The following is a 57,671-nucleotide window of genomic DNA, read 5'->3' as shown; positions in this document are numbered from 1 at the left end:
GAAGCGGTGCTGTTCGTCGATGATGGCAAGCCCAAGCCTCATGAAATCGGCATTCTCCTGAATCACCGCATGAGTGCCCACCACAAAATCCATGTGCCCTGCGGCTATCATCTCTTTTGTCCGTTTTTTCTCAGCGTTGGTCATAGAACCTGTCAGAAGCGCAGCAGTGACATCAGTGCCCTGAATCAGCTTAACAAGGTTAGCCATATGCTGGCGCGCCAGAACCTCCGTAGGGGCGATTACGGCCACCTGCCAGCCGTTTTTGACGGCAACAAGCCCCGCCGTGAAAGCAACGATGGTCTTTCCGCTTCCCACATCCCCCTGAACCAGCCTGTTCATCTGTCCGGTGGCGGACATATCGTTAAATATTTCGGCCATTACCTTCTTCTGTGCATGGGTGAACTTGAACGGCAGCAGTTTTTTTATCCATTCAAGATATTCCATTTTGATATCGAAACGGATGCCCTCCTGACGGGTGTAAGCCTTCTTTTTGTATAGAAGCCCCATCTGGAGATAGAAAAGTTCTTCGTAGATGAATCTCTGATATGCCGGATGGCTTCTGTCTGACAGTGCCGAAAGCTCATAGGGTGTGTCCGGGTTATGTATCAGCTTCAGCGATTCCTTCGCCGAAGGATATTTGTATCTGGTTTCGTATCTGGCGGGCAGATAATCCGGCACAAGCCCCAGATATCTCTCCAGAGCCGCCTTCACAGCCGCATGATAGACCTTCTGCGCAACGGTTTTGGGCAGAGTGTAGACAGGCATTATCTCGCCCATCTCGCTCTCTTTGATGAACTGCGGATGGACAATGGAATCCAGTCCGCCGAAAGTGCCCGACTGACCGTAAAGAGTGTATTTTTCGCCCTCTTTCAGCACTCCGGCGGGAAATTTTGCCGAAAAATGAAACCATACCGCCGCAAACTGACCGAAATCAGCCTGAAACACGGCCTTATAAAGCCTTTTGCGGTTCTTTGTCAGCATGATGCCGCCGGTTTTGAAAACTCCTGTCAGAGCCTTCTTGCCGCTGAGTGTTTCGCCAATGTATTCGTATCTGTAGGGAAAATGATAGAACATATCCTCGACGGTGCGGATGCCCTGTTTATCCAGAGATTCCGCCATCTTCTTGCCGATGCGGGGCAGACTGCGGATGTCCACCGTTTTGAACTCTTCGGTGGTGGTGGCAGCCTGAGTAAGCAGTGTGAGCTCAGCCAGAATAGCCTCAAGCTCTTTTCGCTCGTAGCTGTCCTTAAAAACAAAACCCGCAGAGTCAAAACCGCTGCGGGTGGTGATATCTTTCAATGCATCCAGATATTTACGGGGATTTTTGAAATAGTCCGCCGTATTGTCTTTAATATCTGCAAGCAGTCTTAAAAGTCGTCCTCTGTCGTTTGCCATTTAGAACATATTCAGAGCTGATGATTCATTACCGGTGAATATCTTATGCACGTCAAGAATAATGACCATTCCCTGCTCGGTTTTGGCAACGCCCTGTACATATTTTGTATCCGCACCTGTTGATGCGCTGGGAGCCTTGTCGACGACATCACTGCTGACACGCAGAACATCCTCAACATTATCAACCACAAAGCCTATCTTTCGGCCGCTTAGGTTAACAACGATTATACGGGTAGCGCCCGTAAACTCGCCTGCAAACAGCCCAAGTTTCTTTCTGAGGTCAACAATAGGGATTACCCTCCCTCTCAGGTTTATGATCCCCTCAACAAACGAAGGAGCCTTGGGAACGGTGGTTATGTCGACCATTCTCAAAATCTCTTCTATATCCATGATATCTATGCCGTATTTGTCTTCAGCAAGCAATAAACGGACATACTGTTTATACTCAGACATAGAAAACCTCTTTGTGTTTTTCAGCAATCATATCAGTTTCATCGGGAGATTGCAAATATTATACTAAAGCGTCGGTTTTCTGGATAATCCTGTTGTTTGCGTCAACCTGAACCACAGTGGGTTTGAAGTTTTCAAGCTCTTTTTCGTCGAACATGGCAAATGTGGCTATAATGACCATATCGCCTACGTGCACTTTTCGTGCCGCTGCGCCGTTAAGGCATATTTCGCCGCTTCCCCTTCTGCCTTCGATGGCATAGGTCTGAAAACGCTCGCCGTTGGTTATGTTCCAGATGTCGACCTTTTCATATTCTCTGATGCCTGCGGCCTCCATAAGGTCGAGGTCGATGCCTATACTGCCTTCATAGTGAAGGTCTGCATCTGTGACGGTGGCTCTGTGAATCTTTGATTTGAACATCTCTCTAAGCATGGTTCACCTCAAAATATCTGTTATCTATCAATCTTGCTTTACCAACATATACAGCCAGCGCAACAACGAAATCCGCCTCTGCGCTGTCCACCGAAACAAGTGACTCGGGGTGCACTGTTTCGATGTAATCTATTCTTGTATGCGGATGGCTCAGGATGAACTCCGCAATTTTTTCCTTAATTGTTTTCGAGTCGGTGACGCCCTGCTTAAGCAGGTCTTCAACAACCTTGAAACTGCCGCTGAGAGCCAGAGCAGACCTGCGTTCCGGTGCACCCAGATAAACGTTTCTGGAGCTCATGGCCAGCCCGTCCGCCTCACGGATGATAGGCATTCCAACGACCTCAACATCCATGTTCAGATCTTTCACCATGCGTCTGATAACCTGAAGCTGCTGATAATCCTTTGAGCCGAAATAGGCTCTGTCGGGGTTCACTATGTTGAACAGCTTTGTGACGACTGTTGCAACACCTGCAAAATGCACAGGACGGGAGATTCCGCAAAGCACCTCGGTTATTCCTGAAAGCTCAACCTTTGTGCAGAAGCCCTCTCCGTAAATCTCTGAGGGTTCGGGATGGAAAATAATGTCCGCACCATTCTTGTCGAGCATGGCACAGTCACGCTCAAAATCTCTCGGATAAGCCGCGAGGTCTTCCGTTGGACCGAACTGAGTAGGGTTAACAAATATACTGGTGACCGTCACGTCGTTATTGCTCACAGACTCACGCACCAGACTCATGTGGCCTTCGTGAAGAAACCCCATGGTGGGAACAAAGCCCACAGACTTGCCTTCGGATTTTAATTTCTTTATTTCAGCTTTCATATCAGTTATTTTATTAAATATTTTCATGCGTTACCTCAGAAAGAATGCTTATCTTCCGGAAATTGAGCTGTTTTTACTTCTTTTATATACGATTTTGCTGCTTTAGAGATTATTTTGCTGACGTTAGCGTACTGCTTTACGAACTTAGGAGTGAAACCGTCGAATATGCCGAACACATCATGAAACACCAGAACCTGACCATCGCAGTGGACACCTGCTCCGATGCCTATTGTGGGAATTTTCAGATTTTCGGTTATGGTCTTTGCAACAGACGTTACAGTGCCTTCCAGAACAATCGAAAAAGCTCCGGCCTCTTCCAGCGCTTTCGCATCCGCAAGAAGCTTTTCGTGCCCTTCTCTGCCCTGAATCCTGTAGCCGCCCATAGTGCTCACCATCTGCGGCATCAGGCCGATATGCCCCATGACATTTATCCCGCATGCGGTCAGTTTTTTAACCAGCGCCGCCCTCTCTGCACCGCCCTCAAGCTTTACAGCGTCGAATCCGGTCTCTTTTATGACCTTTATGCAGTTTTCAACCGCCTGCTCATCTGAAACGTGATACGTTCCGAAAGGCATGTCGGCTATCAGAAATGCGTTCTGAGCACCACGCTTCACCGACCTGCAATGATAGATTATTTCATCAAGGGTGACAGGAAGTGTGTTTTCATAGCCGTTTACGACCATACCGAGGGAATCCCCAACAAGGATCATATCTATACCGGCTTTATCAAGTATTGATGCTGATGTGAAATCGTACGCAGTGAGACATGAAATCCTTTCGCCTGCGGATTTCATTTTTCTGATGCTGTTGACTGTAATCTTTTTGATTTCAATATGCTTGCTCATATCAACCTCTGTAGGGATTACAGACGCAAGACATGGCAAAATGGAAAAGGAAGATTTGTCAGTGTCTCGGTCCGAAGATCCAAGCAATTGAAATATAGTGATTTGAAGAACTTACGTCAAGAAAAAAAGAAAAGCCTCCCGAATTTCTCCGGGAGGCTCTGGTGTAAATTAGAAGCTGGGAGGTGTATCCACCCAGAGAGCAACTGCGGGCTTATCCGTTCTGTTGCGTATTTTGTGGGGCATGTTCGAGCTGAAATAGATGCTGTGTCCTGCGGGAAGATGGTACTCATCTGAACCGATGACAACGCAGATCTCGCCTTCGATAACATAGCCGAATTCCTCGCCGACGTGCTGATAATACTCGGAGCCTGTTTCGCCGTAGGGGTCAAGCTCTATAAGCATAGGCTCAAGCTTTCTGTTAACAAGCTTGGAGGCAATGAACGACATTGAAATGCTCTTATTCTTAAAAACCTTATATTCGGCAGGGCTGAACACGTTAACAATGTTGCGCTCGTCCTCGAAAAGCTCACTGATGGTTGTTCCCAGAGCCATGCAGATTTTTTTAAGAGAAGCTATTGAGGGTGAGTTTTTTCCGTTCTCTATCTGGCTGATGAAACTTTTGGTAAATCCCGTTTTCTGAGAAATATCCTCCAGAGTCATACCAAGTTTTTTTCTGATTTCCCTTAATTTAATACCATAAGGCATATTACACCCCTCAAGTTAATAATGGGGATTATATATTAAAAAAATATGACCTGTCAACATCTTTCGTTAATAACTAATCCTAAATTTTCTCTATTTTATTAGTATATTAAACAGGCGTCTCCATATTTTATTAATATCTCGTCAAATATCTCTTTAACAGTTGACTGAATTTGTTTTAACACATATCCTGTTTCAGAATTTAAATGAGCAGGTGATGATATGGAATCGGTATTGCGCAGGTTAAACACCTCTCCCGTAAAGGGTCAGGGAATTTTTGTTGCTGATAGTGCAGATGTTATCGGCGAGGTTATTCTCGAAGATGACTCAAGCGTCTGGTTTAATGTCGTATTAAGAGGCGATGTTGAAAGGATAGTTATAGGCAAGGGGTCAAACGTTCAGGACGGAACGGTAATACATACCACACTTGATAAATATCCTACAATAATAGGAGATTACGTCACCATCGGACACAATGCCATGCTCCACGGATGCAAAATTAACGATAATGTGCTGGTGGGTATAGGTGCTATTATCCTTGATAACTCCGAGATAGGAGAAAACTCGATAGTTGCCGCCGGATCACTGGTTCCCCCAGGCAAGAAGTTCCCCCCCTGCTCCCTTATCATGGGAAGCCCCGCAAAAGTGGTTAAAACTCTTGAACAGAGCGACATTGACGGTATCAGAAACTATGCCGACAGATACATAAAATACAAACAGATGTATCTCGAAAACGGATATAAAAGCATTTAACGAGAAGTTACAAGATTTTTAAACCGGACATAAAAAAAGCGGAGGCAAAAACCTCCGCTTTTGTGTTTTATAAGATCGATCTCTTATTTGCCGTCAAACAGCGACCAGGGGCCTCTGCGTTTTGAGTAGTCCACAGCCTTATCTTTGTCAGCATCAACATCCTTGCGGATCTTGAAAACCTGACCGGGGAAGATAAGGTCGGGGTCTTTTATCTGCTCTTTGTTGGCCCAGTAAATGAGCGGCCACATAAAGGGGTTCAGATATTTTGCTTTTGAGATGTTCCAAAGGTTGTCGCCTCTGACAACTTTGTACTTATCAAACTCGGGCATTGCAACCGCAGCGGCGGGAGCAGCAACAACAGTTCCTTTGGAAGCTGCCGATCTTGCCTGTGCATCAGCTTTCATAGCGGCGGCCTTGCCTTCCACTATCTCTTTCTGAATAACATCAGCGGAAACTGCGGCTTCTTTCAGGACAGCAAGGGCTTTTTCGCCTTCGCATTTGTCTATCAGAGCCTGAGCCTCGTCAGCCTTGGCTTTTGCTGTTTTGTAAGTTGCGGAGTATTTAGCGCCGTCTTCAGCATTTGCTGCCAGATTCTTTTTATAAGATTCCAGCTCGGCTTTGGCCTGCTCGTTAACCTTTGCCCTGTCTGCCGCAACCTGTTTTGCTTTTTCAAAATCAGCAACAGCGGCAATCAGTTCCAGCTTAGCTTCTTTGTAAAGTGCGGATTTATTTCCACCCTTCTCAGCCTCAGCCATCTTTGCTTCAGCCTTATCGAGCTTTTCTTTTGCCAGAATATACTCCGTTCCGGCGCAAACTTCTGCGCCGCCCTCCTGAGCAGCCTTCATAGCCGCCCTGGCGTTGTCCAACTCCTGTACGGGAGGTTTTGTGCAGCCTGAGACTAACACAGCAGCTGATATAACAGCTGTAAACAGTAATTTAGTTGTTCTGCTCATTACATCCTCCGGACTTTATTTACTCTTAATAATATCATACATGAAACATATTGTAAAATGATAAAACCCTTAATTAATCAGGTTTCAGTCATTTTCAGGGACGTCAAACTTCATGAAAAGCTCTTTGAGCTGTCTTTCGTCCACTTTGCTGGGAGCCTCGCTCATCATATCGGTGGCTCTCTGTGTTTTGGGGAACGCAATAACGTCCCTGATGGAATCGGAGCCTGTCAGAATGGACGAAAGTCTGTCCACACCGAAGGCGATACCGCCATGGGGAGGTGTTCCGTAACGCAGAGCCTCGATGAAGAAGCCGAATTTATACTCACGCTCCTCTTCGGTGAAACCAAGAGCGTCGAACATTTTTTCCTGAATGTCGCTTCTGTGGATCCTGATGGAACCGCCGCCTATCTCTGAACCGTTCAGAACGAGGTCATAGGCTTTTGCTCTCATCTTGCCGGGGTCTGTGTCGAAGTATGCCACGTCTTCGTCCAGCGGAGCTGTGAAGGGATGGTGGACAGCGACGTATCTTTTCTCTTCCGCATCATACTCGAGCAGGGGGAAGTCCAGAACCCATGTGAAAGAGTACTGCCCCTCTTTGATATGACCGAGGAGATGACCGAGTTTTATACGCAGTTTTGACATATAAAGGTTTACGGTCTCTTTTTTTCCTGCGCCGAAGAAAATGATATCGCCCGGTTTTGCGCCCAGTTCCTTAACGATAGTATCGGCTGAATCGCCCAGAAACTTTACGATCGGCGACTGGAGGCCGTCTTCGTTAACTTTGATGTATGCCAGACCGCCTGCGCCGAGGGCAACAACCATGTCTGTGAGATCGTCGATATCTTTTCTGGTGAATTTCTCGCCTGCACCTTCTGCAACAACAGCTTTAACCACGCCGCCGTTTTTAACAGCATCAACAAACACTTTGAATCCGCTGTCCTTAACGAGTTCGTTAACGGTTTTAAGATACATTGCGAAACGGGTGTCGGGTGCATCGTGGCCGAATTTCTCCATAGCGTCGTCATAGGACATTCTGGGGAAACCTTTTTCAAGTTTGATGCCTTTTATTCTGTCGAAGATAAGGATGTACATATCCTCGATGAGATCCATAAGGTCTTCCCTGTCGATGAAGGACATCTCCATATCCAGCTGAGTGAACTCAGGCTGACGGTCGGCACGGAGGTCTTCGTCACGGAAGCATTTCACTATCTGGAAGTATCTTTCATAGCCGGCCACCATCAGAAGCTGCTTGAACATCTGGGGCGACTGGGGCAGCGCATAGCACTTGCCGGGGTTAACACGGCTGGGTACAAGGTAGTCCCTTGCGCCTTCGGGCGTGCTTTTTGTCAGGAAGGGAGTCTCGATATCCATGAAGTTTCTGCTGTAGAGGAACTCACGCACTGTGCGTGTGAGGTCATGACGAAGTCTCAGGTTGTTCTGAAGCTTCTGTCTGCGCAGGTCAAGATATCTGTATTTAAGCCTAACGTCTTCGTTGGCGTTGTTATAGTCGTCTATAAGGAAAGGAGGAGTGTTGGCGTTGTTCAGGATTTTAAGCTCGTCCACAACGATTTCAACTTCGCCTGTGGGGAGTTTGGTGTTCACTGTTCCGTCGGGTCTTCCGCCGACAGTACCTTTAACAGCGATAACAAATTCGTTTCTGATGCTTTCCGCAAGTTCATGAACTGCTTTGTTATATTCGGGGCTCATCACAACCTGAGTGATGCCCTCTCTGTCTCTGAGGTCAACGAAAATAACGCCGCCGTGGTCTCTGCGTCTTTGAACCCAGCCCATAAGGCAGACTTTTTCGCCGATATTTTTTCCGGTAAGCTGTGCACAGTGGTGGCTTCTACGCCATTCGCCCATGTTAGAAAGCACGTTAGTTCCTCCTGAGTTTATCTGTAATATATTCCGTAACCTTGGCAATCTCAATCTCTTCCTGCGTTCCCGCCTGCATATCTTTCACTGCGGCGGTTCCTTTCGCTGTTTCATCCTCGCCAAGCACCACTGTAAACAGTGAACCATATCTGTCCGCAAGGCTGAATTGCTTCTTCATCTTACGGAAATCATAGTCCATATCTACACTGACACCCTGAGAGCGCATTTCGTTCGCTAATTTTAACGCAATTTTATCGGAAATGTCCCTGAAACTGATTATGAATACGTCAAGGTCGTTCTCTTTCTCCGTTTCGTTCAGCATGCAGAGGCTGACCAGCCTGTCTATTCCCACCGCAAAGCCTATGCCCGCAGTGTCGGGTCCGCCCAGAAGCTGAATGAGTCCGTCGTACCTGCCGCCCGCCCCTACTGCGCTTTGTGAGCCGAGTCTGTCGGTTATCATCTCAAAAGCCGTGCGGACGTAATAGTCAAGCCCTCTGACCATCATAGGGTTTACCTTATAGGGCACCTGAAGGGCATCCAGATAGGATTTTACGCCGTCGAAGTGGTCTCTGCATTCGCCGCAGAGATAGTCCACCGCTTTAGGCGCATCAGCGGTTATCTTTTTGCAGGACTCGTTCTTGCAGTCCATAATCCTCATTGGGTTCTTGTCCAGCCTGCGCAGGCAGTCGCCGCAGAGGTGTTCTATGTTTGATTTGAAATATTCTATGAGTTTTTCGTTGTATGCGGGACGGCATGCGGGACAGCCTATTGAGTTTATCTCCATGCTGACGAAATTCTGAATACCGAGGTTCTCCGCAAGTTTATACAGCAGATAGATAACGTCTGCATCTATCGAGGGGCCGCCTGAACCGAAAACCTCGATCCCCGCCTGAGTGAACTGGCGGAATCTGCCCTTCTGGGGGCGTTCCCTGCGGAACATAGGACCGACATAGTAATATTTTGATATGCCGGGAGTCGAGAACAGCTTGTTTTCAACGTAGGCACGAACGAGGGACGCTGTTCCCTCCGGACGGAGTGCAACCTGAGTTCCGTCTCTGTCCTCAAAAGCGAACATCTCTTTCTCAACGATATCGGTCGTTGAGCCTATTCCTCTGTTAAATACTTCTGATTTCTCAAGAATAGGAAGATAGAACTCTTCGAAATTGAACGTGCGGAAAGTTTGTCTGAATACTTTTTCGACCTTGTTCCAGTATCTGGCTTCCAGTCCGTATATATCTCTGAAACCTTTGACTTTTTGATACACGGGATATAATCCTCCAAAACTGTTATTTTACGCACAAAACCCTTTGCAGTCAATAATAAGGTTTCAGAGCTTGAATTTTATCCTTGCTGTGGCGGCGATCGCCAGCGAGGCTTCTTCTATGTCCAGTTTGGAGAGATTCAGTACTCCGTGGTAGATCATGGGGTCGTCTATCTGTCTGGAAAAATGATGTTTAAAATACTTTTCCTTTCTCTTATCAACTTCCTTAATGCGTTCCCCCGCTTCTTTTTTGGAGATGTTCTCACGGGCGCTGAGCCAGCGCACCCTGTCTTCAAAATCCGCAACCAGTCTGAAATGAAGCGTGTCGGGCACGCCCGCCAGAATACTGACACCGCCCCGCCCCATTATCACCGCATTTGTGGTGTCCGATGCCTTGATGATTATCTTTTTGATCATCTCCTGAAAGGTCTCGCTATCAAAAGCTGTGGTGTCGGGGTTATATTTGCTGAAAAAGGTCTCCGCTTCCTGCATTGCAACCTCTTTCGCTGTCTTTTCGGAATAGTCTGTGGTGTTCAGCATGTCGTGAAACATGCCGAAGTCGAAATATTTGGAAAGGAAGGCTCTTGTGGTGGAAAATTCCTCCTCGTCGAACTGCTTCAGCTTGTCCTCGTTTGTGCTCATAAGGATAGAAGCTATGCGTATCAGCTCTTTATGAAGAAACTTGAATCCAAGTTTTTCCGCCACACGCTCCGCAACATACTCTCCGCCGCTTCCGTATTGTCTTGAAACTGTTATAATCGCCATACGCACACCCCCAGTCTGGTTATGCCAAGATCGTCTTTAATATTTTTTATCATATCATGAATGTTTTGGCAACTTACAGGGTGAACGTAGTCCGGATAAATTTCCGCCATGGGATACAGAACGAAACTGCGGTTCTGCATCTCTATGTGTGGCAGATTAAGCTGAGGAAGGGTCAGAACTGTTCTGTCAAAATCGATTATATCTATATCTATAAGGCGGGTATACCATCGTCCGGTATTCTCCCTGCCCATGACCTTTTCAAGGTTTTTAACTGCCGTGAGAAGATTTTCAGGAGAAAAATCAGTCCGTACAAGCATACATAGGTTGAAATATCCGTCCTGAGAATCACGCAGAAGCGAAGCGGTCTTATAGACCGATGAAACCCTCACAACCTCGCAGAAACGGGATATCTCCCTGACAGCATCGGCAAGATTTCCGGACTTGCGCCCGAGGTTACTTCCCAGCCCCAGAACCGCCAAGCTCTTTTTGTGCATCTTCCATCCTCGCCCTGATAAGATCCAGCATCTCCCTGTCCTTGATTCCGTCGGGGCTTACAGGGTCAAGAAAGCGTATTCTGACCTTTTTGAAAGGGTTTATGTAAAACGCACCCTTCTTCATGACTTTGCCCGAACCGTCTATCACAAAAGGAATAATGGGCTGTCCGGTTCTGACCGCCAGAGTGAACGCACCACGCTTAAAGGGCAGCATAACGCCGTCCTCAGATCTTGTGCCTTCGGGGAACAGCAGGACAGAGTAGCCCTCCTGAATCTTTTTTGCCGCCTCAAAAAGGCTTTTCAGCGACTCACGGCTCTCGCCCCTGTCGATGGGAATAAGACCCATGTGCTTGATGGCATAGCCGAAAAAGGGAATTGAAAAAAGCTCCCTCTTGGCCATGAACAGAAACTGTTTATCGATTATGGATATCATGGAAAAGATATCGACGTAGCTCTGGTGGTTGCCCATGAAAACGTAGTTTTTGTCCTTCTCGATCTTTTCAATGCCTTCAACTTCATAATTAACAAGAAAAAGTTTCGAGCTTATCCTTGCCCAGAGTTTTGCCAGAAAAAAGAAAGGATTTTTACCCATAAGAACGAACGGAACACCGCACACAACAAGAAAAGCGGTCATGAGACCGAATATTATCCAGACACAGAGACTGTAGATTGTTTTCATTTAACCTTACCTGCGATGTCGGCCAGAACCCCCGAAAAGGTCGGGTGGTTAAAGACGAAATCCTCCAGTTTGTTGAGAGATATTTTTGACTGGATCATCATTGAAAATGTAGTGACAAGGTCAGCCGCACCGCTTCCGATGGCATGGCATCCCAGAATTTTTTTTGTGGAATCATCGTAAATTATCTTTATGAAACCTTTCAAAGTGCCCGACATTATGGCCTTTTCAAAGTTCTTGAAAGTATGCCTTATCACCTTGCACTCTATGCCCTGCTCCTTCGCCTTGTCCTCGCTGAGGCCTACGGCTGCTATCTCAGGATCGAGATGCAGGATTCTGGGGCAGTAATCCGCTGAAATAATCTTGCTGCGCTCCAGAATGTCGTTGGCAACCATATCCGCAGACATGTACGCCCAGTTCACGAACATATTTATTCCTGTGCAGTCGCCCACAACATAAACGTTCCTGTTGGTGGTTCTCAGGTTTTTAGTCAGCTTGGGAAATCCCTTTTCGCAGAGCTTTATTCCTGCGGCATCAACACTCAGCCTGCCCATGTTCGGTTTCCTGCCGATGGACAGAAACACCTCTTCGGACTCAAGTTTCGTGTCGTTGCTCAGGAAAACGATGGTCTTGTTGCCCACTTTTTCGATGCGCTCCACCGATACGCCCTTAACTATCTCCACGCCGTTCTTCTTCATCTGGTCTTCATAGTCTTTGACAACCTGCCTGTCGATGGTGGCAAGAACTTTTTCAGTTTTTTCTATAATGGTCACCGTTGACCCGATTCTTCTGAAAAATGTCGCAAACTCGGTTCCTATGAAACCGCCGCCAACGACAATCACGCTCTTGGGCGCTGCCGTAAGCTCGAAAATATTTGTGGAATCAAGGAGTTTCTTTGTTGAAGGGACATTTGCCCCCATGTTGTTGGAGCCTGTGGCTATGACAGCCTTTGAAAAACCGATGAGAAACGATTGTTTGTCATCGGTGACACGGAAGGTGTTCGCATCTTCAAAAACAGCTGTTCCACGAATTATCTGGACGCCAGATTCCTCAAGATCATCCTGAAAGTCTTTGACCAGCTTTGAGGTCACCCCGTCTATGTACTTTTTGGCCTTTTTAAAGTCAAATGACGGAGATTTATCGTATTCGACATTAATGAAGTTGGAGGCCTTGTTGACGCTCCTTTCATACAGATAGCTGATGTGCAGAAGCAGATTGGAAACAACGCTTCCGGCGAAGCAGTAGCTCCCTCCGATGTTCTTATCTATCAGCAGAACCTGTTTTCCATTGTCAGCCAGCATTTTGGCACATTCGATGCCGGCAGGGCCGGCACCGATGACAACAATGTCGAAATGTTGTTTAACCATAGAGGATTAATACCTGTAGTGCTCAGGCTTGTAAGGGCCTTCCACAGGTACGCCGATGTAATCGGCCTGCTCTTTTGTAAGCACAGTGAGCTTGGCACCGATCTTTGCGAGGTGCAGTCTTGCAACCTCCTCGTCAAGTTTCTTGCTGAGCCTGTAAACCTTGGGCTCGTATTTCTCTTTATTCACCCAGAGGTCTATCTGTGCAAGGGTCTGGTTTGTGAACGAGTTGCTCATAACGAACGACGGGTGGCCGGTGGCGCATCCGAGGTTGACCAGTCTGCCTTCGGCAAGCAGATATATTGAGTTGCCCGCAGGGAAAGTGTATTTATCAACCTGAGGCTTGATGTTCAGTTTTTTGATTCCCTTGAACTCTTCGAGTTTGGAAACCTGTATCTCATTGTCAAAGTGTCCGATATTGCACACGATGGCCTGATCTTTCATCTTTTCCATGTGCTCAATGCGGATGATGTCGAGGTTTCCTGTGGTGGTGACATATATGTCGCCTGTTCCCAGAGTGTCCTCAACGGTTTTAACTGCGTATCCAGCCATAGAGGCCTGAAGTGCGCAGATCGGGTCAACTTCTGTGACCATTACGATTGCGCCCATTGCTTTAAGAGCTTCGGCGCATCCTTTGCCCACGTCTCCGTAGCCGCAGACAACCGCAACCTTACCTGCGATCATAACGTCGGTGGCTCTTTTTATGCCATCCACGAGAGACTCACGGCAGCCATAAAGGTTATCAAATTTTGATTTTGTAACAGAGTCGTTTACATTGATTGCCGGAACCAGCAGTTCACCTTTTTCCATCATCTGATAGAGCCTGTGGACACCTGTTGTGGTCTCCTCTGACACCCCTTTCCACTCCTTCACAGTGTCGTGCCATCTGGTGGGGTTCTCTTTCAGGATTATCTTAAGGCGTTTGTAAAGTTCGGCCTCATCTTCGCCATGGGGCGTTCTGTCGAGGATTGAAGGATCTTTCTCTGCGAGGTAGCCGATGTGTATCATCATCGTGGCATCGCCGCCGTCGTCAACTATAAGCTGAGGACCTTTGCCACCATCGAAGCGGAGTGCCATATCGGTGCACCACCAGTATTCCTCAAGGTTTTCACCCTTCCATGCGTAAACAGGGGTTCCTGCGGCCGCAATTGCAGCGGCGGCATGATCCTGAGTGGAGAAAATGTTGCAGCTCGCCCATTTGACCTCAGCACCGAGGGCTGTAAGGGTTTCTATAAGCACGGCAGTCTGGATGGTCATATGCAGAGAACCGGATATGCGCACGCCGGCCAGAGGCTTAAGCGGTGCATATTTCTCTCTGGTGGCCATGAGACCGGGCATTTCGTGTTCTGCGATATCGATTTCCTTACGGCCGAAATCAGCAAGGGAGATATCAGCAACTTTATATTTGAGCGAGTTATCCATTTATATTCTCCTGAATATAGAACACCCGCAGGGTTTTATGCCTCTGCGGGTGTGAAAATTTAGTTTATCAGCGTATTGCTGCAAGAAGTGCGTCAACTTTGTCGGTCTGTTCCCATGAAAACTCGTTGCGGCCGAAGTGACCGTAAGCGGCTGTTTTTCTGTATATGGGTTTGCGGAGATCAAGGGCGGACATGATACCTTTGGGAGTGAGGTCGAACACCTCTTTAACCGCTTTTTCGATAAGTTTCTCATCAACTTCGGAGGTTCCGAAAGTGTTGACCATAACGCTGACGGGTTCTGCAACACCTATTGCATAGGCAACCTGAATCTCGCATCTTTTCGCAAGTCCTGCGGCAACTATGTTTTTGGCAACCCATCTGGCCGCATAAGCTGCCGAACGGTCAACCTTTGACGGGTCTTTTCCGCTGAAAGCGCCGCCGCCGTGACGTCCCATGCCGCCGTATGTGTCAACGATAATCTTACGGCCGGTGAGACCGCAGTCTCCCATGGGTCCGCCTATTACGAAACGGCCTGTGGGGTTGATGTGATATTTGCAATTGTCATCGAGCATATCGCTGGGGATGACAGGTTTGATTACTTTTTCAATGATGTCACGCTTCAGAGTGTCCATTTTAATGTCTTCGGAGTGTTGAGAGCTGACAACGACAGTGTCCACACGCAGAGGAGTGAAGCCGTCGTATTCTATAGTAACCTGAGATTTGCTGTCGGGGCGCAGATAGCTGAGTTCCCCGCTTTTGCGAACTTCGGAGAGTTTCTTAGTGATTTTGTGAGCCAGCATGATAGGCATGGGCATAAGCTCGGGAGTTTCGTCACATGCATAACCGAACATAAGACCCTGGTCGCCTGCGCCGCCTGTGTCAACGCCCATTGCGATGTCTGGGGACTGTTTGTTCAGTGTTATGATGATGCCACAAGTATCGGCATCGAAACCGAATTTCGCTCTGGTGTAGCCTATCTGGCGGATCGTTTCTCTGACTGTTGACTGAATATCCACATAGGTGTTTGTGGTGACCTCACCGGAAATGACAGCGAGGCCTGTTGTTACAAGCGTTTCACATGCCACACGGCTGTTGGGATCATCGGCAAGCATTGCATCAAGAATTGCGTCTGAAATCTGGTCTGCAATCTTGTCGGGGTGTCCCTCGCTCACAGACTCCGATGTGAATAAATACTTCTTATTATTCATCAACTATCTCCTATAAACCATTATCGGACTTGTATTTAACCATGAGCTGCTCCATTTTGTCCTTTCCTCTGAGTTTAAGAACCTTCAGCTCCTTCATTTTCGCCTCAACCTCCGGCGGAAAATACTTAAGACTGTAAAGAGCCTCAAGGTCCTGTTCAAAACGGATGTGGTTTTCAAAAAGAGCCTTGAATTCCTCGTCCACCTGAATCATCTTTTCCACCAGTGCGCTGTCTTTAAGCATACTCGTCACCCCTGTAATCTTTACGGAGGCAGGACATTCTGAGGGCGTGTCTGCCTTCACCGTAATAATCTTTAATCTCGCCGTTAGTGCGAAAGCCTTTTTTTTCATATAGCTTTACGGCGGAAGAGTTTGTCTTTTCCACCTCAAGGTATATGACGTTTATATTTTTGTTCTTCTCAACGCAATACGTCAGCAGACGCCCTGCTATCCCCTGCCTGCGGAAACCGTCCGCAACAGCAACAACCGCAAGCTCTGCCTCATCAAGAATATACCAGAAAACAATGTATCCTGCTATACTCCCATCTATATCGTATACTAAAAAATCGCAGTTATCCTTAAAAAGTTCAGTTTCGAAGGACTTTCTGCTCCATGGGCGGGGAAACGAGGTATTTTCTATGACCAGAATCCGGTCAATATCCTCATGCTCCGCATTTCTTATCAAAATTTATCTCCGCTTCGCTGGGTCTCATATACATGGGAGCGTAGTCGCCCAGAAAGCTCTCGAATCTGTCGGAGAGAATGGCCTCCGAAAGGTTTAGCTGCTGCCCGCCAACGCTGTTCACCAGCAGAAAGTCGTCAATATTGTCAAATTTATCCGTAAGATATCCGGAAAAATCGTTATTTCCGAAATCATAGTGTCTGTATCCGTAGAGTCTGCCGCGGAGCCTTACAGCCGTAGTGACCTTCTCTCTGCCGCTGACTATTGCCGCCGCATCAAGAGAGCTGATGCCCTGCAAAACTTTTCCATGCGCCATGCAGAACCCCAGAAGAGTTGCAACACCCACCCTGATCCCTGTGAAAGAACCGGGTCCCTTGACGATGAAAAACCTGTCAATGTCCGAAGGACAAAGACCCGAGCCGGACAGAAGACCGTCCAGCGCCCAGAGCATTTTTTCACTTAAGGAGTTTTCAAGCGTCAGAAAGATAGACGAGAAGGGCTTTCTGTGCTCATCGCAAATGGTGACAGCCAGTCCTTTTCCCGATGTATCCGCAAGCATATACTTCATTTCAGCTATCTTATCAGATATGCGTTATAAGTCAATTCCCGAATCACATAAAGGGATTCAGGTTTTTCTCGTGGCCGATGGTGCTTTCTTCCCCGTGTCCGGGATAAACCACTGTTGCATCATCCAGAGTGAAAAGCCTGTTGTTTATGCTGTCGACAAGGCTCTGGGTACTACTGTAGGGGAAATCAGTGCGGCCCACCGATTCCAGAAACAGAGTGTCGCCGGTTATCACGCATCCAAGCTCTTTTATATAAAAACAGCATCCGCCGGGGGTATGTCCCGGAGTATGGATGACCTCTATCTCGATGCCGCCCAGATCAAGTTTCTGGCCGTGCTCTATGCCGTGGGTGACGGCAGGTGTCTCCATATCGCCGAAACCGTACATCTGCATGACCTTCTGCCCCTGAGGGAGCAGGAACGAATCGTCCTGATGCATATAAAAAGGAACAGAGAATTTTTTCATCAGGGGAGCGATTGCGCCTATGTGGTCGAAGTGACCGTGGGTGTTGAGAAGTGCTGCCAGAGAAAGGTTTTTGGAGCGAAGATACTCTTCGATCTCCTCCTCGTTGCCTCCGGCATCCACCACAACAGCCTTGCCGTTCTTCTCCAATATATATGTGTTTACGCCCAAAGGGCCAGTTACTACTATTTCAAGATGCATATTAACCTCTCATCACTGTTTCGGAGCCAGTTCTAATATTATTGTAACCGGACCGTCATTTTCAAGCCCTACTTTCATATCGGCCGCAAAAACTCCGGTTCCTATCTTCGATGGATCGTAAAGCCCTTTGCAGAGCGAGATAAATTTTTCATAATAGGCGTTTGCCGTGTCGGGATTCATTGCGTTCATAAAATCCGGACGAAGGCCTTTTTTACAGTTTCCGGCTATGGTGAACTGGCTGACAATTATTATCCCGCCGCCTATATCCTTAACAGATCTGCCCATTTTGCCGTGTTCATCTTCGAATATGCGCAGATTGACCGTTTTGTGCGCCATCTCGGCACACATATCCTCAGTATCTCCCCGCTCAACACCCAAAAGCACAACCAGTCCCTTCCCTATCTCCGAATGCACACGCCCGTCGATACGCACGCTGGCGCTGCTAACCCTCTGCACAACAGCTTTCATCTGATAACCCTCAATAAATTCACTCTGAACATATACATGATACCAAAATACACAAAACAGCCCAGAACAATGTTGGCAATAACGTTAAGACCGTATGTACCGGCATAATAAACAACAATAGTCATGGCGGCGGACGAAGCCGCAACCTTTAAGATAAAATTTATGTCCCTGCGGATGGGATAGCTGTATTTTTTAATATTGGCATAAAGATAAACGCCGTTAAACAGTGCCGATACCGATGATGCAAGAGCTATTCCGGCATGCCCCAGAGGCTTCATAAATGCAAAGCAGAGTGCAACATTCAATATAAAGCTTATAAAAGCACCCCTGAGAGGGGTTTTAACGTCACTGTCGGAATAATATATCCTGCTGAAAACACTTATGAGCGAATAAAACAGCAGGCCGACTGAATACATCTGCAAAGCGAAAGCAGTGGCCTCCACATCTGAACGCCCGAAAGACATTCTGCCGTATATCATATCTATTATAGGGTAGGCAAGAATGATAAGCCCTGCGCTGGCGGGTATCATTATGGCAAAAATGGAGTTCACCGCCTTATTTATCAGCATATCCCTCTGCTCGTATTCGCCTTTTGAGTTTGAAACGCTGATTTCGGTGAGCGTGACCGTTCCCACCGCCACGGCAAACATTCCAAGAGGGAACTGAAACAGCCTGTTTGCATAATACAGATAGGTTATGCTCCCCACCGCAAGGTAGGAGGCGATTATACGTCCCATCATGAAGTTGAGCTGATTTATGCCCACGCTGGCAAGGGATGGAAGCACCAGATGGAAAGTTTTTTTAGCTTCCGGATCCAGTCCGCCTGAAAAAACAGGCCTGTACCCCTTTATGACAGCAAATATAAGCACTCCCGCAAGCTGAAGCAGACCGCCGAAAAGAACGCCGTAGCACAGAAAATATATATCTCCGGATTCTTTATAGCCCACCCATGCTCCGATTATCATTGCAATATTCAGAAGCGCAGTGGATGAAGCCGGGATGTAATAACTGTTTTTGATATTAAGATATCCGCTGAGAAGCGCACAGATTGAAATAAAAAAAAGATAAGGCATCAGAACCTTGAGCATATTGGCCGCCGGAATGAGAATTGCGGGGTCGTTTCTGTAGCCGGGCATAAAAACGGAAACTACAGACTCAGGAAAAATAAAAACAAAAACGAGGATCAAAAAGATTATTAACGAAACACCCAGAATCAGACTGGTCAGATATCTTGATGCCTCCCTCTCCCCCTGTCTGGTTATCTTATCGCTCATGACGGGAACAAACACAGAAGACAAAGCACCTTCGGCAAAAAAAGCCCTGAAAAGATTGGGGATTGCAAATGCGACAAAAAATGCATCAGTTACGGCATTTACGCCGTAAAATCCCGCCACAAGCACATCCCGAACCATTCCGAGAACCCTGCTTGTGAATATTCCAAGCCCGGATTTCAGAACTTTCCTAACAAATCCTGCCATGACAATTATTTCCTTAAAAAAAAATGTAAATTCACTTTACACGCAAAAACACATCGGATATAATGAGACATTGAAAAATATCATAAATAAACGATATTTGCACGGAGATTATGGTTATGACTAAATCAGAACTGATCGAAGTAATTGCTACACTGAACCCCGAACTGACAAAAAAGCAGATCGAATTCATCGTTAACGGTGTTTTTCAGAACATCAAAGACGCTCTGAAAGCAGGCGACAAAGTTGAAATCCGTGGTTTCGGCAGTTTCAAAATCAGAGAGAAAAACTCTAAGCTCGGCCGCAACCCCAAAACCGGAGACAAAGTGGAAGTACCTTCCAAGAACGTACCCTACTTCAAGCCCGGAAAAGAGATTAAAGAACTTCTGATCGACGCCGAATAATAATCAGCGTTTTTTAGATCTTCTTATTCAGAAGAGCGGACTGAATACTTTTTGCAGTATATTTTTGCCTGATATGCTCATTGCATATCTTATCGCTTATCTTTTTCCCAATCTCCGTTTTTTCGTTTTCAAGACGATTTAAGACCTTCTTGTGTTCAGCAAGAAGGTTTTTTGTTTGTGAGATAATGTGTTCAGATTTTTCAGGAACACTGTCCAGAAATTCAACAAGCTGATCAATATAAAAACTGTAATTTTGATATTTTTCCAAGAATGAATCATCAAACTCTCTGGTTATCAGATCCTTAGCGGCTTCATACGATTGTTTAAAAAGAACGTCAAAGTCAGACTGGCTCATACAGGATTGTTTCCTTATCAGAATGTTCGAAACGGTGATCATTCAAAGGGATAGAACTTCATCACCGTGTTCGGATCAGCCTTTTTGTGTGCATTCAGAGCATTCTGCGAATCGTCCTCAAACCTGCGCTTCAGCTCTTCCAGCATATCATAGGCCTGATCTCTGGACGTTATGGAGTTTGAGCTTTGAACCGCAAGCCTGTTCTCGTTCCGGATTCCGATTATGTCGGATATCTGCTGCTTTTCAGCCGAAACGGAACTGTCGGCAGATTTAGAACCCTGCACACCTTCAGCTTCAGATTGTGTTTTCTTCTTATCCATCTGCAGGAGTTTTTCCCGCAGATTGATAATTGAACCGTTTGAGTTGATGGTCATAAGTTTATCCGGCAAAATTTACCGATCTTACCTCTGTGGTGTTCTGTTCGGGTTTGGCGGCGGCACCCTCTTCTTTCTGGATAACCTCGCGCCATGCCTCTCTTAGATTAGACATCAGTTTTATCACACTTTCAACCTTTTCTTTGTTTTTGTCTTTATTTGCTTCGATAAGCTGCCACACCATGAAGTCGTAAAGACGAAGAAGGTTCTGTGAAATATCGCCTGCATCCATGTTCAGAGTAGACATCAGCTCATAAATTATGTTCTGAGCTTTCATTATATTATTGTGCGCTTCCTGCACATTTTTTTCATCGATAGCCTTAACAGCAACACGCATAAACTTGATTGCGCCGTCATAGAGCAGAAGAACCAGTTTTCCTTTGGTAGCGCCTTCAACTTCCTGCTTGATGTAGTTTTTGTAAGGGCTTTGCATATCTTAAAACTCCTTTATCAGAATTTATCCTATTTTGATGATGTGACGCTGCCCAGAGCCGAAGACTGGGACTGTGCATTCGCTATTGCCTTTTCCATAGCGGTGAACTGAGCCCAATATCTTTCGAGCTGCTGCTGAACCCTGTCTTCCTGATTACTGATCTTGGTATCCAGGTTGTTCATGAAAGACATAAGCGTTCCGTTTGTGCCCAGTTTGTTTCCGATGATACCGCTGATACTGTCAGTATAGGTCTTTAAGACGTAGGTATCGAAGTATCTGGCCCAGCCGGTTTCGTTCTTTATGGTCTTTTGCATGGCAGCCGCTTCTTTCGCACTCGTAGCGTCATCTACATCTAAATCGGATGAATTCGAAAAAAATGTATAAACATCTTTAGGATTATTTTGCAGTGCATTCATAAAAGTTGAGTTTTCTTCAAGTGCGGCAACAATTTCGTCATAATCAGTAGAAATTGTCACCATGTATCCGTACACCTCTTTTGTGAGGTCTCCGGCACCCGCAACCTTTATTCCAAGATCAGACATATCGTTTATTTTGGAGTTTATGCCTGAACGCTCCTCAAAAAATGAGGTTCGGATATTGGTTTTAAGATATCTGAGTTCCGAGCTTCGTCTGACCACGTCATAGCCGTTATAAAGCTCATACTTCTCCTGATAGTCGGCTACGTCGCTTTCGCTCATGCTCTCCTTGTCAGAATCCGCAAGATACGTGGTGTAGTCATCCTCATTATCGTCCTTTTCCGGAACGTTCAGCTTATCCATAAGTTTGTTGTAGTTCTGGATAAAACTTGCAAACGCCTTTACGCCTTTCGAAGGGTCGACCGAGATATCTATTGTTGTGGTCTCGTTGCTCTCGGAGTTGAGGGTGAAGGTCACGCCGCTGATAACATCGCTTATCACGTTGGTATCACGCACATATGTTGTGCCGTTGACAACAAATGCGGCTCTTGTGCCCTCCTGCCCTATTGTTTTTGTAGTTGTGGCATTGTTCGTCAGGTTAAAGGCCGCAAGTATGTTGCTGGTGTCAGTTGCAGCACCGACGGTTATGGGATTCACAGAGTTTGATTTCAGCAGAACCTTATCCGAAGAGGTGTCATAGGTCATTGTTACACCAGCACCGGATTTATTCACCTTATCCAGCACTGTCTGAATGGTATCCTTTGTGGCATCAACATATATAGACACCCCGTTTATGGTGAACGTGCCCGAATATGGATAGGTCGTAAGCCCTGCTCCTGTGAGGGGCGAAGTAGTACTTATGTTCCCCGCCGTGGAGCCTTTCGTATATGTAGTGTTGCTGGTGGTATCCAGTTTCAGCAGTTTAAATATACTGCTGGTGTCGGTGTAGTCGCCGAATGTTATTGACTGTGCACCGCTTGTGTTGGACTGAAGAGTGATTTTCTTGGATGTGGAGTCGTATGATGCTGTGACTCCGGCTCCGGATGAGTTTATCATACCCAGAAGGTCGTTAACGCTTAATTTTGTGTAGTCGCTGATGGTTATGGATACACCGTTGATTGTGAATGATCCGTTGAGAGTTGAGTTGGCCGCAACTGAAAATCCGGCATTGTTAAGACCGACAGCCGTCAGGTTCAGTGTTCCCGCAGTAACGGTGTCAGAAACGTAGGTCGAATAGGTTGCAGCAGAAACTTTCAGCGAGGCATCCTGTGCGAAAACAAAGGTTCCGGTGGTAATGGTTGCCGACTGGGTTATGGTCGCCCCCGGAATAAGCCCCGCTGTGGAGCTTGCCAGCTTGTTCTGAAGATCAGAGGCGGTGTTTGCCAGATGATATTTGTTTATCTTTGTGGATGTGGACACTGACGGGCTGGTGCTCTCGGAGAAGCCTATCTCGTTGCGAAGTGTACCTGCGTCAGTTCCGCTGAACGTTATGTTGTGGTTTGCGATGGTAGTTTCGTACATGGAGAAGTTCCATGTGCTTCCTGTACTGTTAAAATCCGCCCTGAAAGCCGCATACTGAACGTTGTTTGTTCCCATGGCAGAATTCAGCGCTGTGTTCAGGGTATCCTGAATATTGGTGGAAACAGTATTTATATCCTGCCCTGTGGTGCCGAAAGTTCCGTTGATGGTCACCGACTGGGCGTTGCCGTCGGAATCAGTATATGCAAAAGTAAGCTGTCCCGAAACATCAGCAGTGAGATTTCCGTTGGCATCAACGTTTGAAAAGGTGGAACCTGCCTGTTTTTTCACAGAACCGACGTTCTGAACCTCGAAAACATCTGTGGAAAGATATTTACTGGCTCCTGTAACTGAAACGGTCACCGTGTGCTTGCCTTCAAGGGATTCAGTGGCGTTTCCGGTTATCTTGGTGACGTTAGCTCCCGCTGTAACTATGCCCACTTTGGTATATGAGCTTACAGCTTCCGAGTTTTTGGCCAGCTTGTTCACTTTTATGGAGTGGGAACCGATGCTCGCATCCGTTGTCGCTGTTGCCGTCGCTACGGCACTGTTGGTGGAGTTAACTTTTTTGGTGAGATACGTTGATTCCAGTTTCAGCGAAAGCAGACTGCCGGACATATCCGTCATCATGTCATTGACCGACGAATAAACCCCAAACTCAACCTCTTTATATGATAACTGTCCTTTCAGCCTGTCCACAGATACGTTTGCCTGTTTTGTCATCTGTTCAACGAGCGCATTGGTGTCCAGACCGGACATAATACCGCCTATCTGAATTCCAGCCATGAGTCAACCTCCGATGGATACCAGCCTAATCGGCCTGCAAAATTTTAGCTTTAGAAACAAATTGCCCAAACCTGAAAAATGTATTAAAGCAGTAGGTATGAAAAATATTATTGTTTACGACTGCGACGGGGTACTCTTCGACAGCACAGCCGCCGTCAAAGGCTATTATGATTTCCTTTTCGGAAAATACGGAATACCGAAGATAGACTGGGAAAACCCTTCCCTTGTCAGTCTTGCCATGATGGGCACAAACGAAGGCATCATCAGAAACTTCGTCACAGACGAAAAGCTGATAGGCGAGATGCTGGAGTTTGCCACGAACATGAACTTCAAACTGTTCATAGATCTTATGAAACCAAACCCTAACATTCATGATACCCTCGAAAAGCTTCAGTCTTCCGGCCGCAGCCTCGCTGTTTTCACAAACAGAGGCATATCGCTTTCATACCTTTTAACACATTTCGGCATGGGAAATTTTTTCTCCTATACCGTCACATGCATGGATGTAGCAAAACCGAAGCCAAACCCCGAAGGGCTTTACAAGATTATGGATTATTTCGGAACGGAAAAAGATGCTCTGCTGTTCATTGGCGACTCAATGACAGACTATCTGGCAGCAAAAGCAGCGGATGTCCATTTTCTGGCATATGAGAACAGGCTTGAAGACAGTATACTCATAAAGGATCATACAGAGGTTTTCGACTATCTCTGCGTAAGCTCTTTCAGCGCCTGATATACGGAATATGGGGTATTAAGCGTGTCAGGCCCTGTGCCCAGAGCTATTTTCAGCTTATTGTCACCATGAAAATCACTGCCGCCTGAAACACCCAGCCCCAGCTTTTCAGCAATTCCATGATAGAATGGCCATCTGTCGGGTTTTATCTCCGAACAGAAAACCTCTATGGCGTCAAGCCCTCTCTCTTTAAGATCCCCAAGGAAAGGAACAAGCTCCTCATCGCTGAGGCGCAGACTTGCCGGATGTGCCAGAACAGCTATTCCACCTGCTCCGTGGATGATCTCTGCCGCCTCATCAAAACCCAGTCTGGCCTTATCAACATACAGCGGCTGGCCCTTCGCCAGATATTTATCGAACGCCTCCTGCATCGTTGAGACAACCTTACACTTTATCAGATACTTTGCAATGTGCGGCCTGCCCAGTTCCCCTTCGTTTCCGTCGGAAACGTCCTCAAGGGTCACTTTGCGTCCCAAAAGTCCGCTTACAGCGGCAACTATCTTCTCATTGCGGGTTCTGCGGGCATTTTTCAGAAAATCCAGCGTTTCGTTCAGCCTTTTCTCCTTATAATCCAGAAACAGACCCACAACATGAAAGGTTCCGCTGTCGTAATCTATACTCAGCTCCGTTCCCGCCACTCTCTCCACAGACGTTACATGGGAGAAAAAATCGTGAAGCCCGTCAACAGTGTCGTGGTCGGTCAGCGCAAGCACCTCAACCCCTCTTTTTTCAGCGTATTCAAGCAGTTTCGAAGGAGAAAACGTACCGTCCGAATAGGTTGAGTGGCAATGCAGATCTATCATGAAAAACCCCTTGTTATTATCATTTTAACAATATATTATGTCCACTATGCATAAGCTACAGTATATCCTTTACAGAATATGTGTCAACGTTATTGGAATCGGGTTCACCTCGCTCATAATGGAGAAGGTGAACGTCCAGTCTTACACTGCTCTGATATCGGCGGCGCTCATTCTGACGTTCTTTCAGGCGTTTCTGCGCCCTCTGCTGTTTTTTCTGACCCTGCCCTTCCAGATTCTCAGCCTCGGCATAGGCTACATGGTCATAAACTCCCTGCTCCTTCTGCTCACTGCAAATTTCATTGACGGACTTCAGGTGGGCGGCTTCTGGACAGCTTTTCTGGGGGCGATAGTCATCAGTCTGGTGAACCTGATCTTCGACGGGTTCTCCTCCCGTTCGTCCGTAAAAGTTTTTTACCACAAAGGCAATTGATCCATGAACAAAAAACTCTATAAGATCGTCTTTATTGATGAAGATAAAAAAGTGCAGACAATTCACGCAAGCTATCTGAACCCGTCATCTTTTCTGGGGCTGATAGAGATTTCAGACATTGTTTTCATCGGCCAGTCTGATATAATCATATCACCGGACGACGGCAAGCTGAAAGAAACCTTCAAAAACGTTGAGCGATCATACATTCCGCTGAACTATATTGTCCGCATCGACGAAGTGACCATGAAAAAAGAAACACCCGTTATAAGGCTGTACAGTGAAACTCAAGCTGATTCATAAATACATTCTGAAAGAACTGCTCCCCGTTTTCTTTCTGGGCAACATATTTTTCGTTCTCCTGCTCCTTCTGGACAAACTTGTTGATCTTTCAGACCTTTTTTTCACAAAAAGCGTCCCCGGATGGCTCATAATCCAGACGGTGATATACTATCTCCCTTCGTTTTTCGTAATAACCATACCCACTTCGGCTCTGCTGGCCGTTATGTTCGTTTTCGGCAGAATGTCGTCTGAAAGCGAGATCGTAGCCATGCGCTCCTTTGGTGCGGGCAGACGTTTTTTCCTTCTTCCTGCAATGATATTCGCCATCGGAGTGTTCATCATCGGCGTTCTGATGAGTTCATATTTCATGCCTAAGGGGAGTTTTCTGGCGGCAGAGAACGTGCTTAAAATGGCTAAGCTCGTGTCCATTAAAGACATAAAAGAAAAAGAGCTTTATGAAGAACTTAAAGGCTATGTATTCTATGCCGAGAAGAAGATAAGCACCACTGAGTACGAAAGGCTCATGATAATCGATAAGGAAAAGAACTCTGTCATAACGGCTGAATCCGCAAAAATAATCCCCACAGGGTCCGCAGGTCTTCTGCTGGAGCTTACAGACGGCAGAATAGCCACCATCCGTGAGGACAACCTGCACTCAACAATAAATTTTAAAACTTTCAGCATAAACGCTCCTCTGGCGGACGCTTCCAGAGTAACCATCAAAACAGAAAGGCTGATGCCGCTCAATGAGCTGATAGCCAACTTCGGCGAAGACCCCATATTCAAATTCGAGTTTTCAAAAAGGTTTTCAATGCCCTTTGCGGCAATCATAATGTGCATATTCGGAATGAGCATCGGAATGTTCTTCCACAGAAGCGGAAAGGCCATGGCCATCCCATCCACAGTGCTGATAGTGGTTCTTTACAACACAATGTTCCTCGTCGCACAGAACATTGCACTCAGCGGACAGATCGATCCTTTCTTCGCCGCATGGGTTCCCAACGTTGTTTTCGGGGTTATCAGCATCTACGCCTATGAGAGAGTGCTTTAATGGGAAAATTTGACAGATACATCATGGCTTTATTCCTGAAATATACAGTTGTGGTTCAGATTGTTGTTGCGGTTATTTCTCTGCTGGCCAATGCCGCAATGCACACCGACCTCGTGGATAAATATCAGGTAACTCTCTGGCAGGTAATAGTTTATGACTTTATGAAAGTCCCATACCTGCTCTACACCACAATGCCAATGTCCATAGTCATCTCCACCATGCTGGTGATGCTGACCCTCATAAAAAACAATGAACTGGTGGCATTCGTATCGCTGGGCGGCAAGATAAGAGACCTTATAATGCCCTTCTTCTATTCCGGCATAGTCGTCTCCCTTCTGCTTATCCTCATGGCTAACACCATAAACCCCAAAGTCATGTATATGCGTGAGAAATACGCCGCAGAAATAATTTACAAGAAAGAGATAGACGTGCGCCCCTCGCTCACCAACATCTGGATGAAGCTGAAAGGCAACCGTTTCATACACATAACCGCCCTCGACCCTGAAAAAATGGAATTTCACTACGTCACCGAATATACCCTGAACGATAAACTTCAGGTTGAATCCATAGAAACCTACAACTCCGCAAAGCGTGCCGGAGACAAATGGAAGCTATTTAACCAGAAGAAGTACGACATGATGGAAGTTCCCAAAAAAACCTATGACGTCAGAAACATAACCACCACTAAAGAGATTTTTGACGAACTCTCGACAATGCCCTTCCTGAAACCTCAGTACGTCTCCATAGGCGATATCTACAAAGTGGCAGAGGTAATGAAAAATCAGAAGGTCAACACATCCAAATATATGATGCAGATATATAAAATTTTCGCACATGCCATCAGTGTTCTCGTTATCATCCTCGTAATATTCCCGCTGTGCGTCGACTTCAACCGTAACCACTCTTACATAAAAGTTGCGGCAAAATCCCTTCTGGTGGGCTTTGCATTCTGGATGACCGTTGCGTCCTGTGCTTCGCTGGGTAAAAACGGCGTACTCAGCCCCTTTATGTCCAGCTTCGTTCCCATCATCCTGTTCTCGGCAGTGGCGGTTTATATCGTTTACCGTCGTGAGCATGCAATGTAGTTTTATTGAACATATTAAAGTTTGACTTTACCCAAAGAATAGAATAAAATTCATTGGTTAATAATTTATGAGATTCTTCTCTGCGTTCAGAATGACATGAAGGCAATGCATTCCGTCATCCTGAGTGAAACGAAGGATCTCTATCACAATACAAGGAGTGTTTTTTATGGCGAAAATAGCAGTTTTGCCGGGCGACGGCATAGGCCCCGAGGTTATGCAGCAGGCCATTAAAGTCCTGAACAAAGTATCTGAGAAATATAACAAAACTTTCGAATTCACCTTTGCCGATATCGGCGGCATTGCAATAGATAACCACGGAACACCCCTGCCCGAGTCCACCCTGAGACTCTGCGAGCAGTCCGAAGCCATTCTCTTCGGTTCTGTGGGCGGTCCCAAATGGGAAAACCTCCCCCCCGCTCAGCAGCCCGAAAGAGGAGCACTGCTCCCTCTGCGCAAGCATTTCGGTCTGTTCTGCAACATCAGACCCGTAAAAATATTCCCCTCACTCATAGATGCAAGCTCACTTAAGAACGAGCTTATCCCCGAGGGACTCGACATAGCTTTCTTCCGTGAGCTCACAGGCGGGATCTACTTCGGTCAGCCCAAAGAAATAAACGCTGAGCGCACTATGGCTCTGGACACCATGCTTTATACAAAGCCTGAGGTCGAGCGCATTGCAAAGCTCGCTTTTGAAGCCGCCAGACTGCGCAACAAGAAAGTTACCAGCGTTGACAAGGCGAACGTACTTATGTCTTCCATCCTTTGGAGAGAGACCGTTACAGAGGTTCACAAGAACTATCCCGACGTAGAGCTGAACCACATGTACGTTGACAACGCCGCAATGCAGCTTGTTCGCTGGCCTTCACAGTTCGATGTCGTTGTGACAGAGAACATGTTCGGCGACATCCTCTCCGATGAGGCCGCAATGCTGACAGGCTCACTGGGCATGCTCCCCTCCGCCTCCATAAACGAGTCGAACTTCGGACTCTACGAACCCATCGGCGGAACAGCTCCCGACATCGCAGGTCAGAACATAGCAAACCCCATAGCGCAGATTATGTCTGCGGCTCTTATGCTCCGCTATTCTCTTGCCATGGATGCTGCGGCAACCGACATTGAGAACGCCATTCAGAAAGTTCTGGACGAAGGTTTCAGAACCGGCGACATCTTCAACAAAAATCAGACTGGTCAGACACTGGTTAAAACAGACCAGATGGGCGACCTGATAGCTGAAAGGATATAAAACAAAAAAGGGCGGTCGATTGACCGCCCTTTCTTATTTCTTTGCACTGAAAATATAACTCTTCAGAGAATTCCAGTTAAGATAAATATGAAAAAGAGCCGCACCCGCCATCACCATTGATACGTACTCGTGGGTCTTTTTCATAACAAGCCCGAAGCTGACAGTCCTGACAGCATCAACAACCTCCGGTCTGGGACCTTTCGGATGGGGCATAAAGTAGATCACAAAACCTGTGACCGCAGAAACAGCAAACAGTGCAAACACAATAATTGAAACAGAAGATCTATATTTTTTCATCGTTTCCTCCGAAAAAATATAGAGCAATTAATTTGCCCGCACACAATATCCACATATTTGTTATTTATAAATCAGTTACAAACATTACCCCTGACAGCATTTTCACACCTGCGGGAAAATAATGCACACTTATTTTTTTCTGCCCAGTTCCTTTGATTTTTCAGTGGCCGCCTCAACAGCGTTTATCACCGCCGCACGCATTCCGCCCTTCTCAAGCTCATGGAGACCGCAGATGGCCGTTCCGCCGGGAGATGTCACGTTGTCTTTAAGCTGTGCGGGGTGGATTCCGGTATCGATAACCATTCTGGCCGCACCAAGAACTGTCTGAGCCGCAAGGAGAGTTGCATCCGCCCTTGTAAGCCCCATTTTAACCCCTGCATCGCTGAGAGCCTCTATGAACTGATAAACGTATGCGGGTCCGCTGCCGGAAAGACCTGTAACCACATCCATCTTCTCTTCTTCAACAATGACACAGCTTCCCACCGAGCTGAAAAGTGATCTGACCGTCTCAAGATCTTCGTCCAGAGCCGATTTCCCGCCGCATACAGCCGTAGCACCGCTCAAAACCAGCGCAGGTGTGTTCGGCATAACACGGACAATACGGATTTCGTCGCCGAGAATGCTCTCGATGTATTCAATGGTTTTTCCCGCAGCGATGGACACGATGAGCTTGTCACGCACCCTGCCCTTGAGCTGGCGCAGAACTACCGAAAGTATCTGGGGTTTTACAGCCAGAAAAATTATATCCGCAAAATCGGACACTCTTTTGTTGTCCTTGCTGACCGCTTCAACACCGTAAACCGTGCGGATGACCTCCAGCCTCTCCACGCTGGAGTCGCTGACGGCAAGCTCGGCCTTTATTCCGGATGCGAGTATTCCTTTTATCATCGCCTCGGCCATGTTGCCCGCTCCGATGAATCCAATCTTAAGTCCCGTCATTTATCACCTCTGTGGTTCAGCCATACGGCAATATTCGTAAACATCTCGTCCCTATGCTGGTTCAGATGAGACGTCAATATATGAGTTTGCCCGTCTTTTGGCGGAAATTCAACGTATAATTTATCTTTTGAGCCGACACGCCCGAAAAAATCTTTCGTAGCCTGAGCACTGACAACCTTATCGCCGGGAAACTGGAATCCCATCAGCGGCATTCTGAACTCAGAACTCACCGATTCGACGTACTTTGTGAACTTATAAAGACTTGCAACGCCCTTCATGGGCCAGTAGGGATAGAAAATATCCGCATACTGCATGTCGAATCCCATCTTAGGCATTGCAGGAACAAACCTGCCCACCAGAGGTGTCAGGGATGCCAGAGGAGCTTTTATCCGGATGCACGGTGCCAGAAGAACCGCACCGTCAAGCCCGTTCAGATGCGCTGTCATGAGCGACACAAGCCCGCCCATGGAACAGCCTATAACAAAAACGTTTTTGCAGTTCCGTTTCAGAAGATGAAGCCCGTATTTTACCGAATCGTACCAGTCGGCAAAGGTCGTCACGTTGAGATATCTGTAGTCGGAGCCGTGTCCGGCCAGCCTTGCGTTATACACGCTGAAACCCTGCCCTGCCAGATAGTCCGCCAGAGGCTGCATTTCAAGGGGGCTGGATGTGAACCCGTGCACCAGCAGAACGCCGATTCCGCCGTTATTGACAAAAGACGGATAGTTGGCCTGAAGCGCAACGTTCTCCGATTCGGCACGTTTGAAATCCAGATCAAGAAGTTCTATGTCCTCAACTTCCGTGAGGTCTACAAATGGTTTAAGCATCAGAGAATAAACCCTTCCATATCGCTGTAGAGCCTGTCATAAAACTCTCTGCGGAACTGGTCATATCGGGGCGCAAAGTGGAAAAACCGCACTTTGTCCGCACCGCTCTTTCTGAAGATCTCTTTGGAGAGGGTCATTGTGAGGTGTTTTTTGAAATCGGCATGTTCTTTGTCCTCTTCAAGGAAGACGCACTCGATTAGCAGAACGCTGGTATCCTTCGCCAGAGCGACAGCCTTCTCAAAATTTTCATCGCTGGGGGCGATATCGGTTATGAAGGTCACCGACTGTGGCTTAACATCCTCCAGAAACCTTGCCTGCGCCTCACGGACGCTCATTGTTACAACGCCGCCTCTGCTTTCAGCATCGACAGTGCCGTCCAGTTCGCCCGCCAGAACGCATTTTTTCAGCTGACCTATCCACTTGCCCGATATAAAGCCTTCGGTCTCAAGTACATCCTTTTTAAAGGCGACCATCTCCTTTTCGGATATCCTGTAGCCGACAGAGGGTACACGGTGATCGAAAATATCGAAATCGAACCGGAATCCGTCTCCCAGAACGATATCTTCGTGCTTTATGGACCCTTTGACCATCTCAAAGCCGTCTGCGGCGGAGAAAACAGCAGTTTCATACTCTTTTCTGCCGCTGTTAAGCTCTATCACCTCATAGCTGACGGGATAGCTTTTTATCAGGTTCCATGTGTATGAATCTATCTTGCCCCGAACGTTCTTAATGATCCCTTCGGGACCGAACACCCTGAACCTTTTGCCAGAAAGCAGAGTGCCTCTGAGTATTCTGTCAAATCCGTAAAAATGATCTATATGAGTATGACTTATGAATATTTCGCTGATGGCGAGCACTTCGGAGTTGGTCAGTCCGCCGAGCCTGCCGCAGTCGAAAAGAAAGCCTTCGGTCTTGTATACGTTTCTTGCGAAAAATGCCGTGTCTTCAAACGGCGAATTGACCTGCTTTATGCTGAAATTATGCTTCATTAATTAAAAACCTTAAAATCCCTTTTGTGTTCTCTTCCGCTCTGCCGGTGGTTTCCACTTCGAAATCCGCACCTATTTCCTGAGCGGTTTTTTTCTGGCTTTCGTATATCTCAACACGGCCGTCTGTGACGCATACCCTGCTCTTGCGCTTCTCCAGACGTGCCAGAATCTCGTCTTCGGAGGCAAAAAAGCGTATTTTAAGAAATTTTCCGGTATATCCGGCCTTCATTCTGTCCAGATATTCCGTTTTGCTGAAGCTGCCGTCAACGACCGTCATACGGCCGAGTTTTCTGTTCGCCTCGGCAATTCTGCCAAGTTCATCATAGAGTTTCAGCGAATTCTCCTTTGAGTAGATATCAACACCGAAATCCACATGGACCTTGGTTTCAGGGTCAATACCGTGCATAACCTTGCGCACGACATCTGTATTGACATGGCGGACGGGGAGCAGTTCGGCGAAAACTTTCGCATTCTTAGTTTTGCCTGATGCCATCAGTCCGTAGAAAACCAGACTTTTTGTCTCGAACATGTTCGAAGCATAGAGCGTGGCCATGTTCATCAGCTTGGTCACATCGTCTTTGTTCTTCTTATAATGCTCCCAGCTCTCGTCCTTTGAGCTTAAGAGGAAACAGGTCACCTTAGCCCTGACATAGGCTCTGTAGCACCTGTAAAAATTCAGCAGTTTCTTCGAATCTTCATCATCATAGACTTTAAAAAATCCTTCCAGAAGGCCGTCGGAGAAGTCTGTTCTGCCCATCTGGTCGACCTCCATGCTGAGGAAGCCTATTTCTGAAATGACATCGTTGAATCTGAACCTCTGGTTGAACTCGATGCAGTCGATAAGCCCGAAATCGTCACCGTCCATGTAGATATGCTCAAGGCGCAGGTCGCCGTGACCGTCCACAACGTAGCCCTCTTTCAGCCTGCGGGTGAAAAGAGCCTCATTCTCCGCCAGAAATCTCATGGTCTGCTTTTTGATGAAATCGAACTGTGCCGGATCTATCAGATTGCCCTTGTACCCTTCCGTCTGGGCAAAGTTCTCCTCGCAGTTGAATTTAACTATATCGTAGCTGCCGTTGGCCTCAGCTGCATAGGGATCTGTTTTGATATTTTTGAAGAGTTTTGCGATGTTTTCGCCGATTCGCACGGCATCGGAGGCGTTAACAAGTCCTTTGGCAACCTTTGTTGAAAGGAATGCGTCGTCTGCTATGCGTTTCATTTTAACGCAGTAGTCTATGGTGAGCAGCGAGCTGTCATACTTCACAAGGTCGAATGATTTCTCCTTGCGGACAATTTTCAGCACGTCCAGATATATCCCTTTGCAGAAGCGTTCGTTCAGCTCTTTTTCCAGAATGCACATGGCCTTACGCTTCTTTTTCGAGCTGAAATCGAGGAATCCGAAATCCACCGATTTTTTGACCTTATAGACCTCGTCCCCTTTAAGAAAAACATAGGAAATGTGCGTTTCCGCAATCCTTTCCGGCTTAATCAGTTCTTTCATAACGGTGACAACGGGTGTTTCGGTGATCTCCATCTATATCCCCCTGTATGATTTCAGTTTTGCTATCTCGTCTTTATATGTATCTTCAACAGGCGTCTCAAGGATGCCAAGTACATTTTTAAACCGCTTGTCATTAACAACTTTTCTGAAAAATTCCTCTCCGATCTCCCCTTCGGCGATAAGCTCGTGCCTGTCCAGTCTGGATGCCAGAGGCTTTTTGCTGTCGTTGAGATGGAATACCTTTATCTTATCCCCGAAAATGCGGAAAAAATCATCAAAAACCTGTTCATATGCCCCGACTATATCATATCCGGCGGCAAAAATGTGACAGGAATCGAGACATACGCCTATTTTATCCGAATGCCTGCATTTTTCAATTATACGGGCAATCTCCTCCGCTTTGTGCCCCAGACAGGTTCCCATTCCGGAAGTTGTCTCAAGGAGCGTCACAGCTCTGAACCCGCCCTGGTCATAGGCTCTGTCCAGAAACTTTGCAACTGTCTCAATGCCCGAATCCACGCCCTGCTTCATGTGCGCACCGGGATGGATCACATGATAGGGAACGTTCAGCCTGTCGCATCTTGAAAGCTCGTCCATAAAAGAAATAATTGATTTATCAGCGGTTTCAGGAACCACCGAAGCAGGATTTATGAGATATGAGGCATGGGAGCAGACCTTGAGGCCGCTCTGTTCAAGGGCAGATACGAAGGCAAGAGCATCAGTATCCGCAAGTGGCTTGCCCTCCCATCTGTTCTTGTTCTTCACAAAAATCTGAAGGCACTCACAGCCGTCTGCAAGTGCCCTCTCTATACTTTTGTCTATGGAACCGACAATAGATTTATGTGCGCCTATCAGCATCGGTTACTTGAGTTCGCCCCTCTGATATTTCAGATAGGTTTCGACCTCATATTTCGAGCCGATGATGAGCGGTTCTTTCTGGTGGAGTGTTTCAGGTACTATGTCCAGAATATCCTGAACGCCGTTTGTGGCCATTCCGCCTGCGTTTTCGATGATATACGCAAGGGGTGCGCACTCATAGAGCAGACGCAGTTTGCCACGCTTGTTCTTCTCGTCGCCGGGATAGAGGAAAACGCCGCCCTTAAGCAGATTTCTGTGGAAATCCGCCACCAGAGAGCCGATATATCTGGCTGTGTATTCTCTTTCGGAGTGGTTTTTAATATGCTCCACAAACTTGCGTGTGGGTTCGTCCCACTTGTGGTAGTTCGCTTCGTTAATGCTGTATATCTTTCCGGTTTCAGGGATTTTCATATAGGGGTGGCTGAGGATGTATTCGCCGATGCTGGGGTCGAGGGTGAAACCGTGAACCCCGTTTCCTGCGGAATATACCATCATTGTTGATGAACCGTAGATAACGTATCCGGCGGCAACAATCTTGCGTCCGGGCTGCATAAAGTCTTTGCAGCAGGGAGTTCCGGTCTCGCCGTCCTGTCTTTTGTAGATACCGAAAATAGTGCCGATGCTGATATTGACGTCAATGTTGCTTGAGCCGTCCAGCGGGTCGAACACGGCAAGATATTTGCCCTTGGGATATTCCTTGGGAACCTGAATGACTTCGTCGTTCTCTTCGGAAGCCATTGCGCAGAGTTTGCCGAGGTGATCCATCGCTTCGATCATCTTTCTGTCGGCATAAACGTCAAGTTTCTGCTGTTCTTCACCGTGAACGTTCACAGACTGGGCTTTGCCTATGATGTTCACTATTCCCGCTTTGTTCACCTCACGGCTGATTATCTTTGAGGCGAACGCTATGGATTCAATGAGCATCGTAAAGTCGCCCGTTGCTTCGGGAAACGCTCTCTGCTCTTCAATAAGGAATCTGTTAAGATTGGTAGCACCCTTTTCCATTGTAACCTCTTGGAATTTATATACCTATGTTTTATGTTATGTGTGAAGCACTTATTAAGTGTAGCCATTAGTCATGAAAATGTAAAGAAAATAACATGTATTAATTTTATCTATGGGTTGATTATATAATATCCAAAATGGTTTTCAGGCTTTTGAGCGGCCGTTCGAATATTGTCGAAGCATATGCTCCCAAAGCGGTCAGAATCTGTATCTCCTGTTTGCGGTTGATGGTAAGAGCCTTATAGAGCGGGGCATTGCCGAAACAGCGGATGATGTACGCCGATTCCCTGTCGCAGAAACTGTCCAGATCAAGCTCCTGAGTACAGTGCGGGCAATACATCCCGCCGGATGCCACGGTAAAAATATCCTCGTCTGACGAGCAGTTTGCACAGTTTTCAGTATCATACATCAGACCCGCACGACGAAGCATGAAATAGATTATATATGGGGTTATCTTTCTGTAGTTCTCATCGTCAATCTTAAGCATCAGCTCATAGAGCCTGTCGTCGGGCATATCAGCCTGATAAAGCCCGTCATAAATCTCGAATAGAAGATGGAGCCGCAGAACTATTTCGTGGCTGTTCAGATATTTATAAAATGCGGTGTCGGGTTCGAAAGAATAATAGCGGCTGAGGTCGGAATCCTTTTTCCCGAAATCAAGATTGCCGGGGATAAAGGTCATAACCCCGCCCTTTTTTGTGTATGCTTTCGGAATGAAGAGTTTCAGTTTGCCGAAATCCCTGGAAAACGCCATTGCGATAGCGGAACTGTCGGAATATTTCACCATACGGTAAAGGATTGCCTGGCTTTTTTCTCTGCTCATGCAGATACATTACTCAAATTCCGCAGAAAGCAAAGAGATAATTTTAGAATGGCGTAATTCCAAGGAATGTTTGGCATAATTTATATTGCAATTTTTTAAGGTGGAAGACTGCTTCGTCGCTACGCTTCTCGCAGAGACGTTTAGTTGTCTTCACGAACCCTGATATGAAATTAAAGCCACCTTTTCTTACGGAAAATAAGTACGGGCAGAATCGCCGAAACTATCATCAGCACCCACGAAAGCCCGTAGCCATATTTCAGCCCAAGCTCAGGGAAATGCTTGAAGTTCATTCCGTAGATGCTGGCCACCAGAGTTGGCGGCAGGAAGATAACGTTTACAACGGTGAAGATCTTGATAACCTTGTTCTGCTCAATGTTTACGAAACCGAGAACTATGTTCTGGATGTAATCCATACGGTCGAAGTTATATTTTGCATAATCTATAAGCGAGTTAACGTCTTTGATCATGATACGGAAGTTCGCTTTTATAAGCTCCGCCAGCTTGTGGGATTTAAGCAGTGCGGAGATTATGCGCTGCTTGTCTATCAAGCTGTCTCGGATGTTGGTGTTTAAGTTTTCGTAGTGGTAGATGTAGTCCAGTATGTCTTCGTTGTCGATGTCGTTTGCAGACAGTTTCTTGCGCAGACCGGATATGTTGCGTGACAGACCTTCGATGATGTCGGCATCAAGGTCGATGCGGGTTTCAAATATGTAGCTCAGGATAAAAGAGCCGTCACGGAATATCCCGGGGCTTGAAACGAGTTTTTTGACGCACTCGTTGAAAACTTTCAGTTCACGGTATCTCATTGTCACAAGGAGATTATTCTGAAGAATGAAAGTTACGGTCTCGTTGTATACCGCCTCGCCGTCAACCACAAGGAAATAACTGTTGATGGTGATGTCTTTTTCAGATTCCCAGAAACGGGAGCTTATCTCGATCTCCTCGGTTTCCTGCTTTGACGGAAACTCTATCTCAAACACTCTGGCAACATGGTTTATATCGTCCTGGGAGGGCGAAATCATATCTATCCAGAGAACGTCGTTTTCGAGGTTATCGGTATTGGAAAAATATTCGTCAATGTCAAATATTTTTAATCTGGAGTTGATTCGTGTGTATATCTTAACCATTGCATTACTCCTCTCACAAAAAGCATTAGTACTAAAACGGGTTTAGTAAATCAGCTCGTTCGCGGGTCGGAGGGCTGCTGTTCCATCTCTGTGAAATATTGTCTGCGCACACGCCTTTGGGGGTGTTTCACAGCCTTCATACCAAACTGTCTGTTTTTGGTTTTCACAGAGATTCTTGTCATCTCAATAAAGCCCCTGCAATCTCAGATATTCGTCTTTTGTCTGCCAGCCTTCAATAACTTTAACATACAATTCGAGATAAATCTTTACGCCAAAGAAACTTTCAAGGGAAACACGGGACGCTGTGCTTATTTCTTTAAGCTCACGGCCGCCCTTTCCTATCACAATCCCCTTCTGGGAATCACGGCTGACAATGATTGAAGCCGCAATATACATCAAATCATCGTTTCTGTCTTCAATTTTTTCCGTCTCAACAATTATTTGATAAGGCACTTCGTCTTTAAGTCTGCGAAATACCTGCTCACGGATGAACTCGGACACAAGCAGTTTTTCAGGTTGGGTGGTTATCTCGTCGTCCTCGAAAAGAGCATCACCCTCGGGAAGCTCCTCAACAGTAAGCTCGATGAGCTTGTCAACGTTGTTGCCCTTAAGTGCTGAAACAGGGAGAACATGCTTGAACTGAAGTTTAGGAAAGAACTTATTGGCGGCATCATAGACCTGCTCACGCTTGAAGCCGTCAACCTTGTTAACCACAAGAAATTTGACCGCATCTGTCTTCTCAAGCACCTTGATAAGACTTTCAAGCTCAGGCCCCATGAACTCGTCAGGCTGAACCAGCAGGTATATCACATGGGCATTGTCCAGACTGTCCTTTGCCTGCTGAACCATCATTTTGTTGATGGTGTCCTTTGCGTTGTGATACCCGGGGGTGTCGATATATATTATCTGGTAATTCTCACCTGTGAGAATACCCTGAATGTTGGTTCTTGTCGTCTGGGGTTTTGCAGACGTAATGGCTACCTTTTCGCCAAGTATGGCGTTAAGCAGTGTCGATTTGCCCACATTGGGGCGTCCAACTATTGCGACAAAGCCTGTTTTATGCTGTTTGTTCATTTTCGGCGGAGTTCTCCTCTTTGTTATCAGGCTCTCTGTGTAGCCTTGTTAACTCCACCTTGTCAAGTCTTCTTTCGTGTTTGTTCAATATTTTAAATGCATATCCTTCAAATTTATAGACTTCGCCAACCTCGGGGATCTTACCTGCTATGTCGAAAACAAGCCCGCCCAGCGTCTCATATTCGTCCATATCGTGGGTCTTAAATATCACGAACTTCTCGCAGAAGTCGTCAATATCCATACGCACATCAACGATATAGGTATCATCAGATGTCTGAACCACTTCGTGTTCCTCGGTGTCATATTCGTCCCAGATCTCGCCCACTATCTCCTCAAGGATATCCTCAAGGGTGACGATTCCCGCAACACCGCCGTATTCGTCTATAACAACCGCCATGTGGTTGCGGCTCTTCTGGAACTCGCCCATCATAGCGTCTATCTTTTTTGTTTCGGGGACAAAGAACGGTTTTCTGATGACTTTTCTCAGATCAAAATTGACTCCGTCCTCTTTAACGAACTTGAGCAGGTCTTTGACATAAAGAATCCCCACGATCTTGTCAACGCTGTCTTCGTATACAGGGATGCGGGAGAATTCCGATGCCAGAATCCTGTCAAGATACTCCCCTGCGGGGGTGTCTATTTCAACGGCCACCATGTCCGTTCTGGGAACCATGACCTCTTTAACGTATATCTCGCTGATATCGAAGATATTCTGGAGCATTTTGCTCTTATTGTTCTCCAGACTCCCCTCTTTGCTGCTCTCTGTTATATAAAACTCAAGCTCGTCCTCTGTCAGCTTGTGCTTGGACTTCTCCAGATTTCCGCCGGAAAGAACGATTATTGCCTTAACGAGCTTGTTGAGTGCAAAAGAGAAGGGATAGAAGATCACAAAGGGAATTTTTATGAGCTTAATCACTATCAGGGCAAGTTTTTCGGCATTATGCTTTGCATATGTCTTGGGAGTTATCTCTCCGAAGATAAGCAGTGCGAAGGTCATTATTCCTGTTACAAGGGCAATGCTTGTGTTTCCGACCACTTTGGCGGTGAAATCAGTCGCCAGAACCGACGCCAGAATGTTCACAAGATTGTTGCCTATCAGTATGGTGTTAAGCACTTTATTGGGGTGATCAAGCCAGAGAATCAAAGGCTTGTACTTCGGGTCTTCTTCCACCATGTGACGGATTTTCATCTCGCTGAGAGACGTCAGGGTAGTTTCGCTGCCCGAAAAAAATGATGATAAAACGATACAAACGCCAATCGCAAGCAACTCTAAAACTAAAGCTTCACTCACGATGCGCTCCTTTCAGAAAAGTAACACGAACTGTCCGAGTCCATTGAAGTGTATATTACCTCAGTTAAAAATAATTATTTCAGCAGGAAAATCCCGCCTCATTCTCGGTTAAATACCATGGCGATGGAACAATATCAAGCCACTTTTCCCGATTTAACAAGTTTAAGTAAAATTTCCTCCTGAAGAGTGAACATCTCCTCCTCTTCCTCCTGCCCAAGCTCATGGTCGAATCCCATCAGATGAAGCAGACCGTGGATGAAAAGAAAGCTGATCTCTCGTTCAAGAGCAATATCGGCCTCTGAGGCCTGTTTTTTGGCCGTATCAAGGGAAATAACGATGTCGCCCAGCATACCCCCTTCGGTATAGGGGTCTTCCGTCATAGGGAACGACAGAACGTCGGTGGCATAGTCCTTCTGCCTGTATTCCCTGTTCAGTTCTTTTATCTGAGCGTCATCGCATATCAGAAGCGAGACCTCGCACTCTTCGAACTCGATTTCCAGTTCTTCAAAAACAGCATCCGCCGCCTGCCTGAAAAGCTCCTCCGCAAGACCGCTTTCAACTTCGTCCGTTATAAGTATTTCCGCTTTCAATGTGTATCTCCGTGAAATTTATCGTATGCCTGAACTATCTTCTGCACCAGAGTGTTGCGCACAACGTCCTTCTCTGTGAACTGTACGAATTTTATACCGTTGACATCCCCCAGAATTTTACGAGCCTGCACCAGACCGCTGTTTCTGGACGTGGGCAGGTCTATCTGGGTTATGTCCCCCGTAATGACCACCTTCGACTGAAAACCCATGCGGGTAAGGAACATTTTCATCTGCTCCTCGGTGGTGTTCTGCGCCTCATCAAGGATTATGAACGCATCGTTCAGCGTCCGCCCACGCATAAAAGCCAGCGGAGCCACCTCTATTATGCCGTCCTCTATCAGGGCGTTCACCCTGCCGTAGTCCATCATGCTGTACATAGCGTCATAGAGCGGCCGCAGATAGGGGTTTATCTTGTCGCTGATGTCGCCGGGAAGGAATCCGAGGTTCTCCCCTGCCTCCACCGCCGGACGGGTCAGGATTATCTTTCCGTATTTTCTGCGCAGAAAGTAATGCACACCCATCGCCATGGCCAGATATGTCTTGCCGGTACCCGCAGGACCTATGCCGAACACCATGTCGTTGTTGCGGATAGCGTTCACGTAATCTCGCTGGATGGCGGATTTTGCCGCAACCTTTTTAACACGGCCGGAGACGGGTATCCCGTCCTTCATAATGTCGTAGGCATCTTCCGTGTTGTCGGAGACCATGCGGATTATATCCGCTGTCTTTGACGTGTCCAGATCGTCCTCAGCGGCTATTTTTATCATCTCTTCAAGAACCTTTGCCGCCAGACGCACATCTTCGGCCTTGCCCTCGATGGTGATTGCCCCGCCCAGAACGCTGACGTTCACCGAAAATTCGGAATTTATCATCCGGATATGGGTATCTTTGTGTCCGACAACGGACGGAACAAGAATTTTAGCGACTTCCAGTGTCTTTTTTATCATTTTTCACCGTTTTTTAGTGCCAGTTCCGCAACAAACCGGAGCTGACTCTCTCTGTCAGTGCATTTTCCGTCTATTTTCGCATCCTTAACAGCCGAAAGCAGGTTAGAATACTCAGTTTTCGGTTCAATTTTCATGGCAAGCAGGTCGTTTCCGCCGATATCCGGCTTAACGTACCTGTAAACCGAGAAGTAATCTTTTACCTGCTTTTCAAAAATCTCGCCCACCAGTGCGGAAACCGCCAGCGCACAGGGCGTGGCCATTCTGCTCATGTGTCTTGTGAAGACTGAATTAGGCATTTTTTTAGACCGTTTCAGCCATGCCAGAGAATCTTTCACCTGTTTAAAGCATTCCGAATGCTCAAGTGTCTTGTGCTCATCCAGCTGAAAACGTTCAAGAATATCCTTCACTGCCGATTTTTCCAGATCGCTGAACAGAACCGCCATTCTGGCGATATAAAGTTCCGGCTCCTCGTCAAACTGGAACCTGTACCAATCCAGAATCATCTCCAGACTGTCAAACTGAGCCTCTTTGCGCTCGTCCAGCCGCAGATCCTTATGAAAGAATTTCAGCAGGTCATATTTGCGCATCATCCTCAGAGCTTTTTTATAGTTCTTCTCACTGAGAATGTACTTTAATTCTAAGAACATCCGCTGTCCCTGAACCCTTTCGAAAAGGTCAAGGTTCACAGCGTGTCTGAAAAGCCTGTCGGTGTGGGGGCCTATCATGAAATCGAACCGCACGGCAAAACGAACAGCCCTCAAAGCCCTTGAAGGATCGTCAACAAAGCTTAAAGAGTGCAGAACCCTTATTTTTTTATCCTGCAAGTCCCTCTGGCCGCCGAAAAAGTCCAGAAGTGTGCCGAACTCCCGCTTATTCAGCTTAACGGCCATGGCGTTTATGGAAAAATCCCTGCGGAAAAGGTCGTTTTTGATGGAAGCATCCTCAACCATCGGCGCTGATGCCGGAAAATGGTAATATTCCGTGCGGCTGGTGGCAAAATCCACCCTGAAACCGTCGGGAAAGATGACAACCGCCGTCTTGAATTTGGCATGTACTGCCGCCCTCGCCCCGTGCCTGTCGGCAAAGGATTTAGCAAACTCAGGCGCACTGCCCTCAACGACTATATCTATGTCCTCATTGGTTTTTCTGAGCAATATATCACGAACAACTCCGCCCACCAGATAGCACTTGAAGCCAAGCTCATCGGCCATTGCGCCAACGTCCAGCAGGGTTTTGAAAACCCGCTCAGGCAGAATGTTCTCTATCATTCCGGTTATGTTCTTGTTCCTGTTGTTCTCCGCCTTCATAAGTCTGCCGTCGCTGAATTTCGGCATTTTGGCAATTTCATCATGAATAAGGCGCAGAAGGTCGGTACGGGTTATGACACCCAGAAGTTTTTCATCCTCTGTCACCATCACCATCTTATAACTGCCCGCAAGCATGGTCTCCTCGATGGTGTAATAAGGCATATCCGGAGGAATCCGCATGAACTCAACCTGCATGATGGAGCTCACGGGTTCGTTGTTCAGCCCGTGCTTAAGCCCCTGCAAAATATCCCTTCTGGACACTATACCCACAGGAACTGCACCCTGCACCACCGGCATTATGTTCAGGTTATGCTTCATGAAGATATCTATTGCGCTGGCAAAGGTTACATCAGCTTCAAGGGTTTTGACGGGTGATGTCATTATGTCTCTGGCTGTTTTCGCAGGCTTAACCGATTCGGAAAGGATCATCTCAAGCTTTGCTACGCACTCGTGGAGCATCTGATCTTTTATGACGGCACTGGCCGCTGTGTAGTGCCCGCCGCCGCCGAAAGATGCCGCAATCTCCGCCGCATCAACATCGTCCGTGCGGCTTCTGCCCACCAGAACAATGCGGTCGCCTGTGCGCACCAGAATGAAAAGCGCATCCAGAGTCTCTATATCCATTATCTTATGCGCAAGATGAGCTATATCATCTATATATTTGTCGTTACTTGCATTTGAAACACCAACACGCACCGAACCGATGGTCAGCGTATGCATATTGGTCAGAAGCTCGTTCAGGATAAAAACATGGTCACGGCTCAGTTCCCGCTTAACGTAATCGCTGACCTCGTGCAGATTCGCCCCGAACGAAAGCAGCCATGCGGCAGCCTCCATATCCTTTACTGTCGTACTGCCGAAGGTGAGCATTCCGGTGTCCTCATAAATTCCTGTCATTATGAGTGTGGCTTCCTCGGGGGAAAGGGTCAGCCCCGCCGCCTTCATTTTGTGCACAAGAACAGCGGAACAGGAGCCTATCTCCTCAACATATATCTCGTCCGCCTCGATATCCTGTCCGTGGGCGGGATGATGATCGAACACTATGGTCTTTTTAGCTTTGGGAAGAAGCACATCCAGAGGCTCAAGCCTGTTTGCCAGTTTGCAGTCCGTCACCACCAGAAGGTCGAGGGAGTCTATATTTTCGATATCCTTCTCCTTCATTCTTACTATAGGCAAAGGTGTTTCAAGGGTGGAAACGTATTCGTTGACCGCTGTGTCATATGAAGTTGCTGTGACAATGGCATCAAGGTCATACAGCCTGTAGGCGGCATATGCGCTTGCTATTGCATCGAAATCAGGCATTTTATGTGTGACTGCTATCCTCTTCATTTGCGGAATCTCGGATGGCAGTTAAGGAGCACGTTTCTGGTCTTGTCATCGGTGACATGGGTGTAACGCTCGGTTGTGGAAAGATCTGAGTGGCCAAGGAAAATCTGTATGGTGCGCAGATCCGCACCGTTTGTCAGCAGATGAGTGGCAAACGAATGGCGCAGTGTGTGCGGCGAAATGTTCTTCTGTATTCCGGCCTTAGCGGCATATTTCTTTACAAGCATAAAAACCAGCTCCCTGTCCAATTGTTTACCGTTTTTACTGAGAAAAAGCCAGCCCTCATCCCTGTCTTTAACAAAATAATCTCTTCTCACTCCCAGATAAGCCCTCATTTTCTCTGCCAGAGAGCTGTACATAGGCACAAAACGCTGCTTACCGCCCTTCCCTGTGACCCGCATAATTTCACGGTTCATGTCCAGTTCGGCAACCTTCAGTCCCGTCAGCTCGCTTATCCTCATTCCCGTTGAATATAGAGTCTCGAATATCACTCTGTCCCTGAATCCGAGGCCGGTATTGACATCCGGAGCGTCCAGCAGCATGTCTATTTCGTCAAAATTAAGAAACACCGGAAGCTTATCCCACTTTGACGGTTTGGAAATGAACCCGCACGGATTGGTTTTGATTATCCGTTCCTGAATGAGAAAATCATAGAATGCCGATATGCCCGAAAGCCTGCGGAGAACAGTTTCAATACTGTACCCCTCTTTGCGCATGCGGGTCATAAAGGCTATCAGCTCCTGTGCAGAGCAGTCGGAGAGCAATTTCTGAGTGAAGTCGGCATAAATGGATATGTCGGATTCATAGGCGGCAACGGTGTTGTCCGAGAGTCCCTGTTCGTGCTTCATCCATGCTTTGAAATTAAAGATCAGTTTTCCGTTATCCAATTAATACCTTTAGTGCTAAAATTAGTCTGACATATTTATACACCTTCGGGCGGAGTATTTCAATTTCTTAAGATCGGCAAAATAAATTTTTAGCCACTTAAGTTAAATTTCAGTTACATTCCCAAACCATCCCAAAAGCAGGTATATGAAAAATATATAACCCATATCCATAGGATTACTATTGTATAGAAACACCACATATAGTCACTCCTATAATAATAATCCATATCTCACATCAAGCTAATTTAAAGGCCTGTATAAAGCCAATTGACATATTTGAAATACCTATATCAAACAGATGGTTTATTTTAATACTATTTTCTATTCCAATAATTCATTTGAAATATTGGATTTCATAATCGATAATTTCTATTTCAATTTCACTAACTTTTTGTTTGGTCAAATTTAATTTTTAATCCTGAAAAAGTAGAGCATTACATTTTAAGTTGACTTATAGTTTAACATGCCTTATTCTCAGGATGTACTTAAGACGGAGGACTGTATATGAAGAACAGAAAAGCGATAACAAAAGAAGAAGCGCTTGACTATCATAAGTTTCCGAGATGCGGAAAGATAGAGGTAGTTCCTACTAAAGCGTGTTACACCCAGAGAGACCTCTCTCTCGCCTACACCCCCGGGGTTGCTCAGCCCTGTCTTGAAATCGAAGCTAATCCTGAACTGGTTTATGAATATACATCTAAAGGTAATCTGGTGGCTGTGGTTTCAAACGGAACAGCTGTTCTGGGTCTCGGCGACATCGGCGCTGCGGCGGGAAAACCCGTTATGGAAGGAAAAGGCGTTCTTTTCAAAAGATTTGCAGATGTTGATGTTTTCGACATTGAGCTTAACACCAAAAACCCTGACGACGTCATAAAAGCATGCGAGCTGATGGAGCCCACATTCGGCGGAATCAACCTTGAGGACATCAAAGCTCCCGACTGTTTTTATATCGAAGAGACTCTGAAAGAGAGACTCAACATTCCCGTTTTTCATGACGACCAGCACGGAACGGCCATCATCGCCGTTGCGGCACTCATAAACGCCCTTGAAATAGTCGGCAAGAAGATTGAAGAGGTTGTCATCGTTGTTAACGGTGCCGGCGCAGCAGGTATCGCCATCGGCAAGCTGATGCTCCTTATCGGTGCAAAACTTGAAAACATCTATATGTGCGACACGAAAGGTATCATCTACAGAGGCCGCACTGAGGGCATGAACAAATATAAAGAGGAGTTCGCACTCGTCACCGAGAAAAGAACCCTTGAAGAGGCCATGGACGGAGCGGATATCTTCCTCGGTCTTTCCCAGAAGGATGCCGTTTCAAAAGCAATGGTAAAGGCTATGGCCAGAAACCCCATCATCATGGCTATGGCTAACCCCGATCCGGAGATCACTCCCGAAGAGGTTGCTGAGGTCAGAGGCGATGCCATCATGGCAACAGGCCGCTCAGACTATGCGAATCAGGTTAACAACGTTCTCGGCTTCCCCTTCATCTTCCGCGGCGCACTGGACGTTCGTGCCAAAGCGATCAACGAAGAGATGAAGCTCGCCGCCGTTCACGCACTGGCTCAACTGGCCAGACAGGAAGTTCCGGAATCGGTCTGCAAGGCATACGGCGTTGACAGAATCGAGTTCGGCCCCGAATATATCATCCCCAAACCCTTTGACCCCAGAGTGCTTACATGGGTAGCACCCGCTGTTGCAAAGGCCGCCATCGACACCGGCGTGGCTCAGAAAACTATTCCCAACTTTGATAAATATAAGGATTATCTGGAATCAAGACTCTCCTTCGCAAAAGAGTTCACCAGACAGATCATCAGCGTTGCCAGACAGAAACCGAAAAGACTGGTTCTGCCCGAAGGTAAACATGAGAAAGTTCTTCGTGCCGCTCAGAAAATGGTGGAGGAAGGAATCGCAAAACCCATCCTGCTGGGCGAAGAGGATGTTATCAGAGAAATGGCGGAACGCCACAACATCGATATCTCCGAATGCGAGATCATCAACCCCGCAATATCTCCCACAAGGGACAAATATGCGAAGATCCTCCACGAGATGAGACAGAGAAAAGGAATGACACTGGACGAAGCTCAGAGACGTCTGGTGCGCATCAGCGATTATTATGCGGCAATGATGGTCTACTGCGGCGATGCGGACTGTCTGCTTAACGGATATTCACGCAACTATCCCGATGCAATCAAGCCCCTGCTTGAGATAATGCCCATGCAGGAAGGCTACACCAGCCCCTCAGGCGCATATTTCATGGTGTTCAAGGACAGAATAGTTCTCTGTGCAGACACCACGGTCAACATTGATCCCGATGCGGAAGTTCTGGCTCAGATAGCCATGCAGTCTGCGGACACATGCGCCAAGTTCGAGATCGAGCCTAAAGTTGCCATGATCTCCTTCACAAACTTCGGCTCTGTGAAACTGCCCAGAACAACAAAAATTGTCGAGGCTATCAAAAAGGTTAAAGACAAGTATCCTAAACTGATAATCGACGGCGACATGCAGGCCGACACAGCACTCTACAGACCCATTGCGGAAGAGGCTTTCCCCTTCTCCGACATCAAGGGCGATGCATCAGTGCTTGTGTTCCCCAACCTTGAAGCGGGCAACAGTGCATACAAACTTCTCTGGAGACTCGGCGGCGGAATCGCAATAGGCCCCATCCTTCAGGGATTCCAGAGCTCTGTTCATGTCCTTCAGAGGGGCAGCGACGTTAACGAGATAGTCAACCTCGGCGCAATCGCAGTTGTTGACGCAATTGAAAAGGCGAAACAGAAGCACAAATAAGGTCTCCCGGTCGTAAGACAGATTATAAACAGCGTTTGCAAAACCTTTTTATGGTAAAAAACCATACCTCTCTTATCGCAGGGGCAGCTTCGGCTGCCCCTTTTATATGTCATCGCAAGCCTTATTAGTGACTCTTTACCGTCTTCGCGAGGAGTCTCACGACGTGGCGAACTTCCACGTTCAGCTACACTTGGAAGACTGCTTCACATCCGTTCGCAGTGACGGGATGCTTATTGTCGTTTCGAACCACTCAAAAAAACAAAATACTTGCCCTATCCTCCCTGAGCCTATATTGTTTTTATTGATTAAACAGAAATGGTGGATTAATGCAGAACGAACTCTCCAAACAGAAGAGCCTCTACCTGAAACAGCACGAAAATAACCCTGTGCTGTGGCAGGCATACTCACCCGAGGTCTTTGAAAAAGCCAGACAGCTTAATATGCCCATATTCATAAGCATCGGCTATTCTTCCTGCCACTGGTGCCACGTTATGGCACACGAAACCTTCGAAAACGAAGTTGCGGCGGAGATACTCAATAAATATTTCATATGCATAAAGATAGACCGTGAGGAATTTCCAGGTGTGGACAAAAGATATCAGTTCTACCTCCATGCCACAGGTAAAAGGGGCGGCTGGCCGCTGTCAATCTTTGCCCTGCCGGACGGAAGACCCTTTTTCGGCGGAACCTATTTCCCCCCCAAGCCCCGCCACGGAATCCCCGCATTCAGCGAGATAGTGGTTCAACTGGGCAAGCTCTACAGGGAAACACCGCAAGAGGCGGAAAAATTCGCCAATAATTTCGATGCTTTCATGCAGAAATTCAGCTCCTATGACAAACGTATGGACGATCTTGAACTGTTCGATTTCCATACTGCGTCAGAGGATTTTTCAAAAATGTTCGACACGGAGTTCGGCGGACTGGGAAAAGATGCCAAGTTCCCCAACACTCCCGTTATGAACGCCATGCTCGAATATTATGACACTGACCTTTTCGTCCGTGATTTTCTTAATCTGACGGCTGACAAGCTCTGCACGTCTGGCATTTACGACCATGTTAACGGCGGATTTTTCAGATATGCCGTGGACAGGCAATGGACAGTGCCCCACTTCGAAAAAATGCTTTACGACAACGCCCAGAACTCGCTTTTTCTTCTGGATATGTACGAACGTACGGACAATATGCTCTATTTCCGCATAGCAGAGAAGACAATAGATTTCATACTAAATGAGTTCAGCACCGAGTTCGGGCTGATATCCGCAATGGATGCCGACAGCCTTTCGGACAACGGTAAACTCATTGAAGGGTATTATTATCTCTTCACCTCCGGAAGCACTGAGCAGGTTGACAGCAGAATCACCCTTCACGAAGGCGTTATTAATATTAATGACGCAGATTATGAGGGATACATCCGTCTGGAGCAGTATTTTGAGCGGCTGAGAGAGACAAACACCCGTGAAAAGCCTCAGAAGGACACCAAGGTAATACTTTCACAGAACATGCTTTTCTGTAAGGCACTGCTTAAAATGTTCGAGGTTTCCGGCAGGGAGTATTATCTGGAGCAGGCCACAGCACTGCTGGGCAAACTGCGCCATTTCCACATGGAGGACGATAACCTCTTCCGCATAGGCTACCACGGCGACATAATGAGCCATGTCACCCTTGAAGACTATGCCCAAACCGTAGACACTCTGCTGACATTCCTCAGCATCACAAAGGAGAGAGCCTTCCTTGCAGAGGCCGTGAAACTTATCCGAAGGGCAAACGAGCTTTTCGTGAACGACGGTCTGCTCTATTTGGATACAGACAGAACCGTTGTTGACACATTCGACGATTCAATGCCCAGCCCAATAGCGGTTTTCATAGATATACTGCTGAACTACAAAGAACTTATCGACGAAGATATCGACAGCAGACTGTTCGATTTTGCCGCCGACAGACTCATAAAATATGCAAGCGGTCACCCGACCCTGTTTCTTACATTCAAGAGGTACATGAATAAATGACAAAAGACGAAATACTTACCCTGCTCAAAGAAAAAAGCTCTGAAGAGACCAAAGAGGCGATGGCTAAGGCCGGAGTGAACGTTACCAACGCATACGGAGTTCCACTCGCCGCTATAAAAGAGCTGAGCAAGGCACTTAGAAAGAACCACACACTTGCTCTTGAGCTTTGGGAAACAGAAGTGCACGAGGCAAGGATACTTGCAACTTTCATAGCCGACAAAAACCAGATGGACGACGACCTGCTCGAAAAATGGGTCATGCAGATAAACTCATGGGATCTCTGCGACAACTTCTGCACAAATCTGGCATACAAGACAGCCACAGGCAAAATGAAGGCCTATGAGTGGGCTGTTCAGAACGAGACATATGTTAAAAGAGCCGGATTTGCACTTATTGCAAATTTTGCGGCGAAAGACGAGACCCTCACCGATGCGGAGATCGACAGTTTTTGTACACTTATCCTTAACGAATGCGACGACAGCAGAAACTATGTACGCAAAGCGGTAAGCTGGGCGCTGCGCAATATCGGTAAACGTGATGAGGACAACCTCAAGCGAGCTGTCAAGGTTGCAAAGGTTATGCGTGACTCCGGCTCAAAAAGTGCAAAATCAACCGCAACCGAGGTTCTGAACGAAGTAAACAGTAAAGAGAATAAAGACAAATTTAAAAAGAAAAGATATTAAGTTTCACTGGAAAAACGAATCAAGAGTGTTACACTTAGATATTGAAGTGTCCGGAGCATTTTTTTGAGTTATAAGCATTTTACCAACGACAAGTGCGAATATTTCCCCTGCCATCGTTTAGAAGGACAAAACTGCCTCTTCTGCTACTGCCCTCTCTATTTTTTCAAAGACTGCGGCGGCGATGCGAAATGGCGGGGAAATGTCAAAGATTGCTCCGACTGCGTGAAAAATCATGATGAGAACAGTTATCAATTCATCATGGACAGACTCGCAAAAGCCTTTGGGAATCTGAAAGAATCCGGCGACATGCTCCTGCTTGATAGAAATTCCCAATAGGACTATTTAGATATTTTTTGTATCTTTTGTTGACAAGGCACATATACAAGCGGTATTGTTTACCTGTGAGGTATACAATTGGATTCGTTTATACTGCGTGAAGAAGACTACGCCATACGCATAATTGTGTTCCTGGCGACCGTTGGCAGACAGGTTAAAACAGACGAGATCTGCAAATCCCTTTATCTCTCCCGCCCTATCGTTGTCAAAATAATCAACAAACTTAAATCCGGCGGCTTCATAGTCACCAAAACAGGCAAAGACGGCGGCCTCACCATCAGCGAATCCACACCCGAGGCGAGCATGTTCGACATTCTGTCCTGCATGGGGTTCACAGGAAAAGTGAACGCCTGCACATCAGATCACGCCGCCTGCCAGCTTCTGCCCATCTGCAAAATCAACAGACTTTTCGGCGACATTCAGCGAGAAATCGAGGAACGGCTGAAAAGGGCTAAGATAAAAGAGTTCCTTTTTAACGGTAACGAACTTTTTACAAAATCCAAATCAATGCAGGAGGTCTGAATGAACCAAGAGTTTCATTATGACTACAAGACTGTGCAGGGATTCGTTCTCTCTGCCATCTTCTGGGGTGTTATTGGTCTTGTGATGGGTCTTCTGATTTCTGCCCAGCTTTGGAATGCTGACCTTAATTTTGGTGAGTATTTCTCATACGGCAGACTCAGAACCCTTCACGTCAATGTTCTGGCATACGGTCTGGGCATCGGTGCGGAATTCGGTATTTTCTACTATCTCGTTATGAGACTGACGAAAAAACCGCTTGTTCTGCCCAAACTGGCACGTTTCCATCTCTGGCTCTTCAACGTGGGCATGGTTCTGGCTACGCTTTCACTCTTCGCAGGTATGAACCAGTCTCTTGAATATGCGGAGTTCGAGTGGCCCATCGACATTGCGATAGTTATCCTCTGGGTTCTTTTCGCAATTAACGTGCTCGGCAACGTTTTCACCAGAAAAGAGAAAAACATGTATGTATCCCTGTGGTACATCATTGCGACAATCATTACGGTCGCCATTCTCTACATAGTGAACAACCTTGCAATTCCCGCAACACTTACAAAGTCTTATCACCTTTTCGCAGGCGTAAACAGTGCGAACGTTGAGTGGTGGTACGGACACAACGCCGTGGGCTTCCTTTTCACAACGCCCATTCTGGCAATGTTCTACTACTTCCTCCCCAAATCAACCGGGCTGCCCATATACAGCCACAGACTGTCCATCATCTCCTTCTGGTCTTTGATATTCGCTTATCTCTGGACAGGCGCACACCACCTTGTTTACACTCCCCTGCCCGACTGGATTCAGACGCTGGGCATCGCCTTCACTCTGTTCCTCATCGCTCCGTCGTGGGGTTCCGTTGTGAACGGCTATTTCACAGTGGACAGAGACTGGTCTAAGATGAGAACTCAGTATCTTACAAAGTTCTTCATCGTGGGTATAACGTTCTATGGTCTTCAGACCATTCAGGGTCCCTCTCAGGGTATCAGGGTTATCAGCTCGCTGATCCACTATACAGACTGGGTTCCCGGACACGTTCACATGGGTACTATGGGCTGGGTAACAATGGTTATCTGCGCATCAGTGTACTACATGATCCCCGCTATGTATAAAACCGAGATCTACAGCGAAAAACTGGCAAACATCCACTTCTGGATCGTTCTTGTCGGTCAGCTTATGTTCTCTATAACAATGTGGATCACAGGTATTCAGCAGGGTGCTATGTGGAAGATGACAGCCGCAGACGGCTCTCTTCAGTACACCTTTATGGAAACCCTCGTCCGCAACTACCCCTACTGGCAGATGAGAACCGTTGCCGGTGTGATATTCGTTGTGGGTATGCTGTTCTTCGTTTATAACGTACTCATGACAATCAAAAAAGGCAACGACCTTGCCAAACAGGCAGCGTAGGGAGGCACAAGATGAGCAATCACGAAAACTCACTTTACAGCAAAGCCGTCCTGTTCGCAGTTGTTGCTGCGGTAACAGTGCTTATCGGTACAATAGTTACGGTATTCGTTCCCATGTTTACAGCGGGAATGCACCCTAAAACAGACAACCTTCAGCCCTTCACAGCTCTCCAACTGGCAGGCCGTGATATCTATCAGGCGGAAGGCTGCGTAAACTGCCACACCCAGACAGTTCGTCCCCTCAAGGCCGACGTTCTCAGGTATGGCGAATACTCTAAAGCAGGCGAATTTGCCTATGACAGACCCTTCCTCTGGGGCTCAAAGCGTACAGGCCCCGACCTTGCGAGAATCGGCGGAAAATATCCCGACGAGTGGCATGTTCAGCACTTTATGAACCCTCAGGCGTTCTTCCCCAAGTCAAACATGCCTAAATACACATGGCTGGCAAATAAGCCTGTCAACGTTAAAGGCACTCTGGCGGGAATGAAAGCCCTCGGCTTCCCCTACACTCCCGAAGATGAAGCGGCACTGGCAAAAGCAACCCAGCTTGACGCTATGGTAGCCTATATGCAGGTCATCGGAACTTCCGTAGCCAAGAAAGAGGCTATTGTTTACGACCCTGCAAACGTTGAAGCAGCAAACCCCTTTGCCGGCAAAGCTGAAGCTGTTGCCGCAGGTCAGGCTATCTATAAAGCTGAATGCGCAGGCTGCCACGGTCAGAACGCAGAGGGCAACATCGGCGGTTCCATCTCTGACTATGCCAAAACAGGCGCAGCTGATGCCGATACCTTCATAACCCTTGCAAACGGTCTTGAAGGCGCAATGCCCGCTTTCGCAGGACAGCTGAGCAAAGAGAAGATCTGGTCTGTTGTTGCATACATCAACAGCCTTAAATAAGACGGAGGTGCAGACATGAAAGAGGAATTCGATAATTTTGAAGAATTCACAAGGGAAGACACGGAAAATGCACTTCCCCTCGGATGGCTGATACTCTTCATCGGACTTATAGTGTTCGGTATCTATTACACATATTCCTACACACCCGCCTTCACAGGCTGGACCCAGGAAAAAGCCCTTGAAGAGGCAATGCAGACTCAGCCCAAGTAAACCTATCTGATACGGAAAGGGGGCTTCAGCTCCCTTTCCTTTTTAACACAAGGAGATTCACATGATTGGAAGCGCTTATTCTTTTCTTTTCTACGGTCTCTCACTGACAGCAATCTTCGCCGTGATCATCTTCTATTACTACTCTAAAAAGAGAAAAGACGAAGTTGAGAAGGCAAAATACAGAATGCTGGAAGACGACGATGATTAATCTGCAAAGATACAGATGGGCGGTGAGGCTTTTCAACACTGCCCTTTTTATCCTTCTCCCTTTCATCACGATAAACGGTCAGAGTGCACTGCGTTTTGACATACCGTCTCTTCGTCTCTTTTTCTTCGGGACATCCGTCTGGATAGAAAATTTCTTTATCGTACTTATATTTACATTTTTCATTACTTTCCTCGGAATACTCGTTACCCAGCTTTACGGCCGCATATGGTGCGGATGGTTCTGCCCACACACGGTGATGATAAACCTCACGTGGTTCTTTGACAGGAAAAAACAGACCCTCATTCAGAAGGTCATAAGCCATATACTTGTTTTTGCGATCAGCACAGTGATAAGCGTCACAATAGTTTTCTACTTCGTGTCGCCGTATGACTTTTTCAGAGACCTTGCGGCGGGGACATTAAGCCCCGTTACTGCATGGTTCTGCATAGTCATAACCGCCATAACCTACCTGAGCTTCGTGCTCATCCGTTATAAATTCTGCACCACCGTATGCCCCTATTCAAAGCTACAGTCGATCATGTTCGACAAGAACACGCTGATAGTGGCATTCGACCCTGCGACAGCGGACAGATGCATCAAATGCAACGCCTGTGTAAAGACCTGCCCCGTGGGGCTTGATATCCGCAAAGGGCTTGTTTCCGCCTGTATAAACTGCGGCAGATGCATCACAGCCTGCGCAAAGGTAATGCAGAAAAAAGAGCACCCCAGTTTGGTGCATTACATTTACGGATTCGAAAAAGAGAAAAAACCTTTCCGTGTGAATGTGCTGATAACCGGAATCGTTACACTGGTGTTCCTCTCCATTTTCGTCTGGATGGCTGCCACCACAAAACCTTTCGAGTTTCAGGTGCTCCCCAACCAGCAGTTTATGCCCAGAGAGAAGGACGACCGGATAATCAACTCATATGAACTGATAATAAAGAATATTTCCGATAAAGAACTTACTTTTGATATTTCCGTGGAAGGCACAGACGATTACGAGCTTCAATACGAAAAGCCCTTCAGCGTTAAGCCTGCGGAAACAGTCAAGCGCACTGCGTTCCTTTTCATTGAGGAGGACGAACTGGAAGATTTCCCCATATTGTCTCTGAAAATGTCGGCAAAATCGGATAATGCGGAGATGAAACCCATCGAAAGTGAGTTCAGTTTCCGCAGACCCATAAAAGCGAAAAGAAAGGTGACTGAATGAAAGTATCTCTCATAATTATCTTTATTGCCCTGCTCACCATTGCGCCCTGCATATACCTCGGCGTGAAGTATTTCGACGGCAAGATCACCGAAAGCCCATATGAAACCGGGCTGGAGTATGACAAGAGCGAAAAGATAATAAAGGATGCCGGACTTGCCCTTGAAAACATCAAAGCGCAGAAGAACGGCGACAAGGTTTTCATTGAGTTCGCAGTGGCAAATGCGGGCAGAGTTCAGCTTGTGCCCGAAAGATTCACAGTGGGCAGACCTGCATCCAATCAGGAGCAGACGGAACTTGCTCCTCAGACTGACGCAAACGGCCTCTATAAGGCTGAGTTCAGCACCAGCGGTTACGGCAATTATGTTCTTGAGCTTCGTGCGAAAGTAGCATCGGACGAAGTTGCTCTCAGAAAGAACTTTTATATCAATCAGTGACGTAAGGAGGATTTTATTATGAAACTCGGAACAATTGTAATGATCGTATCCCTCATAACGATGATAGGCATTCCCCTTCTTTTTGCTCTTAAATACGCTAACTGATGGGTGCGCTCTACATCATGATTCCCGTCTCCCTGATTCTGGGAGTGATAGTTCTGCTCATTTTTCTGTGGGCGGGCAAAACGGGAGAATTTGAAGACATGGAAGGCCCGAAATACCGCATGATGGATGATGATGACGACGACAAATGACAAAAAAATTCAATGCGCCCATTGTCTTTCTGAGGTTAACAGAAATCAGGCAATACAGGAGCGTATTGACGGGCATGATGTCTGGTTCTGCTGCCACGGCTGTGCAGGAGCTTATAAGATACTGCAATCCGAAGGGCTCAGCAGGTTTTACATTAAACGTGAGGGTGAATGGGAGGCCGGAGCCGTATCCGCTGCCAGAGTGTCCGAAGATCTTTTCTTCGACACTATAAAGGAGACGGAAACAGGCTACGAGGTCGATATTGCCCTCAGCGGCGTGCGGTGCGCCGCATGTATCTGGCTTATAGAAACCTATATTTCAAAGGCTGAAGGGGTGGAGTACGTTCGCCTGAACTACGCCACCCACAAAGCCCGTATCCGCTGGACAAAAGGAAAAATAACCCTCGGCGAGATAATTGACAGGATAACATCCATCGGCTATTGCCCTCTTCCCATCAGCAGTTCATCCACAGAGACCATCTACGAAAACGAGAAAAAGGACTATTTCTACAGATTTTCCATAGCCGCATTCTTCACAATGCAGCTGATGATATATACCGTAGCCCTCTATGCGGGCTATTTTCAGGGGATCACTGCCGGACTCAAGGACTTCTTTGAGTACACGGCATGGGCTCTATGCACCCCTGTAATGTTCTATTCCGGCTGGCCGTTCATAAAAAGCTCTTTTCAGGCGATCCGCAGAGGCCACACCACCATGGACACCCTCATTTTTCTGGGGTCGTTCACAGCCTATGTCTACAGCATCTTCGCCCTTTTCATGGACAAAGAGATATATTTCGACACCACTGCCAACATCATCGCACTTATCCTTCTGGGACGCTACATTGAGGCGGGCGCAAAGGTCAGAACATCCAATGCGGTGTCAAAACTGCTCACATACCAGCCCACTCAGGTGCGTCTGATTGAAAACTATCAGCCCGAAAAGCCCTATGAATCGGTCATGGTTCATGTTAAGCAGGTTCGTTCAGGGAATTTTCTTGAAGTTCTTCCGGGAGATTCCGTTCCGGCTGACGGAATAATAGTCAGCGGCGGTACGGAGATAAACGAAGCCATGCTCACCGGAGAAGCAAACCCGAAATACAAAACCGCCGGAGACAAGGTTTTCGCAGGAACAATAAACATCAACGGCAGTATAATTGTTCAGGTTGAACAGGTCGGAGCCACAACTACCCTTTCAAAGATTGTTCAGGCTGTTGAGGATGCCCAGTCGTCCAAAGCATCGATACAGAACGTAGCCGACAAGGTGGTGGAATGGTTCGTGCCTTTCATTCTGGCAGTTGCCGCCGCAACTTTCATCGGATGGTATATCTACACAGGTCAAATACTTGCGTCTGTAATGACCGCTGTGGCGGTTCTTGTGGTCGCCTGCCCCTGTGCACTGGGACTGGCAACACCTCTGGCAATACTGATAGCCACCTCAAAAATAACCAGACTGGGCGCAGTTGCAAAATCCGGCGATATCATAGAGAGATACAGCAAGGCTGACGTATTCCTGTTCGACAAGACAGGCACAATAACTCAGGGCGCACTAAAAATAGAGGACATCATAGCAGAGGACAAAACCCGTCTTCATGCTCTGGCGGCATCTTTGGAAAGAAACTCCTCGCACCTTATAGCAAAAGCCATAACTTCAGCTTATCAGGATGATTTTCTGTCTGTTTCCGACTTCTCCGAGATACCTGGGAAAGGCGTCACCGGGGTTGTTGACGGTCAAAGTGTAATGGTAGGCACAAAAGTTTTC

At 46.9% G+C, this 57,671-nt stretch carries 62 protein-coding genes (2 of these 62 only partly in view); 21 read left to right on the top strand and 41 right to left on the bottom strand.

Translation table 11 applies throughout. From position 1 onward, the window contains the following. The 6 genes from recG to C8D98_RS07955 form a co-directional block, all read right to left on the bottom strand. On the bottom strand, positions 1-1,395 hold the 5' portion of the coding sequence (gene recG / locus C8D98_RS07980; RefSeq protein ID WP_132873606.1) for an ATP-dependent DNA helicase RecG. Its footprint begins 879 nt before the window's first position; the window shows 1,395 of its 2,274 coding nt (coding positions 1-1,395); it begins with the start codon at positions 1,393-1,395; the stop codon falls past the left edge of the window. Further along, positions 1,396-1,848: a chemotaxis protein CheW gene (locus tag C8D98_RS07975; RefSeq protein WP_132873605.1), complete on the bottom strand. Its 453-nt coding sequence runs from the start codon at positions 1,846-1,848 to the stop codon at positions 1,396-1,398. It lies immediately after the preceding gene. A gap of 58 nt (positions 1,849-1,906) precedes the next feature. Then, positions 1,907-2,275, bottom strand: a complete 369-nt coding sequence (gene panD, locus C8D98_RS07970) for an aspartate 1-decarboxylase (protein WP_132873604.1) — start codon at positions 2,273-2,275, stop codon at positions 1,907-1,909. After that, the gene (panC, locus tag C8D98_RS07965) at positions 2,268-3,122 is read right to left on the bottom strand and encodes a pantoate--beta-alanine ligase (protein ID WP_132873603.1); all 855 of its coding nucleotides are present in this window, start codon (positions 3,120-3,122) and stop codon (positions 2,268-2,270) included. Before panC ends, panD begins: the two co-directional genes overlap by 8 nt. A gap of 8 nt (positions 3,123-3,130) precedes the next feature. After that, entirely contained in the window at positions 3,131-3,940 is an 810-nt protein-coding gene (panB, locus tag C8D98_RS07960; protein ID WP_132873602.1) for a 3-methyl-2-oxobutanoate hydroxymethyltransferase, read from the bottom strand. Between the two features lie 168 nt (positions 3,941-4,108). Then, positions 4,109-4,645, bottom strand: a complete 537-nt coding sequence (locus C8D98_RS07955) for a helix-turn-helix domain-containing protein (RefSeq protein WP_132873601.1) — start codon at positions 4,643-4,645, stop codon at positions 4,109-4,111. Between the two features lie 219 nt (positions 4,646-4,864). Between C8D98_RS07955 and C8D98_RS07950 the strand changes: the two genes are divergently transcribed. Continuing rightward, the gene (locus C8D98_RS07950) at positions 4,865-5,395 is read left to right on the top strand and encodes a gamma carbonic anhydrase family protein (RefSeq protein ID WP_132873600.1); all 531 of its coding nucleotides are present in this window, start codon (positions 4,865-4,867) and stop codon (positions 5,393-5,395) included. 83 nt (positions 5,396-5,478) lie between these two features. Here C8D98_RS07950 and C8D98_RS07945 read toward each other — a convergent pair whose 3' ends face one another. From C8D98_RS07945 to murJ, 15 genes are all read right to left on the bottom strand, one after another. Continuing rightward, complete coding sequence (locus C8D98_RS07945) at positions 5,479-6,348, bottom strand: LysM peptidoglycan-binding domain-containing protein (RefSeq protein ID WP_132873599.1); 870 nt, start codon at positions 6,346-6,348, stop codon at positions 5,479-5,481. Positions 6,349-6,432: 84 nt separating this feature from the next. After that, positions 6,433-8,223 carry an aspartate--tRNA ligase gene (gene aspS, locus C8D98_RS07940; protein ID WP_132873598.1) on the bottom strand — a complete coding sequence of 597 codons (1,791 nt, stop codon included), beginning with the start codon at positions 8,221-8,223 and terminating at the stop codon, positions 6,433-6,435. Between the two features lies 1 nt (position 8,224). After that, the gene (gene hisS, locus C8D98_RS07935; protein WP_132873597.1) at positions 8,225-9,487 is read right to left on the bottom strand and encodes a histidine--tRNA ligase; all 1,263 of its coding nucleotides are present in this window, start codon (positions 9,485-9,487) and stop codon (positions 8,225-8,227) included. Between the two features lie 63 nt (positions 9,488-9,550). Then, positions 9,551-10,249 carry a cytidylate kinase-like family protein gene (locus tag C8D98_RS07930; protein WP_132873596.1) on the bottom strand — a complete coding sequence of 233 codons (699 nt, stop codon included), beginning with the start codon at positions 10,247-10,249 and terminating at the stop codon, positions 9,551-9,553. Further along, positions 10,237-10,743, bottom strand: coding sequence for a 2-amino-4-hydroxy-6-hydroxymethyldihydropteridine diphosphokinase (folK, locus tag C8D98_RS07925; protein WP_132873595.1), 507 nt, complete (start codon positions 10,741-10,743; stop codon positions 10,237-10,239). Before folK ends, C8D98_RS07930 begins: the two co-directional genes overlap by 13 nt. After that, positions 10,703-11,422, bottom strand: coding sequence for a lysophospholipid acyltransferase family protein (locus C8D98_RS07920; protein ID WP_132873594.1), 720 nt, complete (start codon positions 11,420-11,422; stop codon positions 10,703-10,705). Before C8D98_RS07920 ends, folK begins: the two co-directional genes overlap by 41 nt. Next, positions 11,419-12,786 carry a dihydrolipoyl dehydrogenase family protein gene (locus tag C8D98_RS07915; RefSeq protein ID WP_132873593.1) on the bottom strand — a complete coding sequence of 456 codons (1,368 nt, stop codon included), beginning with the start codon at positions 12,784-12,786 and terminating at the stop codon, positions 11,419-11,421. The genes C8D98_RS07920 and C8D98_RS07915 overlap by 4 nt, the downstream gene beginning before the upstream one ends. Positions 12,787-12,792: 6 nt before the next feature. Then, entirely contained in the window at positions 12,793-14,205 is a 1,413-nt protein-coding gene (gene ahcY / locus C8D98_RS07910; RefSeq protein WP_132873592.1) for an adenosylhomocysteinase, read from the bottom strand. 67 nt (positions 14,206-14,272) lie between these two features. Continuing rightward, the gene (gene metK, locus C8D98_RS07905; protein ID WP_132873591.1) at positions 14,273-15,412 is read right to left on the bottom strand and encodes a methionine adenosyltransferase; all 1,140 of its coding nucleotides are present in this window, start codon (positions 15,410-15,412) and stop codon (positions 14,273-14,275) included. A 10-nt stretch (positions 15,413-15,422) separates the two neighbouring features. Further along, complete coding sequence (locus C8D98_RS07900; protein WP_132873590.1) at positions 15,423-15,653, bottom strand: DUF465 domain-containing protein; 231 nt, start codon at positions 15,651-15,653, stop codon at positions 15,423-15,425. After that, complete coding sequence (gene rimI / locus C8D98_RS07895; protein ID WP_165871237.1) at positions 15,646-16,095, bottom strand: ribosomal protein S18-alanine N-acetyltransferase; 450 nt, start codon at positions 16,093-16,095, stop codon at positions 15,646-15,648. The genes C8D98_RS07900 and rimI overlap by 8 nt, the downstream gene beginning before the upstream one ends. Further along, complete coding sequence (gene tsaB / locus C8D98_RS07890) at positions 16,073-16,660, bottom strand: tRNA (adenosine(37)-N6)-threonylcarbamoyltransferase complex dimerization subunit type 1 TsaB (protein ID WP_132873588.1); 588 nt, start codon at positions 16,658-16,660, stop codon at positions 16,073-16,075. Before tsaB ends, rimI begins: the two co-directional genes overlap by 23 nt. 43 nt (positions 16,661-16,703) lie before the next feature. Further along, positions 16,704-17,321, bottom strand: coding sequence for an MBL fold metallo-hydrolase (locus C8D98_RS07885; protein ID WP_132873587.1), 618 nt, complete (start codon positions 17,319-17,321; stop codon positions 16,704-16,706). A 12-nt stretch (positions 17,322-17,333) separates the two neighbouring features. Next, positions 17,334-17,789 (bottom strand): D-aminoacyl-tRNA deacylase, encoded by a 456-nt coding sequence (gene dtd, locus C8D98_RS07880; protein WP_132873586.1) that lies wholly within the window; start codon positions 17,787-17,789, stop codon positions 17,334-17,336. After that, entirely contained in the window at positions 17,786-19,267 is a 1,482-nt protein-coding gene (gene murJ / locus C8D98_RS07875; protein ID WP_132873585.1) for a murein biosynthesis integral membrane protein MurJ, read from the bottom strand. Before murJ ends, dtd begins: the two co-directional genes overlap by 4 nt. 116 nt (positions 19,268-19,383) lie before the next feature. Here murJ and C8D98_RS07870 point away from each other — a divergent pair, with 116 nt between their 5' ends. Further along, positions 19,384-19,668, top strand: coding sequence for an integration host factor subunit beta (locus C8D98_RS07870; protein ID WP_132873584.1), 285 nt, complete (start codon positions 19,384-19,386; stop codon positions 19,666-19,668). Between the two features lie 13 nt (positions 19,669-19,681). Here the strand turns inward: C8D98_RS07870 and C8D98_RS07865 are convergent, their stop codons facing one another. From C8D98_RS07865 to fliD, 4 genes are read right to left on the bottom strand one after another with little or no spacing between them, the layout of a single operon-like run. Further along, complete coding sequence (locus tag C8D98_RS07865) at positions 19,682-20,023, bottom strand: hypothetical protein (protein WP_132873583.1); 342 nt, start codon at positions 20,021-20,023, stop codon at positions 19,682-19,684. Between the two features lie 38 nt (positions 20,024-20,061). Then, positions 20,062-20,412: a hypothetical protein gene (locus C8D98_RS07860; protein ID WP_132873582.1), complete on the bottom strand. Its 351-nt coding sequence runs from the start codon at positions 20,410-20,412 to the stop codon at positions 20,062-20,064. Then, positions 20,402-20,830, bottom strand: a complete 429-nt coding sequence (gene fliS / locus C8D98_RS07855; protein ID WP_132873581.1) for a flagellar export chaperone FliS — start codon at positions 20,828-20,830, stop codon at positions 20,402-20,404. Before fliS ends, C8D98_RS07860 begins: the two co-directional genes overlap by 11 nt. Before the next feature lie 29 nt (positions 20,831-20,859). After that, entirely contained in the window at positions 20,860-23,550 is a 2,691-nt protein-coding gene (gene fliD, locus C8D98_RS07850) for a flagellar filament capping protein FliD (protein WP_132873580.1), read from the bottom strand. Positions 23,551-23,647: 97 nt separating this feature from the next. Between fliD and C8D98_RS07845 the strand changes: the two genes are divergently transcribed. Continuing rightward, positions 23,648-24,283, top strand: a complete 636-nt coding sequence (locus tag C8D98_RS07845; protein ID WP_132873579.1) for an HAD family hydrolase — start codon at positions 23,648-23,650, stop codon at positions 24,281-24,283. On the opposite strand, the gene C8D98_RS07840 is transcribed toward C8D98_RS07845, so the two are convergent. Then, positions 24,253-25,086, bottom strand: coding sequence for a PHP domain-containing protein (locus tag C8D98_RS07840; RefSeq protein ID WP_132873578.1), 834 nt, complete (start codon positions 25,084-25,086; stop codon positions 24,253-24,255). The genes C8D98_RS07845 and C8D98_RS07840 overlap by 31 nt on opposite strands. Before the next feature lie 37 nt (positions 25,087-25,123). Between C8D98_RS07840 and C8D98_RS07835 the strand changes: the two genes are divergently transcribed. From C8D98_RS07835 to leuB, 5 genes are all read left to right on the top strand, one after another. Then, a complete protein-coding gene (locus C8D98_RS07835) occupies positions 25,124-25,516 on the top strand; it encodes a phage holin family protein (RefSeq protein ID WP_132873577.1) in 393 nt (130 codons plus the stop codon). Between the two features lie 3 nt (positions 25,517-25,519). After that, positions 25,520-25,816, top strand: a complete 297-nt coding sequence (locus C8D98_RS07830) for a DUF1820 family protein (protein ID WP_132873576.1) — start codon at positions 25,520-25,522, stop codon at positions 25,814-25,816. Then, on the top strand, positions 25,794-26,846 hold the full coding sequence (locus C8D98_RS07825) for an LptF/LptG family permease (protein ID WP_132873575.1): 1,053 nt from the start codon (positions 25,794-25,796) through the stop codon (positions 26,844-26,846). Before C8D98_RS07830 ends, C8D98_RS07825 begins: the two co-directional genes overlap by 23 nt. Then, on the top strand, positions 26,846-27,931 hold the full coding sequence (locus tag C8D98_RS07820) for an LptF/LptG family permease (RefSeq protein WP_132873574.1): 1,086 nt from the start codon (positions 26,846-26,848) through the stop codon (positions 27,929-27,931). The genes C8D98_RS07825 and C8D98_RS07820 overlap by 1 nt, the downstream gene beginning before the upstream one ends. Before the next feature lie 166 nt (positions 27,932-28,097). Further along, positions 28,098-29,174, top strand: a complete 1,077-nt coding sequence (gene leuB / locus C8D98_RS07815; protein ID WP_132873573.1) for a 3-isopropylmalate dehydrogenase — start codon at positions 28,098-28,100, stop codon at positions 29,172-29,174. 33 nt (positions 29,175-29,207) lie between these two features. Here leuB and C8D98_RS07810 read toward each other — a convergent pair whose 3' ends face one another. The 15 genes from C8D98_RS07810 to xerA form a co-directional block, all read right to left on the bottom strand. Then, complete coding sequence (locus C8D98_RS07810) at positions 29,208-29,471, bottom strand: DUF4405 domain-containing protein (protein WP_132873572.1); 264 nt, start codon at positions 29,469-29,471, stop codon at positions 29,208-29,210. Between the two features lie 129 nt (positions 29,472-29,600). Then, entirely contained in the window at positions 29,601-30,410 is an 810-nt protein-coding gene (proC, locus tag C8D98_RS07805) for a pyrroline-5-carboxylate reductase (RefSeq protein WP_132873571.1), read from the bottom strand. Further along, positions 30,407-31,237, bottom strand: a complete 831-nt coding sequence (locus C8D98_RS07800) for an alpha/beta hydrolase (protein WP_132873570.1) — start codon at positions 31,235-31,237, stop codon at positions 30,407-30,409. Before C8D98_RS07800 ends, proC begins: the two co-directional genes overlap by 4 nt. Continuing rightward, the gene (locus C8D98_RS07795) at positions 31,237-32,226 is read right to left on the bottom strand and encodes an MBL fold metallo-hydrolase (RefSeq protein ID WP_132873569.1); all 990 of its coding nucleotides are present in this window, start codon (positions 32,224-32,226) and stop codon (positions 31,237-31,239) included. The genes C8D98_RS07800 and C8D98_RS07795 overlap by 1 nt, the downstream gene beginning before the upstream one ends. After that, positions 32,216-33,760: a bifunctional aminoglycoside phosphotransferase/ATP-binding protein gene (locus C8D98_RS07790; protein ID WP_132873568.1), complete on the bottom strand. Its 1,545-nt coding sequence runs from the start codon at positions 33,758-33,760 to the stop codon at positions 32,216-32,218. Before C8D98_RS07790 ends, C8D98_RS07795 begins: the two co-directional genes overlap by 11 nt. Continuing rightward, on the bottom strand, positions 33,761-34,585 hold the full coding sequence (locus tag C8D98_RS07785) for a deoxyribonuclease IV (protein WP_132873567.1): 825 nt from the start codon (positions 34,583-34,585) through the stop codon (positions 33,761-33,763). A 3-nt stretch (positions 34,586-34,588) separates the two neighbouring features. Further along, entirely contained in the window at positions 34,589-35,590 is a 1,002-nt protein-coding gene (fbp, locus tag C8D98_RS07780; protein ID WP_132873566.1) for a class 1 fructose-bisphosphatase, read from the bottom strand. 121 nt (positions 35,591-35,711) lie between these two features. Beyond that, a complete protein-coding gene (recO, locus tag C8D98_RS07775) occupies positions 35,712-36,413 on the bottom strand; it encodes a DNA repair protein RecO (protein ID WP_132873565.1) in 702 nt (233 codons plus the stop codon). Between the two features lie 170 nt (positions 36,414-36,583). Then, a complete protein-coding gene (gene corA, locus C8D98_RS07770) occupies positions 36,584-37,540 on the bottom strand; it encodes a magnesium/cobalt transporter CorA (RefSeq protein WP_132873564.1) in 957 nt (318 codons plus the stop codon). A 183-nt stretch (positions 37,541-37,723) separates the two neighbouring features. After that, positions 37,724-38,614: a GTPase Era gene (gene era / locus C8D98_RS07765; RefSeq protein ID WP_132873563.1), complete on the bottom strand. Its 891-nt coding sequence runs from the start codon at positions 38,612-38,614 to the stop codon at positions 37,724-37,726. Continuing rightward, positions 38,598-39,905, bottom strand: coding sequence for a hemolysin family protein (locus tag C8D98_RS07760; RefSeq protein WP_132873562.1), 1,308 nt, complete (start codon positions 39,903-39,905; stop codon positions 38,598-38,600). The genes era and C8D98_RS07760 overlap by 17 nt, the downstream gene beginning before the upstream one ends. 134 nt (positions 39,906-40,039) lie before the next feature. Beyond that, entirely contained in the window at positions 40,040-40,495 is a 456-nt protein-coding gene (ybeY, locus tag C8D98_RS07755) for an rRNA maturation RNase YbeY (protein WP_132873561.1), read from the bottom strand. Further along, complete coding sequence (locus tag C8D98_RS07750; RefSeq protein WP_132873560.1) at positions 40,492-41,442, bottom strand: PhoH family protein; 951 nt, start codon at positions 41,440-41,442, stop codon at positions 40,492-40,494. The genes ybeY and C8D98_RS07750 overlap by 4 nt, the downstream gene beginning before the upstream one ends. Next, entirely contained in the window at positions 41,439-44,078 is a 2,640-nt protein-coding gene (locus C8D98_RS07745) for a CBS domain-containing protein (protein ID WP_132873559.1), read from the bottom strand. The genes C8D98_RS07750 and C8D98_RS07745 overlap by 4 nt, the downstream gene beginning before the upstream one ends. Further along, positions 44,075-44,962, bottom strand: coding sequence for a site-specific tyrosine recombinase/integron integrase (xerA, locus tag C8D98_RS07740; RefSeq protein WP_132873558.1), 888 nt, complete (start codon positions 44,960-44,962; stop codon positions 44,075-44,077). The genes C8D98_RS07745 and xerA overlap by 4 nt, the downstream gene beginning before the upstream one ends. Before the next feature lie 504 nt (positions 44,963-45,466). Between xerA and C8D98_RS13990 the strand changes: the two genes are divergently transcribed. The 13 genes from C8D98_RS13990 to C8D98_RS07675 all read left to right on the top strand — a co-directional run. Continuing rightward, positions 45,467-47,752: an NADP-dependent malic enzyme gene (locus C8D98_RS13990; RefSeq protein WP_132873557.1), complete on the top strand. Its 2,286-nt coding sequence runs from the start codon at positions 45,467-45,469 to the stop codon at positions 47,750-47,752. Between the two features lie 326 nt (positions 47,753-48,078). Beyond that, positions 48,079-49,758, top strand: a complete 1,680-nt coding sequence (locus tag C8D98_RS07730) for a thioredoxin domain-containing protein (RefSeq protein ID WP_132873556.1) — start codon at positions 48,079-48,081, stop codon at positions 49,756-49,758. Beyond that, entirely contained in the window at positions 49,755-50,441 is a 687-nt protein-coding gene (locus tag C8D98_RS07725) for a DNA alkylation repair protein (RefSeq protein WP_132873555.1), read from the top strand. The genes C8D98_RS07730 and C8D98_RS07725 overlap by 4 nt, the downstream gene beginning before the upstream one ends. A gap of 63 nt (positions 50,442-50,504) precedes the next feature. Further along, the gene (locus tag C8D98_RS07720; protein ID WP_132873554.1) at positions 50,505-50,777 is read left to right on the top strand and encodes a cysteine-rich small domain-containing protein; all 273 of its coding nucleotides are present in this window, start codon (positions 50,505-50,507) and stop codon (positions 50,775-50,777) included. A 78-nt stretch (positions 50,778-50,855) separates the two neighbouring features. Beyond that, entirely contained in the window at positions 50,856-51,299 is a 444-nt protein-coding gene (locus C8D98_RS07715) for an RrF2 family transcriptional regulator (protein WP_132873553.1), read from the top strand. After that, positions 51,300-52,700: a cbb3-type cytochrome c oxidase subunit I gene (locus tag C8D98_RS07710; RefSeq protein WP_132873552.1), complete on the top strand. Its 1,401-nt coding sequence runs from the start codon at positions 51,300-51,302 to the stop codon at positions 52,698-52,700. It abuts the gene before it with no gap. A gap of 11 nt (positions 52,701-52,711) precedes the next feature. Continuing rightward, a complete protein-coding gene (locus C8D98_RS07705) occupies positions 52,712-53,596 on the top strand; it encodes a cbb3-type cytochrome c oxidase subunit II (RefSeq protein ID WP_132873551.1) in 885 nt (294 codons plus the stop codon). A 15-nt stretch (positions 53,597-53,611) separates the two neighbouring features. Continuing rightward, the gene (locus tag C8D98_RS07700) at positions 53,612-53,806 is read left to right on the top strand and encodes a cbb3-type cytochrome c oxidase N-terminal domain-containing protein (protein ID WP_132873550.1); all 195 of its coding nucleotides are present in this window, start codon (positions 53,612-53,614) and stop codon (positions 53,804-53,806) included. A 61-nt stretch (positions 53,807-53,867) separates the two neighbouring features. Beyond that, positions 53,868-54,014: a CcoQ/FixQ family Cbb3-type cytochrome c oxidase assembly chaperone gene (locus C8D98_RS07695; RefSeq protein WP_186434631.1), complete on the top strand. Its 147-nt coding sequence runs from the start codon at positions 53,868-53,870 to the stop codon at positions 54,012-54,014. Then, positions 54,007-55,224, top strand: coding sequence for a 4Fe-4S dicluster domain-containing protein (locus C8D98_RS07690; protein ID WP_132873549.1), 1,218 nt, complete (start codon positions 54,007-54,009; stop codon positions 55,222-55,224). The genes C8D98_RS07695 and C8D98_RS07690 overlap by 8 nt, the downstream gene beginning before the upstream one ends. Continuing rightward, complete coding sequence (locus C8D98_RS07685; RefSeq protein WP_132873548.1) at positions 55,221-55,658, top strand: FixH family protein; 438 nt, start codon at positions 55,221-55,223, stop codon at positions 55,656-55,658. The genes C8D98_RS07690 and C8D98_RS07685 overlap by 4 nt, the downstream gene beginning before the upstream one ends. Before the next feature lie 104 nt (positions 55,659-55,762). Next, a complete protein-coding gene (gene ccoS, locus C8D98_RS07680) occupies positions 55,763-55,912 on the top strand; it encodes a cbb3-type cytochrome oxidase assembly protein CcoS (protein WP_132873547.1) in 150 nt (49 codons plus the stop codon). Then, on the top strand, positions 55,896-57,671 hold the 5' portion of the coding sequence (locus tag C8D98_RS07675; protein WP_165871235.1) for a heavy metal translocating P-type ATPase. It continues 633 nt past the right edge of the window; 1,776 of the gene's 2,409 nt are visible here — the first part of the coding sequence; its start codon is at positions 55,896-55,898; its stop codon lies beyond the right edge, outside the window. Before ccoS ends, C8D98_RS07675 begins: the two co-directional genes overlap by 17 nt.

Source organism: Seleniivibrio woodruffii (assembly GCF_004339245.1).
GTDB lineage: Bacteria > Chrysiogenota > Deferribacteres > Deferribacterales > Geovibrionaceae > Seleniivibrio > Seleniivibrio woodruffii.
The sequence above is the reverse complement of the archived record's forward strand: the minus strand, read 5'-3'. Positions and strand labels throughout refer to the sequence as shown.

Coding starts and splice junctions, on each gene's coding strand:
- C8D98_RS07820 (WP_132873574.1), top strand. CDS start 26,846: ATGGGAAAATTTGACAGATACATCATGGCTTTATTCCTGAAATATACA.
- ahcY (WP_132873592.1), bottom strand. CDS start 14,205: ATGGATAACTCGCTCAAATATAAAGTTGCTGATATCTCCCTTGCTGAT.
- C8D98_RS07800 (WP_132873570.1), bottom strand. CDS start 31,237: ATGCTTAAACCATTTGTAGACCTCACGGAAGTTGAGGACATAGAACTT.
- C8D98_RS07900 (WP_132873590.1), bottom strand. CDS start 15,653: ATGCTTAAAGACAGCGCACTGGTGGAAAAGATGATTCAGGTGGACGAG.
- panD (WP_132873604.1), bottom strand. CDS start 2,275: ATGCTTAGAGAGATGTTCAAATCAAAGATTCACAGAGCCACCGTCACA.
- C8D98_RS07785 (WP_132873567.1), bottom strand. CDS start 34,585: ATGCTGATAGGCGCACATAAATCTATTGTCGGTTCCATAGACAAAAGT.
- C8D98_RS07700 (WP_132873550.1), top strand. CDS start 53,612: ATGAAAGAGGAATTCGATAATTTTGAAGAATTCACAAGGGAAGACACG.
- C8D98_RS07690 (WP_132873549.1), top strand. CDS start 54,007: ATGATTAATCTGCAAAGATACAGATGGGCGGTGAGGCTTTTCAACACT.
- fbp (WP_132873566.1), bottom strand. CDS start 35,590: ATGGAAAAGGGTGCTACCAATCTTAACAGATTCCTTATTGAAGAGCAG.
- C8D98_RS07920 (WP_132873594.1), bottom strand. CDS start 11,422: ATGAAAACAATCTACAGTCTCTGTGTCTGGATAATATTCGGTCTCATG.
- tsaB (WP_132873588.1), bottom strand. CDS start 16,660: ATGAAGTATATGCTTGCGGATACATCGGGAAAAGGACTGGCTGTCACC.
- proC (WP_132873571.1), bottom strand. CDS start 30,410: ATGACGGGACTTAAGATTGGATTCATCGGAGCGGGCAACATGGCCGAG.
- folK (WP_132873595.1), bottom strand. CDS start 10,743: ATGCACAAAAAGAGCTTGGCGGTTCTGGGGCTGGGAAGTAACCTCGGG.
- C8D98_RS07865 (WP_132873583.1), bottom strand. CDS start 20,023: ATGAGCCAGTCTGACTTTGACGTTCTTTTTAAACAATCGTATGAAGCC.
- era (WP_132873563.1), bottom strand. CDS start 38,614: ATGAACAAACAGCATAAAACAGGCTTTGTCGCAATAGTTGGACGCCCC.
- ccoS (WP_132873547.1), top strand. CDS start 55,763: ATGGGTGCGCTCTACATCATGATTCCCGTCTCCCTGATTCTGGGAGTG.
- corA (WP_132873564.1), bottom strand. CDS start 37,540: ATGGTTAAGATATACACACGAATCAACTCCAGATTAAAAATATTTGAC.
- panB (WP_132873602.1), bottom strand. CDS start 3,940: ATGAGCAAGCATATTGAAATCAAAAAGATTACAGTCAACAGCATCAGA.
- C8D98_RS07810 (WP_132873572.1), bottom strand. CDS start 29,471: ATGAAAAAATATAGATCTTCTGTTTCAATTATTGTGTTTGCACTGTTT.
- C8D98_RS07975 (WP_132873605.1), bottom strand. CDS start 1,848: ATGTCTGAGTATAAACAGTATGTCCGTTTATTGCTTGCTGAAGACAAA.
- C8D98_RS07725 (WP_132873555.1), top strand. CDS start 49,755: ATGACAAAAGACGAAATACTTACCCTGCTCAAAGAAAAAAGCTCTGAA.
- C8D98_RS07885 (WP_132873587.1), bottom strand. CDS start 17,321: ATGCATCTTGAAATAGTAGTAACTGGCCCTTTGGGCGTAAACACATAT.
- C8D98_RS07705 (WP_132873551.1), top strand. CDS start 52,712: ATGAGCAATCACGAAAACTCACTTTACAGCAAAGCCGTCCTGTTCGCA.
- panC (WP_132873603.1), bottom strand. CDS start 3,122: ATGAAAATATTTAATAAAATAACTGATATGAAAGCTGAAATAAAGAAA.
- leuB (WP_132873573.1), top strand. CDS start 28,098: ATGGCGAAAATAGCAGTTTTGCCGGGCGACGGCATAGGCCCCGAGGTT.
- C8D98_RS07835 (WP_132873577.1), top strand. CDS start 25,124: ATGTCCACTATGCATAAGCTACAGTATATCCTTTACAGAATATGTGTC.
- C8D98_RS07730 (WP_132873556.1), top strand. CDS start 48,079: ATGCAGAACGAACTCTCCAAACAGAAGAGCCTCTACCTGAAACAGCAC.
- C8D98_RS07945 (WP_132873599.1), bottom strand. CDS start 6,348: ATGAGCAGAACAACTAAATTACTGTTTACAGCTGTTATATCAGCTGCT.
- C8D98_RS07950 (WP_132873600.1), top strand. CDS start 4,865: ATGGAATCGGTATTGCGCAGGTTAAACACCTCTCCCGTAAAGGGTCAG.
- C8D98_RS07685 (WP_132873548.1), top strand. CDS start 55,221: ATGAAAGTATCTCTCATAATTATCTTTATTGCCCTGCTCACCATTGCG.
- C8D98_RS07745 (WP_132873559.1), bottom strand. CDS start 44,078: ATGAAGAGGATAGCAGTCACACATAAAATGCCTGATTTCGATGCAATA.
- recO (WP_132873565.1), bottom strand. CDS start 36,413: ATGAGCAGAGAAAAAAGCCAGGCAATCCTTTACCGTATGGTGAAATAT.
- fliD (WP_132873580.1), bottom strand. CDS start 23,550: ATGGCTGGAATTCAGATAGGCGGTATTATGTCCGGTCTGGACACCAAT.
- fliS (WP_132873581.1), bottom strand. CDS start 20,830: ATGCAAAGCCCTTACAAAAACTACATCAAGCAGGAAGTTGAAGGCGCT.
- C8D98_RS07840 (WP_132873578.1), bottom strand. CDS start 25,086: ATGATAGATCTGCATTGCCACTCAACCTATTCGGACGGTACGTTTTCT.
- metK (WP_132873591.1), bottom strand. CDS start 15,412: ATGAATAATAAGAAGTATTTATTCACATCGGAGTCTGTGAGCGAGGGA.
- C8D98_RS07695 (WP_186434631.1), top strand. CDS start 53,868: ATGATTGGAAGCGCTTATTCTTTTCTTTTCTACGGTCTCTCACTGACA.
- C8D98_RS07870 (WP_132873584.1), top strand. CDS start 19,384: ATGACTAAATCAGAACTGATCGAAGTAATTGCTACACTGAACCCCGAA.
- C8D98_RS07955 (WP_132873601.1), bottom strand. CDS start 4,645: ATGCCTTATGGTATTAAATTAAGGGAAATCAGAAAAAAACTTGGTATG.
- C8D98_RS07930 (WP_132873596.1), bottom strand. CDS start 10,249: ATGGCGATTATAACAGTTTCAAGACAATACGGAAGCGGCGGAGAGTAT.
- dtd (WP_132873586.1), bottom strand. CDS start 17,789: ATGAAAGCTGTTGTGCAGAGGGTTAGCAGCGCCAGCGTGCGTATCGAC.
- C8D98_RS07845 (WP_132873579.1), top strand. CDS start 23,648: ATGAAAAATATTATTGTTTACGACTGCGACGGGGTACTCTTCGACAGC.
- C8D98_RS07915 (WP_132873593.1), bottom strand. CDS start 12,786: ATGGTTAAACAACATTTCGACATTGTTGTCATCGGTGCCGGCCCTGCC.
- murJ (WP_132873585.1), bottom strand. CDS start 19,267: ATGGCAGGATTTGTTAGGAAAGTTCTGAAATCCGGGCTTGGAATATTC.
- C8D98_RS07830 (WP_132873576.1), top strand. CDS start 25,520: ATGAACAAAAAACTCTATAAGATCGTCTTTATTGATGAAGATAAAAAA.
- C8D98_RS07710 (WP_132873552.1), top strand. CDS start 51,300: ATGAACCAAGAGTTTCATTATGACTACAAGACTGTGCAGGGATTCGTT.
- C8D98_RS07795 (WP_132873569.1), bottom strand. CDS start 32,226: ATGAAGCATAATTTCAGCATAAAGCAGGTCAATTCGCCGTTTGAAGAC.
- C8D98_RS13990 (WP_132873557.1), top strand. CDS start 45,467: ATGAAGAACAGAAAAGCGATAACAAAAGAAGAAGCGCTTGACTATCAT.
- C8D98_RS07750 (WP_132873560.1), bottom strand. CDS start 41,442: ATGATAAAAAAGACACTGGAAGTCGCTAAAATTCTTGTTCCGTCCGTT.
- C8D98_RS07790 (WP_132873568.1), bottom strand. CDS start 33,760: ATGGAGATCACCGAAACACCCGTTGTCACCGTTATGAAAGAACTGATT.